The organism is Pandoraea sp. B-6 (genome assembly GCF_000282835.1).
GTDB lineage: Bacteria > Pseudomonadota > Gammaproteobacteria > Burkholderiales > Burkholderiaceae > Pandoraea > Pandoraea cepalis.
The window spans coordinates 1-57,671 of the sequence record NZ_AKXS01000291.1; the positions used below are offsets into that span (position 1 = coordinate 1).

Here is a 57,671-nt window from a genome sequence, read left to right on the forward strand (position 1 = left end):
GTCGCCGCATGGCAGCCACCCACGCCGCTGCTGGGGGCGACGGTGCTGCGCGACGCGGTGCCGGGCAGTGCCGACGAGCAGGTGGCGCTGCCGCCGATGGCCGAGGGGCAGGACATCGTGGCCGATTACGCAAGCACGGGGCTGACGCTGCGGCGTCACCCGCTGCTGCTGTTGCGCGAGACGCTCACCCGGATGCGGGTGCGAACGGCGAGGGATTTGCAGACCGAGGGCGTGCACGGGCGCCGGGTGCGCACGGCAGGCATTGTGACGGGACGGCAGCGCCCGGGCACGGCCAATGGCACGGTCTTCGTCTCGCTGGAAGACGAAACGGGCGTCATCAACGTGATTGTCTGGCCCGATCTGGTCGAATCGCAGCGCACGGCGTTGCTGGCGTCGTCCTTATTGGGGGTGGAAGGGGTATGGCAACGCGAGGAGCGCGTGACCCATCTGGTGGCGCATCGTCTGGTCGATCTCTCGTCGATGCTCGGCGAACTCACGATCTCGAGTCGGAACTTTCACTAAGGGGACTTCGATAGGATGGGGTGTCTCCGGCCCCCCGCCATGCGCAAGCTTCAGCAATTGCATGCCGCCGCGACACTCGCTTTCTCGCGCGCACTGCCGGGTAACCGGCTCGAGGCGCTGAGAGGAAATCGCCTGGGGCAGTACAGCATTCGTATCAACGATCAGTGGCGCTTGTGTTTTCGCTTCGACGCGGGCAACGCCTCGGACGTCGAGATCGTGGATTACCACTGATCGGATGGGCGGGCGCGTTCCGATAATTCTGCGGATTCTGCTAAAGGTCGACGGAGGCCGAAGATGACCCGACAAGTACCCCTGGCGACGCCGGGCGAGATTCTCGCGCAGGACTGGCTGGGCCCGATGGGGCTTTCTCAATATGCGCTGGCGAGGGCCATTGACGTGCCGCCTCGCCGCATCAACGAAATTGTCCTGGGCAAGCGTGCGATTACCGTCGATACGGCGCTGCGCCTGGGGGCGTTCTTCGGCGTGGATGCACAGAGCTGGCTCAATCTGCAAAATCAGTACGATGCCGAGATCGCACGCGCCAACATGGCCGATGTGCTGCGCGACATCAAGCGACGTGCCCGGGATCTTCTCGCTACGGCGTGATGCTCCCCCCAACGACACGTCAGCCGTTGCCGTCGCGCGTCGACGGATGTCATGCCATTGCTCAATGCGCGGCGTCGGCCTGCTTGCCGGCCGCTTGCGCGAGGGCGCTCGCTTCGGCTTCGCTGCGCAGGCCGTTGAAGTGCGCGTTGAGCAGCACCGCGCTGATCGACGCGAGCAGAATGCCGCTGTGGAAGAACGGGGCGAGTGCATGCGGCAGTTTCATGAAGAACTTGTCCGATGCCACCGGAATCATCCCCACGCCAATACTGATCGCGATGATGTACAGGTTGTAACGATTCTTCGACAGGTCCACCGTCGAGAGAATCTTCACCCCCGTGGCCGTCACCATGCCGAACATCACGATGCCCGCGCCCCCCAGCACGAACTGCGGCACCGACGCCACCACGTGTGCCACCTTCGGAAACAAGCCCAGCGCGATCAGGATCAGGCCCCCCATGGCGCACACCCAGCGGCTCTTCACCCCGGTCACGCCGACCAACCCCACGTTCTGCGAAAACGAGGTGTAGGGGAACGTGTTGAAGATGCCACCAATCATCGTGCCCAGCCCATCGACGCGCAAGCCGCGCACCAGCGTCTTCCTGTCGACCGGACGGCCGACAATGTCGCCCACCGCCAGGAACATGCCGGTCGATTCGATGAACGTCACGAGCATGACCAGCGTCATCGTCGCAATGGCAACCGGATCGAAGCGTGGCACGCCGAAATGGAACGGCATGACGAAGCCGAACCACGGCGCGTCGGATACGCCCGCAAACGACACTTTGCCCAGCGCCATCGCCACGATCGTGCCGAACAGAATGCCCAGCAGCACCGCAATGTTGGCGAAGAAGCCGCGCACGTACTTGGTGATGAACAGAATGCACAGGAGCACGGCGAACGACACGCCCAGATAGAGCGGATTGCCGTAATCGGGATTGCCGAAGCCGCCCGCCGCCCAGTTGATGCCCACGCCCATGAGGGAGATGCCGATCACCGTGATGACGGTCCCGGTCACCACCGGTGGGAACAGCCGCAGCAGCTTGCCGATGAGCGGTGCCATCAGAATGCCGATCAGGCCCGAGGCAATGGTCGCGCCATAGATATCGAGCAACCCGAGATCGGGATTCGTGCCGATGGCGATCATCGGCGTGACGGCGGTAAACGTCACCCCCATCATGATCGGCAGACGCAAGCCGAAGATCCACAGGCCGAGTGTCTGGATCAAGGTGGCGATCCCGCAGGCGAACAGATCGGCGTTGATCAGAAACGCGACCTGATCGACCGACATGTGGAGCGCACCGCCGACGATCAACGGTACCGCCACCGCCCCCGCATACATCACCAGTACGTGTTGCAGTCCCAGCGTGAACAACTTGGGGAGCGGCAGGCGCTCGTCGACCGGATGCACCGGTGCAGCAGCAGATTGCGTCATGTCTTCTCCTGGTCCGACGGTACGAATCGATTTACATGGTGGAACCGAGCGTAAATTTTTTACCGAGGCGCAGCGAGTGCCGTCAAAAATGCAGAGCGGATGGTGTGGGGTGCGTCGTGCTCGCCCCCCGGCGGGGCGTCATGGAGAAAAATTGAGGCATCGTGACAGGGTACGCCGGTTGGCGCCGCAGCGGGCGACTTCCCGGAAAGCCTTACGACATATGGCTCAGACGTTGCGGGGGCGTGACAGGCGGGAGGGGGCGCGAAGCGTTCGGACGCGTGCGAATCGTACCGAGCTGTGCGGCGGCCGTTGGCCGCGCGCCGAGGATCATATCGAATCCGCAATACTAAAGATTGCAACTGACGCATGAATCTCGGCGACAGTGCGATACCGGGATATCGCCCCGCCACAACGCCGTAAGGCGGCGCGGCTCAGCGTGTGCCGGTTGTGCCGGAGGCCTTGCGGGCGAGCATATCGCCGGCATTGGCGGTAATGCCCGCGCCACCGCTTTGCTGTGCCACGCTATCGAGCTTGCTGGAGATCTCGTTGCCCATGTGCTGCAGGAATTCCAGCTCCTTCGCGCCGATGCCTCCCGCGCACAGCGTGCCGCCCCAGTCGCCGTAAAGCAGTGCCACGGTCTGGTTACGTTGGCGAACTGGCAGCAGGAAGAACGACTTCACGTTCGAGAAATGCTCACGGTGCCACATCGGAATACGCGGCACGATACGCGGCTCGCGAGCGTTGTCGATCAGAATCGCGCGGCCGTTGGTCAGTGCCAGATGGAAGACGTCCGGTTCGAAGGCTTCGGGGAACGACAGGCCCAGCGCGGGCTGCACGTCGCGGCCGATGCCGAAGCGCAGCTCGAACGACTTGCCCGCCGGCACGCGCACGAAGGCCGCGCAGTTGGCGAAACCCAGCGACTGCATGATCGCTTCGAGCGTCAGGTTGAGCAGACCGACCGCGTCGGTCTCGCCCGTGGCGGCCCGCACTTCCGAGAGACCGTCTGCCAGACGTCGCGCCGAGTCCAGCGGCTTGCCCGCCGGCGGCTGGCGCGTGCTCGACGCCTTGGTGCTGATCGCAATGAATTCCTGGTGGCTCGTGTCGCGCACCATTTCTTCGCCCACGGACACCACGTCTCGCACGTCCAGCGCGAGACGGTCGGCATAGCGCTCCGCCAATTCGGCCAGACGCTCCGGGTCGGCCCCGCGCGTGAGTTCCGTCACCATCTCGTTGGACATGTTCGCCACCGCACACAGCCAATCGCTATGCGAGAGCGGGGCGTCGCCCTCCAGATCGATCGGACGCATGCTCGTCGCGATCGACTCCGGCAAGCCCCACTTGCGGGCCGCCGCTTCGGCCAACTCCGGGAACGAGATGGCGAGCACCTGTTCGCAGGCGTCGCTGTCGCTGATGCCTTGCGCTGCGGCGAGGGTCTGGATTTCCCCCCATTCGGCCGGGAAGCAATAGGTCACGAGCAGTCGTGCGACATGGTGCAGCAAGGTGCAGACTACGGCTTCCTCGCCGTCGCGAATGCCATTCTTGGCGGTGATGTCACGGGCGAACGCCCCGGCGAGCGTGGCGCGCGCAAGTTCGCGGGCCATGTCGTCGCGCTGTGCGGCGACTTCACCGAAACCCTCGAGCAGTTTCAGGCTCAGGGCGAGGTGGCCGATCGTGTCGACACCGAGAATCATGATGGCGCGCGAGACCGTCGTCACGTTGCAGCCGAACGGCGCATACATGGCGGAGTTGGCCAGGCGGATCACTTTCTGGGTGAGGGCGAAGTCGGATAGCACCGACGCCGCCAGGTCGGCCGTGCTCGTGCTCTCGCTTTGCATGGCGCTCACGATGCCGCTGACGGAGCGCTGCAGCGACGGAAATTCGCCGCGCTCAGCCAGGCGCTGCCACAACAATTCGAGCGTTTTTTCTTTGGTCAGGCTCATGGTAGCGGGGTTATCCGGTCAGTGGCCGGCATCCACATTGAGACGCCCGCTCGCAAAGGCCGCCTCCAGTTCTCCCGCGGGCAGGGCCTTCGACACCAGCCAGCCCTGGATGGAATGGCAGCCGCGCTCGATCAGCATCTGCCGTTGTTCTTCTGTCTCGACCCCTTCGGCGACCGCCGACAGCCCCAGCTCACGCGCCAGTCCCAGGACTGCCGTCACAATCGTACGGTCATTCGATGACGTGGGCATGTCTTTCACGAAGCTGCGGTCGATCTTGAGCGCGGAGAGCGGGAAACGCTTGAGGTATCCCAGGCTCGAGTAGCCCGCGCCGAAATCGTCGACGGAGAAGCGCACGCCCAGCGTTTGCAACTCGCGCAGCACCAGATTGGCCTGTTCCGGGTCGCGCATCAGGACGCTCTCGGTAATTTCGAGCACCAACCGGTGCCCTTCCACGCCCGAATCGGCAATCGCTTGCCAGACCAGGCTCGGGAACGACGGATGGTGAAATTGCTGTGCCGAGACGTTGACCGACATGTACAGCCCGTCGAGCCGGGTGCGATCCCAGCGCGCGAGCTGCATGCAGGCGGCGCGTAACGCCCAGCCGCCCAGCAGGTTGATCAGGCCATTGGCCTCGGCCAGCGGAATGAATTCGTTCGGTGACACCGGGCCGAGCGCGGGATGCCAGCGCATGAGCGCCTCGACACCCTTCACGTTCAGCGAGATCGGATCGCAGATCGGCTGGTAGTGCAGGCTGAATTCGCCATTGTGAATCGCCTCGAACATTGCCGATTCGAGCGAGAACGCCTTGCGGTGCAAGTCGCCCAGATCGTCCGTATAGACGAACAGACCGTTACGGCCGCGATCCTTCGCGCAGTACATGGCGGCGTCGGCGTGCTTGATCAGCAGGCCGGCCGAGTCGCCATGGCGCGGATAAAACGACACGCCGATGCTCGTGGTGAGGTGCAGCAACTTGTCGCCAATCTGGAACGGTTGCTGCACCGCCGAGAGCAGGCGCTTCATGATGCCGCCAAGCGCCTGTTCGTCGTCGCAGCCGGGCAGCACGAGCACAAACTCGTCGCCGCCCATGCGCGCGGCCATGTCCGTCTCGCGGATCTGCGCGATCAGGCGTTGGCCGGCGTCGCACAGGAGCTGATCGCCCACGTCGTGGCCGAGTGAGTCATTGACCTTCTTGAAGCCGTCCAGGTCGAGCAGGGCGACGGCAAAGTTCGGCCCGCCTTCACGCGCGTGCTGGATGGCTTCGGTAATGCATTGATGAATGTACTGACGATTCCCCAGCCCGGTCACCGCATCGCGCACCGCCAGATCGGACAGGCGTGCTTCGTTTTCCTTGAACGCGGTGATGTCCTCGCCGTGCACGACGAACGTTGCGCTCGTTCCGGCGATACGGGGCGTGTACTGGGCAATGCGCAGACGCATCCAGACCCGGTCCGTCAGACCGCGCAGCAGGCGCACGGTGCACTGCTGGGGACCGAGCATCTGGGCGGCGGAGAAGGCATCCTGCAGCGTCGGCACATCTTCGATACCGGTCAGCTCGAAGAGCGTGGCGTGATCGGTGTACTCGCGCGAATATTCCAGCAGGCGCAGGGAGGCTTCGGCAATGAAAAGGAAACGGCCGTCGGCAGCAACGTGCGCCGAGAGGCCGCCGGTCAGCTCGACCAGCGCCCGGGACAATGCCGGGGCCGGCACCGCGGCGTGAGCCTCGGCGATTGCCGATGCCAAGGTCGAAGGTTCGACCAAAGGGACGCCGGCGGGGAGTCGATCTGAACTCATTGTTGTTGTCTGTGCATGCATCACGTCGAGCGCGCTGCGACCCATGTGCTTCCCCGTTCAGGCAAACGCGCTCATGGCCGAACCTTGGTCCGGCAGGTGTCCGATGGATTGTGGGCCATTATAGCCAAAGACGCCAGCGAATTTGGTAGCGGGAATCCCCGATTCATGCCACTTTCCACACGTTTTCTCGCGTAGGTTTTTTTCTGACAAGGCGATCGGGGATTATTCCTGCGCGGCGGCTGGCCTGCCGCCGGTATTTCCTTGGAATTGCCCGTCAGATGGCACTTCCGCACATCGGGACATTCACTGGCGCGATTTTCCCGTGGGCGTCTCGTGCGCGAGCGACCAGGCGATGCAGGCGCGCGCGAGGGCGGCCGAGGCGTCCAGGCCGAAGCGGCCCAGCGGTGTTTCACAGGTGGCCAGCGCCACCGGGATTTCCGTACAGCCGAGAATGACGCGTTGCGCGCCGGCTGCCAGCAGGGTCTCCAACGCCATGGCCAGGGCCTCGCCGCCGCGACGATTCTCCCCGGCCTTGGTCAGCCGGATGCCTTCGTTCACGAGCGCCTGGTGCGCAAGCGGTTCGGCAACCTGAACGAAACGATAGCCCAGCGCTTCGAGCCGTGGCCGGTAGACGTTGGCGTGGTGGGTGCCTTCGGTGGCCATCAGGCCGATGAGCGCGCCCGGCGCGACGCATTGGGCCAGCTCGCCCGCGACGGCTTCGACCACATCGAGCACCGGCAGCCGGGTTCGATGACGCAGTGCGTCAAGCCAGGCATGGGCCGTGTTGCAGGCAATGGCAATGCAGCCAACGCCGGACTGCTCCAGCGCGTGAACGCCGTCGAGCATACCGTCCAGCGGTGAAGCACCGTCGCGCAATAGCGCCTCGGTGCGGTCGGGGATCTGGGGAACCGAGTAGAGAATGAACGGGATGTGATCCTGATCGCGGTGGGCCGGATGTTGATCGACGATCTTGCGGCAGAGGTCGATGCCGGCGGCGGGGCCCATGCCGCCGAGGATGCCGAGCGTGGCGTGCGAGTTCATGGTGATGACCATCATTCAACGGGAACGGCAAACATCGGGATCGCGCGCGAGGGCAGGGGCCGTGGCCCCGCCCCGCACGGCGTCCGACAGGATCAGTCGTAAGCCTTGGTGATCGGATCCTTGAACATGGCACGCATTTCCGCCGTCATCGGATAGTGCATATTCTGGTTCTTCGGCGGCACCGGTTCCATGAACCACTTGTTGTACAGCTTCTCCATCTCGCCGGACTTCTCCATCTTGGCGATGACCGTGTCGACGACCTTCGTGAACGCCGGATCATCGTGGCGCAGCATGCACGCATAGTTTTCGAACTGGAGGTTCGGACCGACGACTTCGTAGCCCTTGGCTTCGTCGGCCGACAGGGCGGCGCGCTGGCCGTAGAGCAACGGCTCGTCCATCACGAAGGCCACCGAGCGGCCTTGCTTGACGGTCAGGAAGCCGTCCGAGTGATCCTTCGTCTGAATCAGGTTGAAGCCGACCTCACCCTTCTTGCCCGAGAGAATCCGATCGGCGGTCGTGCCGGCGGTCGTCGCGATCGTCTTGCCCTTGAGGCTGTTCAGATCGGTGATGCCCGAGCCCGACTTGGCGATCATCTTGATCGAGTACAGGAAGATGTTGTGCGAGAAGCCTACTTGCTTCTCGCGCTCGAACGTGTGCGTGGTCGAGCCGCATTCCAGGTCGATCGTGCCGTTCTGCACCAGCGCGATACGGTTCTGCGACGTGATCGGCGTTTCCGTGACCTTCAGGTTCGGCAGGTTCAGGTCTTTCTTGACGGCGTCGACGATCTTGAGCGCAATTTCCTGCGAGTAGCCGATCGTCTTGCCGGCGTTGTCCGTGTACGAGAATGGAATCGACGACTCCCGCACCCCAAGCGCGATCACGCCGGTGTCCTTGATCTTCTTGAGCGTGCCGGTCAGTTCCTGCGCGCTCGCGGTGTGCGCGAACAGGGCGGCGGCGGCGCTGACGAGCAGCAGGGGAGCAAACAGCTTCTTCATGGTCTCTGTCCTATCGGAAGTGAATGGCACGGTGGTCCGCGCCGTTGGTATGTCAACTGCCAAAAACACTGGTACAACCCGACACGTCCTTCCGCTGTTCCCCACGGAAACGACGCCCCGCAATACCCCATAACGCCCCGTGTCATGACGGCGATCGACCCGGGAGGCCGGCTATGTTCGATCAACGCGATTCACGCGGCCAGCCGGGCAAACCCTGCCAGATCGACCGCGGGACGCTTGCCGCCGATGGCATCGGCAATCACGCGCGCCGCGCCCATCGACAACGTGAAGCCCAATCCGCCATGGCCAACGTTCAGCCACAAATTATCCAACGTATCCGCGCGCTGGAGGATCGGGCGGCCGTGCGGCGTGGCCGGTCGCATACCGGTCCATTCCAGCGGGGGCCGCTCGCCGGCCAATGCGGGAAACAACGCCGCCGAGAGCGTGCGCAGCGCCTGGATGCGCCGGGCCGCGATGCGATAGTCGTACCCCACGAGGTCGGCCATGCCCGCCACTCGCAGATGCTCGCCGAGGCTGGCGTAGACGACCTTGTTGTCGGCGTCCGTCACCGATACCTGCGGGCGCGCGTCGACCGGGGCGTGGCGATACGTCAGGCTGTAGCCCTTGAGCGGGTATAGCGACACCGACTCACCGACCTTGTGCAGCAACGGCATCGCCGCCAGGCCATTGGCGACGACACAGGCATCGACGGCCACGTCGCCCATGCGGGTGCGAATCGACCGCACCGTGCCGCCATGCACATCGAAGCCGGTCACTTCGCGTTCATACAGCAACTTGCCGTCGGCGTGCGCACCGACGATCCGCGCCAGTTCCATGCATAACGACTGGCAGTCCCCGGTGCCTTCGCCCGGCGTGTGAATGCCGCCGGCCAGCTCACCGGCGATCGTCGCCAGGGCGGGCTCCAGCATGGCGCATGTCGCGGCGTCGACCCGTCGCTGTGTGTAGCCAAGTCCGTTGGCCAGTTCGAGCGAGCGTTCGGCGGCGGCGAGCTTGTCCGCATCGCGGTACACCACGAGCTTGCCGCTCAGTCGGTAATCGAACGACACCGATTCCCGCGCCAGAAATTCCTGCATTACCGCGCGGCTGTGCAGGCCGAGCGAGAGCAAACGCAATGTGGAACTGGCGTTCGCCTGCGCATTGCAATGCTTGACGAATGCGATCGACCAGCGCCAGAAGTCCGGATCAAACGACGGCTTGATGCGTAGCGGCCCGGTGCGAGCGAACAGCAGCGAGGGCAACTGCGAAAGTACGCCGGGGGCGGCCAGTGGCGACACGTACCCGTAGCTCAGTTGGCCACCGTTGGCGAAACTTGTCGCCAGACCCGGACCGCGTCCGGCCTCGATGACCGTGACCACATGGCCTGCGCGCAGCAGTTCATACGCGCTGGCGAGGCCCACGATGCCTGCCCCGATGACTCCAATATGCATAGCGATGAATGACAACCAAAAACGTCAGGGAATGCAAGGCGGGAAAATATTCGGCGTGGAGAGCGAGGCCTCGCGGCCGCGTTTTCCCCCTACCTTTGCTACGCAGTGTAGGGCGAGAAAATTCGGTAACCTATGCGGATTTGAGGCAGCATATGTCTTTTGGCTATAGGGTCGGCACCACCGCCGAACCGCTTTTCGCGACACGGGGACAACGTCAGGCATGAAATTGCGGCATATCGAGACGTTTCGCGCAGTGGTACTGACGGGCTCGGCCAGCGGCGCCGCGCAATTGCTCAACGTGTCGCAACCCGTCGTCTCGCGCGTCTTGCAACATGCCGAACAGCAACTCGGCTTCAAGCTGTTCGACCGCGTCAAGGGCCGACTCGTGCCGACGGCCGAAGCGCGTCGCCTCTATCCCGATGTCGAACGCATCTTCAGTGATCTGGAACGCCTGCGTACCACGTCGCGCAATCTACGCCAGCATGGCGTGGGTCATCTGCGCATTGCCGCGACACCGAGTCTTGCGCAGAGCCTGTTGCCTGCCGCCATCGAGCGCATGCGGCGCGCGCATCCAGACGTGGTCTTCGAACTCATTACGCACCACACGACCGAGATGATCACGGCGATCCTCACCTCGTCGGTCGACGTGGGCATCGTGTCGGCCCCGCCGATGGCGGCCGGCATTGTGAGCCGTCCGGTGGCGCAGGGGCATATTGTGCTGGCGGTGCCCGCGGCGTGGCCGAAGCTCTCGCGACGGGGGCCGGCCAGTGCCGATGCGCTCGCCGGGCGCGATCTCATCAAGCTGCACGATGACACGCCGCTCGGTGCCCTGATCAACGAGCGTCTGGAGCAGACCGAATTGCTGCAGGACGCCGAAGTGATGGTGCAGACCTATTCGCTCGCGGCGGCGCTCGTCGAGCACGGTCTGGGCTACGCGCTGCTCGATCAATTCACGGCGGCCAGTGCCCATGAGCAGGCGCAGCGCCTGTATCGCGTGGCTCCGGCCATCGAATTTCCGGTGGAGATGTTGCGGCCGTCGCATGAACCCGAGTCGGTGCTTGCCGACACCCTGCGGCGGCATCTGGCGGACGTGGCCAGCGAACTCAGCACGCGAGCCGAGGCGTTGTGCGAAGGGCGCGAGATCGTTCTGGCGCCGGGAACGGACATCGACGAGCCGTAAGCGTGCCGGCAGGACTCACCGGCAGCCGGGCTCGCTCTTCACTTCGAAATAGGTAAACGGTTGCGGCTGGAGCTTACCGGCCAGCGACGGATAGTTCGCCTGCACGAAGCGCCGCGCGCCCGCCATGTCGAACTCGGTGCGCAGCCAGAGCTTGCCGTCGTGGCTATCGAGCATCAGGGTGCCCGCGTAGATCACATCGCCCCGCTGGACCTGCACCGTTGGCACCTTGCGGCCCTTGCAATAGCGAAAGCGATAACTCTTGTCGGCCGGCGTGAATTCCATCGGACCGAAGCGCTCGTTGCGCATGAGCGGCGAGACGCGCATCGCCACGAAGCCACGCGTCGGCGGATTGCTGTTGAGTGTGCGCGTGACCTTGCCGCCGACGATGCCATTCACTGTCTGTGAGAAGTCGGAGTAATTCCACGGCCCCCAGGTGCTTTGCAGTGGCGTGTCGAGGCCAACGATGACGATCGCGTACTCGTCGAGCGTGTCTTCGGTGAGGACAGGGTTGGGCGGCACGCCCTGGGTGCTGCAGGCCGTCAGCCAGCCTGCGGCAAGCGCGGCGAGCGCCGAGCATCGCGCACGGCGCGCGACGGGAGAGAACCACAGGGTACGCAGTGACCTCATTGCAGCCTCCTTGCCGCGCGCGGCGCGCAGGGGACGATCCGAAAACGGCGTCGGACGCCGGCGTCTGACCCGCCCTTAATCCTGCAGGAATCTTACCTTGACCTTGCGGCCTTTGACGCGGCCGTCGGACAACTTGCGCAACGCCACCGGGGCGATGTCGCGCTCCACCGCAATATACGTGAAGTTATCCAGAACGTTGATTTTTCCGATCTGGCTGGCGGCAAAGCCGGCTTCGCCGGTGAGGGCGCCGAGCACGTCGCCTGGGCGGATTTTGTCTTTCTTGCCGCCCAGCATCTGGAGCGTGACCATTGGCGGCAGCAGGTGCCCGCCGCCCGACGGCGTGAGTTCCTCGAGCTTGTGCCACGGCACTTCGTGGCCCAGCGCCGCTTCGAGGTTACCCACGCGGCCCATCTCGTTCATGCTTGCCAGGCTGAAGGCCCAGCCCGCTTCGTCGGCGCGGCCCGTGCGGCCGATGCGGTGCACATACACCTCGGGGTCGGGCGTCACATCGACGTTGATCACGGCTTCGAGTTGCGTGATGTCCAGCCCGCGAGCGGCCACGTCGGTGGCGACCAGCACCGAGCAACTGCGGTTCGCGAACTGGATCAGCACGAGGTCGCGCTCGCGCTGCTCCAGCTCGCCGTGCAGCGTCAGGGCGTGAAAACCTTCGGCGCGCAGCACGTCGGTCAGATCGCGGCATTGCGCTCGCGTATTACAGAACGCGATGGTGCTGACCGGCCGGAAATGATCGAGCAACTGGCCCACGGCGTGCAGACGTTCCTCTTCGCGCACTTCGTAGAAGCGTTGGCGAATCTTGCTGGCGTCGTGCTTCTCTGTCAGACGAATTTCGCGCGGCGTGCGCAGCAGGCGTTGTGCGAGCTTCGCGATGCCCTCCGGGTACGTGGCGGAGAAGAGCAGCGTCTGGCGCGAGGCGGGCGTTTGACGCGCGACCGTGGCGATGTCGTCGAAAAAGCCCATGTCGAGCATGCGATCGGCTTCGTCGAGCACCAACGTCTTGATCCCGGCGAGCGAGAGCGTGCCGCGCTCAAGGTGATCCATGATGCGGCCCGGCGTGCCGACGACCACGTGCGCGCCGTGGGCGAGGCTTTCCGCCTGCGGACGCAGCGGTGCGCCGCCGCACAGCGTCAGGATCTTGATGTTGTCTTCGGCGCGCGCGATGCGTCGCACTTCCTGCGCCACCTGCTCGGCGAGTTCTCGCGTGGGGCAGAGCACGGCGGCCTGCACCGCGAAATCGCGGGCATCGACGCGCTGGAGCAGGCCGAGCGAGAATGCGGCGGTCTTGCCGCTGCCGGTCTTGGCCTGGGCGATGAGGTCGTGCCCGGCGAGCATATCGGGGAGCGACGCCTGCTGAATGGGCGTCATCGAGACGTAACCCAGCCGTGCGAGGTTCTCCTGCATGGCAGGCGAGAGCGGCAGGCTCGAGAAGGGGGCGCTGTCGGTGCGCGAATCGGTGGCTTTTGAGTTCATGCGCAATTATACCGGGCCGACCGGGGCCGCCGGGGTGGGCGCCGACGCGGGGTTAGGGATCGCGCCGTTGCCAGTCCGGGGCCGCCGGGCGTAGCATGGCTTTGCTTGTCGATGTCTCGTCCATTCCCGCAGAGGTTGCCCATGCCTGTGAATCCGGAAGAGAAAGTCCGCCAGCATATGGCGGAAGTCGTCGCGATGGCCCGTGAGCGTGCGCCCGACGTGGTCGCGCTGTTCGAGCCCTTCGTGCGGCATTACTACGGTCTGGCCGATGCCGAGGACGTTGTCTCGCGCAGTGTCGACGACCTGTATGGCGCGGCGATGGCGCATTGGCAACTCGGCCAGAAGTTCGTCAGCGGCGAGCCACGCATCCGCATCTACAACCCCACGCTCGATCAGCATGGTTGGCATTGCAGCCATACGGTCGTCGAGATCGTCAACGACGACATGCCGTTTCTCGTCGATTCGGTGACGATGGAGATCAACCGGCAGGGGCTCGCACTGCACTCCGCGTTTCACCCGGTCTATCGCATCAAGCGCGACGGCGCGGGCAAGCGCCTCGCCGTGTCGCCGGGCGGTGGCCTTGGGCAGCCGGTGTCCGCGGGCGAGCGAGTGACGGGCGATAACGGTGATGGCGGCGATAGCGGCACTAAAGGGGCGAACGGCGTGAACGGCGGCGACGTCGGGGCGCTGCTGGCGTCGGGCGCGACGGCGCAACGGGCGGGCGATGCGAGCGCCGACGGCGGCCGCTTCGAGTCGTATATCCACATCGAAGTCGACCGTTTTTCCGAGCCGGACCGCATTCAGGCACTGGCTGACGGATTGCAGCGCGTGCTTGGCGATGTACGCGCGGCGGTCGAAGACTGGCGCGCGATGCAGGCGGCCGCGCATGCGGCCATCGAGTCCCTTCGGCAGCGGGCCGAACAAACGAGCGTGAGCCCGCCGGAGCGTGTGGAGATTGACGAAGCGCAGGCGTTTCTCGACTGGATGCTTGCCCGGCATTTCACGTTCCTCGGTTATCGCGATTACGCGCTGGTCGTGCGCGACGGCGAGCACTACCTGCAAGGCGTGGCGGGCACGGGGCTTGGCGTATTGCGCGAGGCCCGCCGCGATGCCAGCACCCCCGACGAGACGCGCCTGTCGCCCGGGGCCATTGGCGTGGCCCAGACGAGTACGCCGATCTTTTTGACCAAGGCCAATTCGCGGGCGAGCGTCCATCGTCCCGGCTATCTCGATTACGTAGGCGTCAAATGCTTCGATGCGCAGGGGCGCGTGTGCGGTGAGCGGCGCTTCCTCGGGCTTTACACGTCGAACGTCTACATGGTGCCCGCCGACGAAATTCCGCTCGTACGACGCAAGGTCGCCGAAGTGATCGGGCGCACGGGCTTCCTGCCCAACGGGCATCTGGCCAAGACGCTCGCGACGATCCTCGAACAATATCCGCGCGACGAACTCTTTCAGATCGACGTCGATCCCCTGGCCAATATCGCGCTGGGCATTCTGCGACTGCAGGAGCGCCAGCGCACGCGCCTGTTCGTGCGGCGCGACCGCTTCGATCGCTTTGTATCGTGCCTCGTCTTCGTGCCGCGCGAGAAATTCAACACCGATCTGCGCGTCCGCGTGCAGAACTTGTTGCAGGCGGCGTATCACGGGACCAGTGTTGAATTCACGCCGCAGCTCTCCGAGTCGATGCTCGCGCGCATTCACATCACCGTGCGGACCGAGCCGGGCAACGTGCCGGATGTCGATGTCAACGATCTGGAAGCGCGCATCGTCGAGGCGACCCGCCGGTGGCAGGACGATCTGTCCGACGCGCTGCGCGAGCAGTTTGGCGAAGAGCGCGGCACGCGCGCACTGCGGCGGTACGCGCAGGCGTTCCCCGCGGCGTATCGAGAAGATTACGCCGCGCGCATGGCGGTGCGCGACGTCGAGTTGATCGAGCCGCTGCTGAGCGTCGGACACGCGGTGCCGGTCGAGGCTTCCGACGCCACGCCGCTGGCCATGCAGCTCTACCGGCCGCTGGAGGCCGCGCCCGGCACGCTGCGCTTCAAGATCTATCAGGCGGGCGAGCCCATCGCGCTCTCGCGCAGCCTGCCGATGCTCGAACACCTCGGTGTGCGCGTCAACGACGAGCGCCCCTATCGGATCGAACCGGCCGACACCGGCGTTGTCTGGATGCACGACTTCGGCATGACCAGCCTCGACGGCGCGGATGTCGACCTGGAGAATGCCCGCCTGCGCTTCGAGGAGGCGTTCGCGCGCATCTGGGCGGGCGACGTCGAGAACGACGACCTCAACCGGCTGGTCTTGCGCGCCGGACTGACGTGGCGCGAAGTCCGCATTTTGCGCGCCTACGCGAAGTACATCCGCCAGGTGGGGTCGACCTTCAGCAATGCGTATATCGAGAATGCGCTGACCGGAAATCCGTCGATTTCGGGCATGCTCGTGCGGTTGTTCCTGGCCCGCTTCGATCCGGGGCTGGCGGCGCCGGCTCGCGCATCGCAGGCGGAGCGGCTACGGGCGCAAATTCACGCGGCGCTCGAAGACGTTCCCAACCTCGACGAAGATCGCATCCTGCGTCAGTTCCTTGGCGTGCTCGAAGCGACCTTGCGCACCAATTACTTCCAGACGGGCAAGGACGGCGTGACGCAGAAGCGCTATCTGTCGTTCAAGTTCGATCCGTCGAAAGTGCCGGGTCTGCCCGAGCCGAAGCCGATGTTCGAGATATGGGTGTATTCGCCGCGCGTGGAGGGCGTGCATTTGCGAGGAGGGCGTGTGGCGCGGGGTGGCTTGCGCTGGTCGGATCGCCGCGAAGACTTCCGCACCGAGGTGCTGGGTCTCGTCAAGGCGCAGATGGTGAAAAACACCGTCATCGTGCCGGTCGGCTCGAAGGGCGGGTTCGTGGTGAAGCAACCGCCATCGCCAGGCGACCGGGATGCCTATCTGGCCGAGGGGGTGGCGTGCTACCAGACATTCCTGCGCGGGCTGCTGGATCTGACCGACAACTACGTCGACGGTCAACTGGTGCCCCCGTCGCAGACCGTGCGTATCGACGGCGACGATCCGTATCTCGTCGTCGCAGCCGACAAAGGGACGGCGACTTTTTCCGATTACGCCAACGCCATTTCGGCGGAGTACGGATTCTGGCTCGGCGATGCCTTTGCGTCCGGCGGCTCGGTCGGCTACGACCACAAGAAGATGGCCATCACGGCGCGCGGCGCGTGGGAGTCCGTCAAGCGGCATTTCAGCGAGATGGGCGTCGACACCCAGACGCAGGACTTCACCGTGGTGGGTATCGGCGATATGTCGGGCGATGTCTTCGGCAACGGCATGTTGCTCTCGAAACACATCCGGCTGGTGGCCGCGTTCGACCATCGGCACATCTTCCTCGACCCCACGCCCGATGCTGCAACGTCGTTTGCCGAGCGCGAGCGCCTGTTCCAACTGCCGCGTTCCAGCTGGGCCGACTACGACACACGGTTGATTTCGGCGGGCGGCGGCGTGTTCCCGCGCACGGCCAAAGCCATTGTGCTCTCTGCGCCGGTGAGGGAACTGATCGGCACCGAGGCCACGGAGATGGCGCCGAACGACCTGTTGCGGGCGTTGTTGAAAGCGCCGGTCGATCTGCTGTACAACGGCGGCATTGGCACGTACGTCAAAGCGAGCACCGAGACGCATGCGCAGGTGGGCGATCGTGCCAACGACGGCTTGCGCGTGAATGGCGCGGAATTGCGTTGCAAGGTCGTGGCCGAGGGCGGCAACCTTGGGCTGACGCAGCTCGGGCGCATCGAGTACGCGCAGCATGGCGGTCGCATCAATACCGATGCCATCGACAATTCGGCCGGTGTCGATTGTTCCGATCACGAGGTCAACATCAAGATTCTTCTGGGCCTGGTGGTGACGGACGGCGAGATGACACTGAAGCAGCGCAACACGTTGCTCGCGGAGATGACCGAGGAAGTCGGCATTCTTGTGTTGCGCGACAACTATTTGCAGACGCAGGCGCTCTCACTGGGCCGGTTGCGAGCGGTGGCGTCGCTCGACGACGAGACGCGCTTCATGCGGTACCTGGAGCGCGCACAGCGGCTCTCGCGCACCATCGAGTTCCTGCCCGACGACGAAACACTTGACGCGCGGCGTGCGTCCGGCGCGGGGCTGACCTCCCCCGAACGCGCGGTCCTCATGGCCTACAGCAAGATGTGGCTCTACGACCTGCTGCTGGCAAGCGATCTGCCCGACGCCGATTTCGTTGCCGACGAATTGCCGTCGTACTTTCCCAAGCCGCTCGCGAGCCGATGCGGCGCGGCGATGTTGCGTCATCCACTCAAGCGGGAAATTCTCGCGACGATGCAGGCCAATGCGCTCGTCAACCGGGCGGGGGTCACGTTCGTGCATCGACTCAGCGAGGAAACGGGCGCTGAGCCGGCCGACGTCGTGCGGGCCAGTCTGGCGGCACGGGGGGCCTACGACCTCGACACGTTGTGGGGCGAGATCGATGCGCTTGACGCGCGCGTCTCGCACGAAACGCAGGCCTCGCTCTTTGCCGCGATTGCGCAGTGGCACGAACACGCCACCCTATGGTTCTTGCGGCGGCGTGTGGCCGACGTGCCGCAGACGCTCGAGCGTCTGCGCGCTGTGCTCACGCCCATCCTGCCGACACTGGACACCCTGGTCAGCGGCGCGGCCGCCGATGACGCGCGGGCCAGATGCCAGACCATGATCGATGCGGGCGTGCCGCCGTTGCTTGCACAAACGGCCGCGGGCGTCGGCGCGCGGGTGGCGTTGCTCGACATCGCCGAAGTGGCGAGCAGCAGCGGGTGCGAACCGTCGCTGGCCGCGCAGGTGTATTTCGCCCTCGACGCACCGCTTGGCTACGCTTGGCTCCAGGCGGGGGTGCTCGGCCTGCCGATGCAGACGCACTGGCAGCGCCTCGCGCGGGCCACCTTGCTCGAAGAATTGTCGGTATTGCGGCGACGCCTGACGGCGAGCGTGCTGGCGGGCGGCGAGGCGGTGCTTGATCCAGTGCATGCCGGCGAGCCAGCCGACCCAAGCCCGGCGGGCAAGCGCGTCGCCCACTGGGAGACGTTGCATGCAGACGCGCTCGCGCGCTACCACCGTGTGCTGGCCGACCAGGTCGCGGCCGGTAACGCCGACCTGGCCATGTTGTCGGTGAGCCTGAAAGCGTTGGCGGAAGTCGACCGCTGAGCCGAGCAGGACGGTCGCCCCCGAGCGCCGTGGGGGCCGTCCGCGCCGCGGCTGGCGGATACGCGACGGGCTGTCGTCGAAAGCCGTCGCGGGGGCATTTTTAAGCGTTTACACAAAAGTCACGAAACCGCGTATGATCCGGGAAAACCCTAGGATTGAGTTGACCTGCGCGGATGCTTGCCCGTCGCGCGGGGTGGCGCGTCCTGGGGTTTCGTCGATTCCTGAACTCCTGCGCAATGCCCAACGACACCCGCCCTGCGAACCCACCGTTCGCCACGACGCTGCAGATCGTCTCCACCGTGTTCTTCACGTTCCTCTGCTATCTGACGATCGGATTGCCGCTCGCGGTGTTGCCGTCGTTCGTGCATGTCGATCTCGCATACAGTTCGGTCATTGCCGGCTTGGCCATCAGCGTTCAGTACCTTGCGACGCTGCTCTCGCGTCCTTACGCCGGGCGGACTGCCGACGCCTGGGGCCCGAAACGCACCGTGTTGTGCGGACTGGTGGCTTGCGGTGCCTCCGGGTTGCTCGTGGCCTTGGGCGGTGTGTTTTCCGGCGTGCCATGGTTGGCGCTCCTCACGCTGATCCTTGGACGTCTTGTGCTTGGCTTTGGTGAGAGCTGGGTGTCGACGGGCGCGATCATGTGGGGCATCGGCCAGGTGGGTCCGTCGCACACTGCACGCGTCATCTCATGGAACGGCGTGGCAACCTACGGCGCGCTTGCGCTGGGCGCGCCGCTTGGCGTTGCACTCGACAATGCGTATGGCATCCAAGTACTTGGCGCGGCGATCGCGCTGGCGGGCGTCGCTGGCCTGCTGCTCGCGCGCATGAAGCGTGCGACGCCGGTTATCCATGGAGAACGTCTCGCATTCCGCGCCGTGCTCGGTCGCGTGTTGCCGTTCGGCATGGGGCTTGCGCTGGGCTCCATCGGTTTTGGTGCCATCTCCACGTTCATCACGCTTTACTACGCAAGCCATCACTGGGACAACGCTGCACTGGCGTTGACCGCGTTCGGCGTGTGCTTCATGGGCGTACGACTGCTCTTCGGCAGCAGCATCGGGCGCTTCGGCGGCTACCGTGTGGCCATGATGTCATTCACGCTCGAGGCGTTCGGCCTGATCGTGCTCGGGATCGCGCCCACGGGATTCACGGCGTTGCTCGGTGCGGCGCTCTCGGGCGCGGGGTTCTCGCTCGTGTTCCCGTCGCTGGGCGTGGCGGCCGTCAATCTGGTTCCGGCACAGAACCGGGGAGCGGCACTGGGGGCGTACTCCGTCTTCCTCGATGTTGCGCTCGGTGTGACCGGACCCGTGGCAGGCCTGATCGTCGGGGCATACGGCTACGCCGAGGTCTACCTGTGTGCATCAGTGGCTGCGGTGGCGGCCGTCTTGCTCACGCTATGGATGGCGCGAGCCGAGCAGGCGCGCGACGCCGACAAGAAAGCCGTACAGACGGCGTAATCGCTGGCGGCGGGGTCAGTCGGTCGCCACCGTCTCCAACGTCGCCCGCTGCTGCGCCGCGACAATCGCGGCGAGCCGCTGGATCAGGCCGGGGATGCGTGCCGCGTCCGTATCGCCGTAGCCGATCACCAGACCGTTATCCGTGGGGTGTGGGTCGAGTGCAAAGCTCGACAGGGCGCGGGGGCCGATGCCTTCGCGCTGCGCGGCGGCCACGATCGCCTTGTCCGGGAATGCGGGATCGAGCCGCACCGTCAGGTGCAGGCCGCAGCGCTCGCCAATCACCGCATACGCCGGGTCGAAGTGGGTGGCCAGCGCGTTGCGCAAAGCCGTCTGACGTTCCCGATACAGCCGTCGCATGCGACCCAGATGCCGTGCAAACTGGCCGCTGCGGATGAATTCCGCCAGTGCCAGTTGTTCGAAGCGGTGCCCGCCGCGCAAGAGTTCGTCGAGGGCGTCGCGGGCTTGTGCGGCGAGCGTGGTCGGCAGAATCAGAAAGCCCAGGCGCAGCGCGGGAAACATCGTCTTGCTGAACGTCCCCACATAGACAACGGGGGCGTTGGCCACCATCCCCTGCATCGCGGCGATTGGTTCGCCTTGATGGCGAAACTCGCTGTCGTAATCATCTTCCAGAATCCAGGCGCCGTGACGCCGTGCCTGCGCGATCAGATCGAGGCGGCGCGAGGCCGACAGCACGCTGCCGAGCGGATACTGATGTGATGGTGTGACATACACCAGTCGTGGCGGCGAGCGTTCCCACTGTCCTTCCGGAATCACGACCCCCTCATCGTCGACGCGCAGCGCGTGAAGGCGAACATCGGCCGAATGGAAAGCGGCCTTCGCGCCGCGATAGCCTGGGTCTTCCATCCACACCGTATCGCCGGGATCCGTGAGCAGGCGGACGCAGAGAATCAGCGCCTCGTGGGCGCCTTCCGTGATCACGACTTGCGACGCATCGCAACGCACGCCGCGCGAGATCCGCAAGTGTGCGGCAATGGCGTCTCGCAGCGCGGGTTCGCCGAGGGGATCGCCGTAGTGATAGTGGCGGGGTTGGGCTTCACGCATGACGCGTTCGAGCGTGCGTCGCCAGGTACTGGTGGGAAAGTGGGTGAGTGCGGGAACCCCCGGCGTAAACGGCAGGGGCGACTCGTCGGCGCGGGCGGCGTGGCGCGTCGCGGGCAAGCGTTGGATGCGGCGTGAGGCGAGTGGTGTTGGGGGACCGTCGGGAGCGCTGGGGGGCGTCGCCACCGGGTCATTGGCTTTCGGCGTCCTGGCGCTGGCGGTACGTGCGGCTTTGGCGGCGAAGTGGGGATCGAGAGTGAGTTGGGCGACGCGGGTACCGAGCCGGTGGGGCACGATAAAGCCTTCGGCGGCCAGTTGGTCGTAGACGATCGAGACCGTGTTGCGTGAAATGGCGAGATCTTCGGCGAGCGTGCGCGAGGCGGGCAGACGGGCGCCGGCGGGCAAACGACCTTCGAGAATGGCGTGTTTGAGGCGGGAGAGGAGTTGTTTCTGAAGCGAGGTGCCAGCGCGCCCGGAGCCGGTCGTCAGGGGGCTGTCGAATAGTGCGGCGACGTTCTCCGGAGCAGGATCGGGAGTGCCGGGACGGGGCGCCGGTCTGGCTTGTCGAGCGGTGGAGTGAGCGTGTGGCACCATGAGATTCTCAAAGAGTGGTGCTTTTCATCGTACCACTGAGGCGATACTTTAGACGTCATGACTTGCGTGTTGCGCCAACTTCCGGAGATGAGCGAGATGACTGACGCCCCGAATTTCAACGAATACGCCCAGCCGATCGGTGCAGCGCTGCCGGACTGGAAGTCGAGAGCGCAGCCGCCGCGTGCGCCGATCGATGGGCGTTACTGCCGGATCGAGCCGATCGACGTGGAGCGTCACGCGAAGGACCTGTACGAGGCGTATGCCAGCGCCGCGGACGGTCGCGACTGGACATACATGAGTGGGGGGCCGTTTCCGGATTTCGACAGCTACTACGCGTACGCGACCAGGATGGCGGCGTCCAGCGACCCGTTGCATTACGCGATCATCGATCGGGAGACGGGGCGGGCGGTGGGGACATTGGCGCTCATGCGCATCGACGCGGTGAACGGCGTGATTGAAGTCGGGCACGTGGCGTACTCGCCGTTGCTCAAGCGCACGCGTGCTGGCACGGAGGCGCAATACTTGCTGATGCGTCGGGCGTTCGACGAATTGGGGTATCGCCGATATGAGTGGAAATGCGACGCGCTCAATGCCCCGTCGCGGCGGGCGGCGGCACGTTACGGGTTCACGTTCGAGGGCATATTCCGTCAGGCGATCGTCTACCGGGGTCGTAGTCGCGACACGGCGTGGTTCTCGATCACGGATGGCGAATGGCCGGCCATCAGTCGGGGGTTCGAACAATGGCTTTCGCTGGAGAACTTTGACGCACAGGGCCGCCAGCGCACGGGGCTAGCCGAATTGATTTCGGCGGCGAGGGCGTGAGCCTCGGGTAGAAACAAACGGCCCGCCGGGGATGCTCCGGCGGGCCGTCACGCTATCGGGACATCGTCTCGATCAGCTCGGGAAGAACACGTACTTCAGTACGAAGAGCACGGCGATCACCCAGGCGGCCGGGTGGACATCCTTCGCGCGGCCCGTGAAGAGCTTGAGCACGGCGTACGAGATGAAGCCGAATGCCAGACCGGTGGCGATCGAATACGTGAACGGCATGGCGAGGGCGGTCAGGGCGGCCGGGGTGGCTTCCGTGATGTCGTCCCACTCCACGTCGAGCAGCTCGCGCAGCATCAACCCGGCCACATAGAGCAATGCCGGTGCGGCCGCGTAGGCGGGCACCGAACCGGCCAGCGGCGCAATGAACAGGGCGAGGATGAAGAGCGCGGCAATCGTGAGCGCGGTGAGGCCGGTGCGTCCGCCCGCCTGCACACCCGAGGCGCTTTCCACGTAGGCCGTCGTGCTGCTCGTGCCCAACAGCGAACCGAAGAAAATCGCAATCGAATCGGCGAAGAGCGCGCGGCCGAGGCCCTTGTAGTGCGTACCTTCGAGCAGGCCGGCTCGCTTTGCCACGCCCATCAGCGTGCCCGTTGCGTCAAACACTTCCACCAGCACGAAGGCCAGAATGACGTGAACGAAGCCTGCATGCAATGCGCCCGGGATGTCGAGTTTGAGGAACGTCGGGGCGAGGCTCGGCGGCATGGCGAAAACGCCCTGGAACTGATTCAGTCCCAACACCATCGAGAGCACCGTCACGGCCAGAATACCGATCAGGATCGCGCCGCGAACGCGCAGGGCGTCGAGCACGGCAATCAGGAAGAAGCCGAAAATCGCGAGCAGGGCTTGCGGGGCGTGGAGATCGCCCAGGCCGATCTTCGTTGCCGGATTGGCGACGACCACGCCGGCGTTACCGAGCGCGATGATGGCGAGGAAGAGACCGATACCGGCGGCGATGGCGCATCGCAACGATTTGGGTACCCCGGCAATCAGCCAGGAGCGTATGCCCGTCACCGTCAGAATGATGAACAAACAGCCTGAGATGAACACTGCCCCCAGGGCTTGCTGCCACGAGTAGCCCATCGCGCCCACGACCGTGAAGGCGAAGAAGGCGTTCAGCCCCATGCCCGGCGCCATACCGATCGGGTAGTTGGCGATGAAGGCCATTACCACCGAGCCGATCGCGGCTGCGAGACAGGTCGCCACGAACACGGCGCTCTTGTCCATGCCCGTTGTGCCGAGAATATTGGGGTTGACGAAGATGATGTACGACATGGTCAGGAAGGTCGTGAGACCTGCCACCATTTCGGTGCGTACGTTGGAGCCATGCTCCTGGAGTTTGAAGAATTTTGTCAGCAACGTGCTCTCCTTGTGCCTTTGTTATGCCGTTGTCCGTGTGCAGCGGGGGCGCGCGCATTGTACTGTGCGCGAGTCCGTGCAGCGGAGTTTCTCAGAACTTGGTTCGCATGCCCAGCCCAAAAGTATTCCCGGCCTCCAGCCCGGATACCTTGTCGTTCAGGTAGGCCACATAAAGATCGGTGCGCTTCGAGACGTTGTAGTCATAACCGACGGCCCAGGTATTTCGACTGACGTCGTTCTGGCCAGAATTTTTCGTATAGGCGTACGACGCGATCGCGCTGCCTGCGCCGAGCGGCACCGACACCCCGAACTGAGCGCCGTTCGACGTCTGATTGCCCCCGGTGATCGTGTTCTTGATGTACTGATATTGCCCGTAGAATTTGACGACGTGAAAATCGTAAGTCAGGCCAGCCTGGAGCGCTTGCTGATTGCGAAAGCCGGTGATGCCGGCCTGATCGTCGGGCGTCGAATCGAACTTCACTTGCTGATACGCGAGCGTGGCGGCGAGCGGGCCGTGAAAATACATCGCGGCGGCGCTCCACTTGTTCTGCCCGGTCTCGCCGGCTTTGTTGCCGAAGGCATAAGACACGCTGGCCCCGAGCCCCTTGTAATCCGGCGTGGCGTACATCACGGCGTTGTTCCATCCCGAATCACCGACGATGCCTTGGCCGGCGAGGCCGAGGAACGTGTGATAGACCATCGGGCTGAACGTATACGAGTCAACGAAGGGGTTGAACAGAATCGTCGAGACGAAATACGACGTGGTAAGTCGGCCCATCGTGACCGTACCGAGCGTATTCGACTGTAGGCCGACGTAGGCATTCCGGGAGAAGAAGCTGTCGCCGGTGAAGCGTCCGTAATGTCCGGTTTGCGGCAGGAAGAAGTCCTCCAGCGCAAAGATCGCCTTGAGACCGTCGCCGAGATCTTCCGTGCCCTTCATCCCCCAGTACGACGTGGACATTCCGCCGCCAGCCTGCGTCCAGGCGCGTTCGCCGCCGGGCGTTTTGACCGCGCCGGCCCAGGCGTCGACCTGACCGTAAAGCGATACGTTCGATTGCGCGTGGGCGACGCCCGCGGCTCCGCAAACCGCGAGGGCAAGCGCGCCCCGCAGCCAACCTGCTGCCTTGCTCATGACTGTGTCTCCGTCTCGTTTTGATTTATGCGTGCCTCTGAACTTCGCTTCTCACCGAAGGGTGCAAGGGGGCACGCCTGAGTCATTGACACACTGACTTCACGTTGCGCGGGTATCGGTGCTGCTTTGAGGTGTGATTATTATTATCAAGATGCCGCTTGTGGCATATCACTCGGCGTTGATACTCGGTATTCCGTTGTTGGGGTGACGCTTGACTCTCGCATCCCTCTGCGGTCGGCCGCCGGGCCGGTACCCGTTTTCGTCTCTCCACGAAATTCGCTTTGGAAAACGGGTACCGGCCCGACGACTCGAAACACGCCAATCCATCGTCGCAACCTTCCCATCTACCCACCCCGCCACCATCACCACCCCCACCGTCACGACGACACTGCCGCTTCATGCGCGCAGGCTCTCGCCGACCGTCCCCACGTGCTGCGCATCTGCTGGTGACGGTCGGCGAGACCCTCGACATCCCATCAGTCCCTCGCCTCGCCCAGTCCACAACGGCCGTGGCTACCGACAACGCTGCAACACCATGCGTCCAACCAGCCCATGCATCAATTCGCGACAACATCGCAATACCCGGTGCGATCAAGTGTTTCGGCGCGGGCCTAATCAGGGAGAGAAACAGCGCGCGGCGACGACATCACGGTACCTGGCGTGGCCAAGTGTTTCAGAGTGAGCCTACTCAGGGCGAGAAAAAACTCACGACGAAGACATCACGATGCGGGCGTGGCGAAGTGCTCCGGATGCGTCCAGATGGCGCGTGAAACATTTCGCGAAGAAGTCACGAAACCGGGCATAGGGAAGTGCTTGGGGGATGGCGAGGCTCTCGACGATCGTCACCAGCAGATGCGTAGCACGTGGGGACGGTCGGCGAGAGCCTGGGCGCATGAGAAGACGGTGTCATCGTGACGACGAGGTGGGGGAATGCGGTGAGGTGGGGGCGTGGGGGAGGGGGCGACGATGTGTGGGTGCGTTTCGAGCTGTCGGGCCGGTGCCCGTTTTCCAAAGCGAATTTCGTGGAGCGACGAAAACGGGCACCGGCCCGGCGGCCGACCGCAGAGGGAGGCGAGGGTCAAGCGCCAAGCAGCACGAACAAAGCGTCGAGCAAAAATCAGCGAACCGCCCGCCAATTGGCCTGATGCGCCGTCAGCCACTTTTCGGCGAGCGAAGGATCGCCGTGCCGGTTCGGATGAAACGAAGGCGCGAGGTACTTGAGCATTGGCCCGGTGCTACGCCAGACGACCCCATCGCGCCCGAAGAACATCGTGATGAAACCCCACCACGTGCGGGGCTTGAAGAGGGTGCCGTCATGCCAGAGGTTATTGATCGTCTGCGCGTGGCTCTCTACTGCGAACATGAACAGCACGTAGAGATACGTGAGAACGCGTTGCCGTTCGCTGCCGCCGAGTGCGCGATAGAGATCGAACGCTACAGCCTTGTGCTCCGTTTCCTCGGCCGCGTGCCAGCGCCACATCAGGCGCATCTTCGGTTCGGCCTTCGCGAGCCAACGGTCGTAGCGAAGGGCCCCGTCGCCGAATACCGCCGTGCAGTGCTCGTAGGCGGCCGTCACGGCCAGCATGTACATTGGCGAGAGCTTGCGGCGGCGCGCCCACTGAATGCGTGTCGTCGCCCAGTTCTCCCAGTGATTGACCAGTCCCTGCTTCGCCAATTGTGCGTTGTACTGACCATGCAGGTGCCGATGCGTCGCTTCCTGTCCGATGAACTGGGCGATGTCTGCCCGAAGCGTGTCGTAGCTCGCATCGGCGGGCAGGCGATCCATCGTGTCGCGCACCGAGTCGATGAACGATTGCTCGCCCACCGGGAAGCTCATCGACAGCGCGTTGTAATACATGGTGCGATAGGCATCGCCGCTGTGCCAATGACGCGCGAAGCCATCGGCCAGATCGACAGTCAGTTTGCGTACGGTCAGGGCAGAAATGTCGTGGCTCATGGTGTCTTGCCTCTGCGGCGATGTTGAGGGATTCGCAGCGCCGACGCGGCGCGGCAAGCGCGTTCCGTTGCGGTCTCTTGAGTTTTGCGGCGAATGTGAGCATTATTCATTTTTCAGGCGCTTTGCCGCAACTCGCTTCCCGCTCAGGTTTTTCAACATGGCCACACCCAAGCCGCCCGCGACCCAGAACGCCCCGTCCGCCATGCGAAAGCGGCCGATGCAGGCACGGGCGCAACACACCGTCGAGACCATTTTCGAGGCCACTGCTCAGGTTCTCGACGAAGAAGGCGAGGCGGCGCTCACAACCAATCGCATCGCCCGCAAGGCAGGCTTCTCCATCGGTACCCTGTACCAGTACTTCCCGACCAAGGAGGCGATTCTGCTCGCGATGATCGCGCGCGAACGGCGTCGGGTGATGGACGAACTCAACGAGCGCATCGCCCGAGCGGCGGACGAGGGGGCCGACCCGGAACGCGTGATTCGCGAGCGGCTGCGGGTGCTCATCGAAGCCTTCGGCGCAGGCGGGCGTGTGAAACGCTCGCTCATCAAGATGGCGTGGCAACTCGATCACCACGAGAACATCATGCAAGCCATGCGCGAGGCGGCCGAACATATCGCTGTCGCCATGTCGCGGCGCGACGCGCCCGAAATGCGTCCACCCACCGCCGCCACCGTCTTCGTGCTCACGCGGGCCGTCATGGGCACGCTGCGCTCGGCCGCGCTCGAAGACTCCCCCTTGCTTGGCACTCCCGAGTTCGAGGACGAGCTTTACCGGTTGTGCTGGGGGCTGTTGCGCGCGGACGGCTAAGGCTACGGGTGCCCGTGTTGAAGAAGGCAACAAAAAAGCTGGCATCTGCCAGCTTTTTTGTGGGGACTACCGGGCGATCCTTGATGATCGCCCGTCGTTCGGCCCGGACGTTACTTCTTCATTACGCCTTCGCGACGCTTTCCAATGCAGCGTTGAACGTCTTGCTCGGACGCATGACCTGCTCGAGCTTCTCGAAGTCCGGCTTGTAGTAGCCGCCGATATCCGCCGGCTTACCCTGCACGTCGGCGAATTCGCCCACGATGGCCTTCTCGTTCTCGGTCAGTTGCTTGGCGAGCGATACGAAGTGCTTGGCCAGATCGGCGTCGTCCTTCTGCTCGGCCAATTCCTGCGCCCAGTACATCGCCAGATAGAACTGGCTGCCGCGGTTGTCCAGCTGGCCGGTCTTCGGCGACGGACCCTTGCTGTTGTCGAGCAGCTTGCCGGTGGCAGCATCGAGCGTCTTGGCGAGGATCTTGGCGCGCTGGTTGCCCGTCTTGATGCCCAGGTCTTCCAGCGAGACTGCCAGTGCCAGGAATTCACCCAGCGAGTCCCAGCGCAAGTGGTTCTCTTCCACCAGTTGCTTGACGTGCTTAGGTGCCGAGCCGCCGGCACCCGTTTCGTACATGCCGCCACCGGCCATCAGCGGCACGATCGACAGCATCTTGGCGCTGGTGCCCAGTTCCATGATCGGGAACAGGTCGGTCAGGTAGTCGCGCAGAATGTTGCCGGTCACCGAGATGGTGTCCAGACCGCGAATCACGCGCTCGAGCGTGTAACGCATGGCGCGCACTTGCGACATGATCTGGATGTCGAGACCGTTGGTGTCGTAATCCTTCAGGTACGTTTCAACCTTCTTGATCAGCTCGGCTTCGTGCGGGCGGTACGGGTCGAGCCAGAACACGGCCGGCATGCCCGAATTGCGCACGCGGTTCACGGCGAGCTTCACCCAGTCACGGATCGGCGCGTCCTTGACCTGGCACATACGCCAGATGTCGCCGGCTTCCACGTTCTGCGAGAGCAGCACTTCGCCCGTGGCGATGTCGACGATGTTCGCCACGCCGTCTTCGGCGATTTCGAAGGTCTTGTCGTGTGAGCCGTACTCTTCCGCTTTCTGAGCCATCAGGCCGACGTTCGGCACCGTACCCATGGTAGTCGGGTCGAAGTTGCCGTTGGTCTTGCAGAAGTTGATGATTTCCTGATAGATGCGCGCGAACGTGCTCTCCGGGATCACGGCCTTCGTGTCCTTCGGACGGCCGTCGGCACCCCACATCTTGCCGCCGATACGGATCATGGCCGGCATCGAGGCGTCGACGATCACGTCGTTCGGCGCGTGCAGATTCGAAATACCCTTGGCGGAGTCGACCATCGCCAGTTCCGGGCGATGCTCGTGGCAAGCATGCAGGTCGCGGATGATCTCTTCACGCTGCGTGCTAGGCAGCGATTCGATCTTCTCGTACAGATTCACGAGGCCGTTGTTGACGTTCACGCCCAGTTCGTCGAACAGCTTGCCGTGCTTTTCGAAAGCTTCCTTGTAGAAGATCTTCACGGCGTGGCCGAACACGATCGGGTGCGAGACCTTCATCATGGTGGCCTTCACGTGCAGCGAGAGCATCACGCCGGTCTTGCGCGCGTCTTCCATCTGCTCTTCATAGAAGTCGCACAGCGCCTTCTTGCTCATGAACATGCTGTCGATGATTTCGCCGTCGAGCAGCGCGACCTTCGGCTTGAGCACGATCGTCTTGCCGCTCTTGGTGACGAGTTCCATCTTGACGTCACGGGCGCGGTCGAGCGTCATCGACTTTTCGCCGTGGTAGAAGTCGCCATGCTTCATGTGCGCCACGTGCGTGCGCGAAGCCATGCTCCACTCGCCCATGCTGTGGGGGTGCTTCTTGGCGTAGTTCTTGACGGCGAGCGGGGCGCGACGATCCGAGTTGCCTTCGCGCAGCACCGGGTTGACGGCCGAACCGAGGCACTTCGAGTAACGCTTCTGGATGGCTTTCTCTTCGTCGGACTTCGGGTCTTCCGGAAAGTCCGGCACCTTGTAGCCCTTCGATTGCAGTTCCTTGATCGCGCTCTGGAGCTGGAACACCGACGCGCTGATGTTCGGCAGCTTGATGATGTTCGTATCAGGGTCTTGCGTCAGACGGCCCAGCTCGGCGAGGTTATCCGGCACGCGCTGGTCGTCCGTCAGAAATTCGGGGAATTCTCCGAGGATACGAGCCGCGACCGAGATGTCGCTCGTCTCGACCGACACGCCCGCCGGTGCCGTGAACGTACGAATGATCGGGAGGAAAGCGCTGGTGGCCAGAAGCGGTGCTTCGTCGGTCAGGGTGTAGATGATGCTGGGTTGCTGCGTACTCATCGCTGGTCTCGGATTCAAGAAGCAGGGAACGGTGGGGGAGCGCTGCCGACTGGGGTAACAGTCAGCTAGCCATGACGAATTTTTCCGATTGTGACACGGGTCGGGGGCAAAACTGAAATGCCTTTTCGTAATGTGAATGCTTTAGTCTTATATAAGACTGGCACTGAAGCGCCCATGATGTCGTGGAAAACCCCGTAGGACGGGGCACGGCTCACCGAAGCCTGGGTCATGAAGCGAGCGGAAAAGCGATTAATTCAGATTGTTCTTCATTTTCAATAGGTAAAATCTATTGAAAATGAGTGCGGCATGGACTCGGTAGCGCGAGATTCCGTGAGGCGTGCGTGCCGGTTATTCGCATTTCCCCGAGAGAACGAGGGCCTCAGCCTTTCGTGGCTGGAGACATGCCCATGCGACAAGTCCATGAACTACGCGCGTCCAAGTCTGAAATATGCGGGGGGAAGGGCGGACGCGGTTGCGAGCAGAGAGATGTGGGCGCTTTGTCGCCAATAGGATGACGGTCACGCGCCGGGCATTGTGTATTGGCGTATTCAATTCGGACGCCCAATGCAAAAAGGGCCGACGCATCGTCGGCCCTTCGAATCTGGTGGGTGGTACAGGGATTGAACCTGTGACCCCTGCCGTGTGAAGGCAGTGCTCTACCGCTGAGCTAACCACCCAAATCATTAACTAAATCAATGATTTAGTGCTGATTGCTGAAGCTTTTGTTTCGCAATCAGGAGCAGAACTTTAACTGTTTTCGTAGAAGCCTGCAACTTTTCTTTTGTTCTTTTTTGCTGCCGCCGTGACGATATCTCTCGATCACTTCACGCCGTTTCTCGCGATGACTCGCAAGCAGCAAAGACCGCAATTATAGGGATGTTTTTCGTGCTTGGGAAGGCCTTCGTGCGAATTTTCCGTGTGGTTCGTTGCGAACTCACGCCGTTTGTGCCGTGTCGCCTTCCGGGGGCGCCGGTTCGATACGCCATACGCACGTCCCCTTCATCCCCTTGTCGATGTCGTTCAGCACACCGGCATGCTGAGCGACCTCGTCATCTGCTGCCGCGATTACGGGAAGATCGAACTGGCGCAACGAAATCTTTTCGCGCTGGGTGCCCACATCGCCCCCGTCGCCATCGCCGATCTCGATGACGAGACTCTCCTGGCCGCGCGTCATGGCGAGGTACACGTCGGCGAGCAATTCCGCGTCGAGCAAGGCGCCGTGCAGCGTACGGTGCGCGTTGTTCACGCCGAGACGCTCACAGAGGGCGTCCAGCGAATTGCGTCGACCGGGGAACATCTCCCGGGCACGCAGCAGCGTGTCGATCAGACTCGAGCAATGCTGCATGAACGGCGGCCAGCCGAGGCGGGCGAATTCCATATCCAGGAAGCCCAGGTCGAACGCCGCGTTGTGAATAATGATTTCGGCGTCGCGGCAGTACTCGCGCAACTCTTCCGCAATCTCGGCGAATTTGGGTTTGTCGGAAAGGAATTCGGTGGTGAGTCCGTGCACCGCCAATGCGCCCGGATCGCTGTCGCGCTCGGGGTTGATATAGAAGTGCAGGTTGTTGCCGGTCAGGCGGCGATTGACCAGTTCGACGCAACCGATTTCCAGCAGACGGTCCCCCGTCTTCGCATTCAGGCCGGTGGTTTCGGTATCGAGGATCAGTTGTCGCATGCTGTTCGTTGAATCTAGTGTGCTTCGTGTGCTTTCGGAATTGACGCGCCGCGGGTCATGACCCCTCACGCAATGCGCGGATACTGCTCAAGCCGCGGCGATGGCCACCGGCTCACTGGCCGCGACGCAGGCTCTCAACGCCTCGGTTGGCCAACTGGTCGGCGGCTTCGTTGCCGTCGTGGCCGGCATGACCTTTCACCCAACGCCAGTCGATCTCGTGTTTCTGCGAGACGGCGTCGAGTGTCTGCCACAGGTCGGCGTTCTTCACCGGCGCCTTGGCGGCGGTTTTCCAGCCACGGGCCTTCCAGCCGTGAATCCACTCGCTGATGCCTTTCTGCACATACTGCGAGTCGGTGTGCAGCACCACGCTGCAGGGCTTGTTCAGGGCTTCGAGCGCGCGAATGACGGCCAGAAGCTCCATGCGGTTGTTGGTCGTGTTGGCTTCGCCGCCGAACATTTCCTTGCGGTGTTTGCCCGCGACGAGCAGGGCGCCCCAGCCGCCGGGGCCAGGATTGCCTTTGCAGGCACCGTCGGTGTAAATCTCAACTTGCGGCAAGGTCATCTCTCAAACGATCAATCGGGCGCGTCGGCCGCTTCCGCCATCTGGCGATGCGTGGTGTTGGGGGTTGCCACGGGGGCCGCCGCCGGCTGGAGGCCGAGTATACGCTTGCGCACTTTGCCGACCAAGCGCATGCCTCGCACGCGCTTGACCGCGCGCACCGCATAGAGTGCCCCGAAAATTGGCCACCAACGGTCGCCGGCCGGTTCCATGAACTCGAAGCGCTGCAGCCAGTGCTCGCCGCGCAGGGGCGGGCGGTAGCAGCCGAAGCGGCCGCGATCGATGTCGAAAGAGAGCAGCTTGAGCCAGTCCTTCAGACGCGTGAAGGCGATGAGATCGGCGCCAGGCGGCAGGAACGGCGTGCCGGCGAGTCGTCCCAGCTCTTCGCGCGCACCCCACAGGCTCAGATTATTGAAGCCGGTGATGATGACCTGTCCCTCGGGCACGAGTATGCGTTCGACCTCGCGCAGGATGTCGTGCGGATTCTCGGCAAACTCGAGCACGTGCGGCAGGACCACGAGATCGGTGCTCGCCGTGGCGATAGGCAACTCGTCGAAGCGGCTCACGAGGATGTCGCGTGGGATCATGTCGGCCGCGCCCGCGTGGCACGACGGCGTGCCACTGGTTGTATCGCTGGCGGCCTTGGTCACGAGCGGCGAGGCGTCGGGGCCGCGCGCAGCCGTCAGGACGAGACCGCGATAAGGCATGCGGTTCTCGCGCAGGGTATCCAGTTCGGGGCGGCCAAGTTGCAGCGCGTGATAGCCGAACAGATCCCCGACCCATTGGTCGAAAAGGGCCTGTTCCCATGCGAGCGCGTAGCGGCCTGGTGGTGAGACGAGCCAGAGGGGCCAGTCTATAATCGGACGTTCTGACATGGTGGCGAGTATATATGGATGCGCACGCAGATGCGGTAAGTGAGGCGTCGGCCGGAACAATGACCGTCTTTCCCGTCCCCGCGTTCCAGGACAATTATCTCTGGGTCGTTGATAACGGCAAAGATGCCGTGGTGGTCGACCCGGGCGACGCCGCGCCGGTGCTCGCCTATCTCGAATCGCGTAATCTCACGCTGCGCGCCATTCTCATCACGCACAAACATGCCGATCACATCGGCGGTGTCGATGCGCTGCTCGAGCATTTCAACGTTCCCGTGCACGGCCCGGCCGGCGAAGCCATCGCCTGCGTCGATCATCCGCATGGCGGCGGCGAGACGGTTCACATCGCCGCCCCGGCCATGACGCTGGAAGTGATCGACGTGCCCGGCCACACCCAAGGGCATATCGCATATTTCCTCGGCGCCGGAGCCGCAGGCGCGCCGCATCTCTTCTGCGGCGACACACTGTTCTCGTGCGGCTGCGGACGCCTGTTCGAGGGCTCGCCTGCACAGATGCTCGCTTCGCTGGATGCGCTCGCCGCGCTGCCGCCCGCCACGCTCGTGCACTGCGCGCACGAATACACGCTGTCGAACATTCGCTTCGCGCTGGCGGTCGATCCGGATAACGCGGCGCTCAATGCGTGGCATCGGGAGGCAACGGCGCTTCGCGCGGCCGGCCGTCCCACATTGCCCACGACGCTCGCCCAGGAGCGCGTGACCAACCCCTTCCTGCGCAGCGACGCACCGGCCGTCATCGCGGCTGCGCAACGCCATGCAGGGCGTGCGTCGCTCTCTCGCGAGGCGGTATTCGCCACCGTGCGTAGCTGGAAAGACAGCTTCCGTTGATCGTGACTCTGCCACGCTGTCAACAGCGTGGCATGGCATGACATTGTCACAAAGCGGGCGTTGACATGTTCGCTCACACCTGCTCAGCCTTGCCGCATCCCCGCCCTGCGATGTTTCGGTCTCTTATCGATCCCATCGGGCCCGCCGTCCCGGCGTCTCGTTTCAGCCACATCGCGACCGTCCAAGATCGGGGATAACCCTCAAATTTGGGGTCTTTTTGCGTAAATTTTGCAAAAAAATTAGGCAGAATGGTTGACGCATCTGAAGGGTTTCCTTACCATTCTTGCCAATTTCATGAAGATGCAACCCAATTCGAGCCCGATCAATGCGACTTATCGTTAGCTTGCTACTGACGCTGCTTCTGGCGGCGTGTGCCGGCACAGCACCGACCAACGGTGCATTGAGTTCCACGCCGACTGCGCAAGGCCAATCGCCTCTCGCCACGACAGCCAAAGGCAAGCAACGCGTCTCAAGCGATCAGACCATTGACCTTGACAGCGACTCGATCAACGACCTGGCCTACGGCAGCGACGACGCCGACCTCTGGTCGCGCATTCGTCACGGTTTCGCGATCCCCGATCTGGACACCGACCTCGCGCAGGACCGCACGCAGTGGTACGCGCAGCGTCCCGAATACGTCGAGCGCATGATCGAGCGCTCGAGCAAATACCTGTTCCACATCGTTGAAGAACTCGAGCGCCGTCATATGCCGACGGAACTCGCGCTGCTGCCGTTCGTGGAAAGCGCGTATAACCCGCAGGCGCTCTCGACGGCGAAGGCGGCCGGCATGTGGCAGTTCATTCCCAGCACGGGCAAGACGTACAACCTCAAGCAGAACATGTTCCAGGACGAGCGCCGCGACGTGCTCGCCTCGACGACCGCAGCGCTCGACTACCTCTCGAAGCTCTATGCGATGTTCGGTGACTGGCAACTGGCGCTCGCGGCCTATAACTGGGGCGAAGGCAACGTGCAGCGTGCGATCGAGCGTAATCAGGCGCAAGGGTTGCCGACCGATTACCTGAGCCTGCGCATGCCGACCGAGACGCGTTACTACGTGCCGAAGCTGCAGGCGATCAAGAACATCATTGCGCACCCGGAAATCTACAGCGTGAAGCTGCCCGAGATTCCGAATCACCCGTACTTCGTCAGCGTGACCACCAAGCGCGACATCGACGTGGCATTGGCCGCGAAGCTGGCCGACCTGCCGCTCGACGAATTCCGCGCGCTCAATCCGTCGTTCCGCAAGCCGGTGATTCTTGGCGCGGCACAGCCGAAGATTCTCCTGCCGTTCGATAGCGCCGAAGTGTTTCAGCGTCGTCTGAAGGGTTATGACAAGCCGCTTTCGAGCTGGACGACCTACACGTCCGCATCGCGTGAGCGTCCGGAAGACGTCGCGCGCAAGCTGGGTGTCGACGCCGCGGTCATCCGTTCGGTCAATAACATTGCGCCGCGCATGCGCCTCAAGGCGGGCTCGACGTTGCTGGTGCCGCGCTCGGACGACATTGACCAGGACATCAGCGCGTCGGTAGCACGCAATGCCGTGCTTGCGCTGGAGCCGGATATTCCCGATACGCGCAAGGTGATGGTGCGCGCTCGCAAGCACGACACGCTTGCCCGCGTGGCCCAGCGCAGTGGCGTGAGCGTCGCACAGATCAAGAGCTGGAATCGTCTGCGTCGCGATACGCTCACGTCGGGCCAACTGCTGGTGCTTCACGTACCGGTCAAGGACGCCTTGCGCGTGGCGGCTGCGTCCGAGGCCCCGGCGGCCACGGGCGACGGCGAAGCGCCGCGTACGCGTCTGGTGCGCGGCAAGCATGGCAAGATGATCCGCGTGGTGGAGCGTCGGCCGGCCAAGGCTGCCGTCGCTGACAATAGGACCGCAACGGCCAAGGTGGCATCGAAGGGGCGGGCGAAGGCCCCTGCGAAGACAGTCGCCAAGATGGCTTCGAAGCCCACCGCCAAGAAGGCACCTGCGAAGGTGACCAAAACGGCACAACGCTGAGCGTAAGCTTTCTGTTAGCCGGGTGATCGCGCGTCCCCAAAGTCAGGTGAGGCAGGACGCCGGTGAGGAATTCAGTCACTGGTGTCCGTGAGATGTCCCCCTGGCTTCGCGATCCGACAGCACCCGTCGATAGACGCCATTGTGACGTTGCAACACACCGCGATCGACAAGATATCGCCGCAGTCGGGCGTAATCGGTGGTGAACAATTGGCAGATTCTGGATATCTCCAATTCCGTGTATTCGACTTCCGGAGCGAAAGCCGTCGCGATCTTTTCGATGACGAGATCCGTTTCCAGCTGTCGATCGCTCAAATCTTCAGCGCTACGATGCTGCCGATCGGCAATGTCCCCCCACGCCGTGTCGACATCCGAAAATCCACGCTCATTTCGCTGAATGAGGCCAATGCTCAGTAACTGGGTCACGATTTTGCCGACGACCTTTGCATCGGTGCCAACTCTCTCCGCGATATCGGCAAGGCGACCGACGCCGAGGACGATTGCCGCGTAAACGGCGCGTGTCTCACGTGACGTCATCGTGGCAACGATGGCGTTTTTGCGAAGACGTTGGTTCAGTGCCTGCTCCCCAATCGGCAAGTAGCTGCTGCGAATTGGAATTTCTCCGAGTTCGACAAGCTCGGACTGCAGTGACTGCCAACGGAGCACGCGTTCACTATGTTGACGCTTCCGAACAATACCCAAGCCACTTTGGCGATATTTGTGCGACTCCGGCAGCGTTATCAACTCGAACGAATTGTCCAGCCTGTGCAACAGGGCTTCCCAGATCGGCGTTCTGACTCTGCGAACGCGTGGCTCGCCATTCCTGCTGATGGTGGTCAGCATGGTTGGCTCATGCAGGCACAGAATGCCACCGGGCGCGATGTGTTCCCAGAGCGCCGCGACGAATCTGACGTCGTCGGCCGGCGTGCCTGCATCGATCCACGCGATGTCTATCGGTCCCCATGAAGCGATGGTGGCGGCGTCGAGTGCATAGAAGTCGCGGTTGACGAAGGTCACGAATCCTCTGTCGATATCATGATGCTTCAATGCATCCCATGCCGCTTCGGCCGAGGAGCCTTCGACCGAGAAGTTGTCGATGGTAATCAGCCTGGGTTGATAGACGTCGGGAATTCCGGTCGGATCCAGAAGTGCGCTGCGTTCTTGCCAAGTCGAGGCATCCAGCAAATCCCTATCGTGTTGCCATGCCTGCCGCGCCTGCTGGAGTGCCTTCGCGATGAAAATCGTGCTGTCGCCGGCACCTATCTCGACGACGGTTGCGGGGCGGGTCATGCAGATAAGTGCCGAGATTAGACTGGCGCTGCTCTCGGTACCCATTCCGGGTCTAATCATGTGCATAGGCACTCCCTCCAGAGAGTAATCGCAGCATGCCGGCTTCCACAAAGTTGGCGATGTTCAGCGGCACGGATTCCGGTATCGCTTTCCATTGCTCGTCCAGGGAGAAGATGCGTTGAGAAGCTTCGCTCAATCGAATGGTTCGGCCGTTAAGCTGGTTGATCGCTACGCGTCCGATCCCGGGTGCGTCGGCAAAGCGGCAGGTGGGTTCGATCATGTAGCGGACCGCAGGAGATGCCGGGAACGCCTCATCGAGCTCGATGAATCCATGTCGATACAGCGCGACCAATAGCGTGGCCGCCTCATGCACTACACCATTGACTTCCATGCCCGACAACGCACCCACGGTCGTCCCTCCCACGAGCGCCTGAACGTCCGCATGACGAAACCCTCCAAACGCCTGCGCGCTTTCCACCACAACAAGCGACGATCGAACTCCCCGAGTACCGACAAGCCGAGGCGTGTCGTGAGCGATGCGTACCGAACGAGACCATCTGACTAAGTGATGTGGCTGCAGGAATTCAGGGCAGGCGGCAAGCGGGTTGTGCAATTGCGGCGGTATTGACTTGCAAAGCGTGTAGCTACCGTTTTCGTCGCCGTGGCCGCCCTGGAGATACTCGGCAAGCTGCCAGGCGTATCCGCCCGTGCCCCGATAGAAGTTGGGTTGAATCGGATCGGTTCTCATGGTCGTTCAAGCCGATTTCAATATGACAATTGCCGTTGCCATGCCTACGGCAGCCCCGTCCTGTACTTCGGACGGGATTATTTCTTCGACCGTGAGGCCGCTGGCCTGCGCGATGGGGACGATTGACGACGGTGTCCACATCCGGTCTCGAAGATCGCAAACGACCCCTTCGATATTCCCATCATCACTCCGTCCCGATTGCGCAAACACGGATCGATGCATGATCCGCTTGTCGCTGTCGTATTTGTAGGCCCACCAGATGAGCGTGGCTTCCCCGTTACTCCGCCGAAATGGCACTACGGTGCATCGCTTGTCCATGAACGAAAGGCGCTCGGGTGTCCCGTCACCGAAGACGGCGAGCATCATCCTTGAACCGCCATCGCGCAGTTGCGCCTTCGCGCCACGCAACAGCACTTCGAGCTTGTCGTCGTCGAGAATGAAATTGACGGTCGCATCGCCAAAAAGCACGACATCGAAGCGTCGTTCCGTGATCGGCCTCGGCAAATCAAATATGTCGCCTTGGAGCGCGTGAATGTGGTTGTGACTGATGGCCGCGTTGAAGCGGTCGATGGCCACGGGAGAGATGTCGATGCCAAAGCTCTCCTTCAGCGAAAACTTCCTGGCGAGCTGAAGGAGCAGCCGACCATCGCCGCAGCCGAGATCGAGAACATTTTGCCCATCGCGGACAATAGATTCCGCGGCGGAAAAATCCCACGTCGCACGGACGGTCGTTAACTCATACTCGTCGAATAGCGGCTCGTCGAAGTAGTAATGGCTGGCTCTGAGATTTGCTATGCCCGATGTCACGATGCGATCCAAAGGGGCTTGCAACGTTACCGAGTTCGAATCGTTTGGCTTCGATCCGAAGCGTCCTATCCCATCCATCAACAAGCTCCTTTTGTGACCATGCCTGGTCAGTTTTTGACGTTTAATGCGAGGCCGCAAGCGCCGACGATCGCCGCAGCGACGCCAGCAGCCACGAGCGCCGTGCTCACGTGCGCCGTACTGATCATGCCGGCGCTCAGGAAGCCGAGAAATACCGAAGACTGTATGCAAAACAGGTAGGCGGGCATCAGGTTGACACGCCGCTGAGGATCGATCGCCTTCATCATGAAACTCGCTGTGAGCGTGTTCTGAATGCCGTTCGCCGATCCAATCAGAAACGTGGCGCACATGATGATCCATGCCGTGTCGCTCAAGGCGAGCCATAAAATCCCGAAACCGATGACACTGGCTGCAATAGAGGCGCCGGCGGCGTCGCCGAATCTTGCCAACATCCCGGAAAAAAGCACGGGACCGACGATCAGTCCGACACTCAACGCGCTGATCACGAGTCCGTAGATATCCGCGCTGAATTGCAGTTCGGTGCGAATTCGGAAAATCAACAACACATTTAGGGTGGATGTCAGCACGACCGTCATCAACAATGGGGAGACCGCACGGACCACACCGGCTGTACGAAACAGACCGGTCAGGTCTAGTCGTGCCTTCCGCTTGTCTTGTGTGGGCACCTGATCGGATTTTCTGCCGCAAGCATCCAGTACGTTGAACGACCTCGCGGTGACAGACGCGGCGACCAGCACCAACAGCGCCAGCAGCAACAGCCCCCGCGAGCGCTCGGCCGTGCCGTATAGCAGCCCGCCGAGCGCGGGACCGCCCACGTAACCCATATTTCGCACCGATTGCGCAATCCGGTTGATGCGATCGATGTGCCGTTCGTTGTTGGTAACGCCAGGAATGGCGACCATGATTGCCGCCCACTGAAGGGATCCCGTGGATCCGAGCGCCATTGATACGACGACGTAGCTCCAGAAGTGGTTGGCCAATGACGCGATCGCGATCAGAAGCGATTGAATGAGAAAAGCCGCAGGAATCGTCTTGCGAGGCCCGATTCGCCGGAGGACCATGGGGGCAATCGGACCAGCAAGCATGCCTCCGATGAGACCGGCGGCGAGCAATATCGATATCGAGAGCGTATCGTCGGCCATCCTCAGGGCGAAAGTCACTTGAGCGGCCTCATCGGCGAAGCTGCCGAACGACACGGAGATGCCAATGAAAACGAGCGCCCATCGGCCCATGATGCTCATCAAAGGGCTCCCCACCGCGCCAGCGATGCGGCGACGCTCAGGAGATCATCGTTGAGCATTCGGTCTTTCCCGCTCGATAGGTTGGAAATATTCACTTGCTGGCCGGCGCTCAGGCGACTCAGAAAGTCGTGCAATGCACGGCTGTATCTGAAGTTGCCGCAATGGCCGTTGGCCGCGACCAGGACTTCTCCGTCCCGAAATACCGGCATCCACTGCAGCGTGCTGATGGCGTTGAGGGCGATGATGTTGTTCAGTGTTTCGACGTCAACGATTGGACGACCGACGTTCAACCGGCTGCTGGTGTCCGAGATGAGTTGGGAAATCATCATTCGTCTTTTCAGAGCCTTGTCGTCAAGCAAGGCCCTCAAGGACGAAAGCAGAAGCTCGTCATCGGGGTTCAGACTCGCGATGCCGGACGAGCGCACGTCATGGCGGGTACGATTGGGTGTCTGGAGGCGGTCCTGCACGTAGTTCGCGTTTTGCTGAGCGTCGTTGCCGGTCTCCCAGAATGCGATGTTCACGTTTACCGACACGTCGGATTTTGTTTCGGCAACGTGCAGCCAGTCCTCGGGGAAATAAGTAACTCGATTCCTTTTGTTCTCAAGCGGAATGGCTTCAGACTTGAATGATTCATAGTCTGGAAATCGCACGCCAATGAGATCCGACCGGACTCCGGGCCAAGTGAACATCGTTTTTCCATCGCGCAAGGTGAACCCGAAATTGTGCGCATGATCCACATGAATTCCGATATGAGTGGATGAATATCGCCCGATAAAGCAATCAAGATCGACGCGGCCGCCAGGTCGATAGCCTATTGATAAGGCGAGTCGATCAGAAAACGCTTTTGCGATATCCCAGATAGTTGGGCTTGCCGCATGAAGCCCGTAGTACATGACCGCCCACTCGTCATCGCCGGCGAGACGCCCGACTCTAGACACATAATCCTCGAGCGTGTTATCCGTGGGAAGCGCAAGGAAATCAGGGCGCGGTTCTGGCGAGCGCTTTCCATTGAAAGCCGTTATGGCTTCGGAATTCGGGTTGCGGGAGCGAATGTCGCTCGCGCACGCAGCATATTCCTGGAGCGCACCCATCAAATCTTTTTCGTTGAATGGAATCTGCGATATGACCATTTCCGTCGCTTGCTTACCCCATAATTCATTCGCGAATTGCGGCGACAGGAAGGTGGCCATATTCGATGTTCCGTTCGGGGAGATTTGGGAAAATGAGCAAGAGGCGTCGGCCTCTTGCTCGCGGCGCGGAAACAGCAATGAATGAGCTTTGTTTCGACTTTCAGGTGGCCTCTGCGACGGCCGTGACTTCGTCATCGTTACGCTGCGCATACTTGACATTGGCCACGACAGGCGCCACCTCGAAATCATTGCGCTGTGCATATTTCACGTTGGCTACGATTGGATCAACCTCGTCAGCGGTCAATTCACGATTTCTTGGGATGTTTTTCAGAGGAATCGGCATTTTGATAATCCTTTTAAAGAAATATGAATTTGTGAAAAAATTATGCGCACATCCGGATTTTTTCATTGGAAATGATGGCTGCGTGCGGATTAAAGTTGCATTGGATGTAATGGAGGTGTCAAGCGTGGGTGACGTCGATTTGGCGCGATAGATCCTTTGTGGGTGCAGTGAGCGAATCTATTTTCTCGGCTTTGATTCATTAAAATCAATGATTTAGAAAGTATCTCTGGGATTTTTCCGATTAATGCAAAGGAGGATGCGGCGGGGCTCAAGTTTCGGACGTTTTCGTACCACAATGGCGCATCGGTTGAGCACGTGCCCAATCGTCGTTTCTGTTGGCAACTGTTGTAGTCTTGCCTACGCGACGTCGTGAGGTACCCGCCGCTGGCGGCGGGCGGTGCGGCAGTCCGTTCGTGGCGCTGCCAGTCGTCGAAGCTGGTGACGCAGTGCCGATGTCCTTGCTGCAGCTATGACTCCGGTCGCCGAGCCAGCCTGACTCAGCGTAATCCCCTAGCGTTTTCGGCCGCTGGACGGCCTGTCCGGTAAGCCTTCCGTAAGCGTCAACGCGCACACTGAGCGCGAGGCACGGCATCCGTGTCCGACGATTTCATTGCACTGAAACGCATTGCCTGTCGACGGCGACATGCCGCTCGACCTTGCCGGCCCGATCCGGCGCCGCGCCACCTCCGTTCCCCACCGGCACTCCCGGTCGGGCACTGGGCGCGCGAGCCAATTCTTATATGCAAGGAGACACCATGACTTCGTATGCGTCGTTTCACGCCCGTTCCATTGCGCCCGATTCGCGCGCGGCCTTCTGGGAGGAGCAGGCCCGTCTGATCGACTGGGAGACACCCTTCACCCAGGTGCTCGATTACGACAAGCCACCGTTTGCACGATGGTTCGTTGGTGGCCGAACGAATCTGTGCCACAACGCCGTCGACCGCCATTTGCCGTCGCGCGGCTCGCAAAATGCGCTGATCTGGGTGTCGACGGAGACCGAGCAGGAGCGTGTCTACACGTACGACGAACTGGCGGCAGAAGTGAATCGCATGGCGGCGTCGCTGCAATCGCTGGGCGTTGCGCGCGGCAAGCGGGTGCTGATCTACATGCCGATGGTGCCCGAAGCGCTGTTCGCGATGCTCGCCTGCACGCGGCTCGGTGCGATTCACTCGGTGGTGTTCGGTGGCTTCGCCTCAGTCAATCTGGCGGCACGCATCGACGACGCACAACCGACTGTCATCGTCTCGGCCGACGCCGGTTCGCGCAACGGCAAGGTCGTGCCCTACAAGCCGCTGCTCGATGAAGGCATCGCGCTCGCACAGCACAAGCCGTCGAATGTGCTGCTGATCGACCGGGGCCTCTCGCCGATGACACGTGTGCCCGGCCGCGACATCGACTACGCGCCATTGCGCGAGCAGTTTCTCGATGCCGCCGTGGCGTGCGAATGGCTCGAATCGAGTGAGCCGTCCTATGTGCTCTACACCTCCGGTACGACGGGCAAGCCGAAGGGCGTACAACGCGATACCGGCGGGTATGCGGTGGCGCTGGCGGCGTCGATGCAGCACATCTTCTGTGCGAAGCCGGGCGACACGATGTTCTGCGCGTCGGACATTGGCTGGGTGGTCGGGCACAGCTATATCGTGTACGCGCCGTTGCTCGCCGGCATTGCGACCGTGATGTACGAAGGCACGCCGATCCGACCCGATGGCGGAATCTGGTGGCGCATCGTCGAGAAATACAAGGTCACGCAGCTTTTCACCGCGCCCACGGCGATTCGCGTGCTCAAGAAGCAAGACCCGGCGTATCTGACCCAATACGACCTGTCGTCGCTACGGCTGATCTTCCTCGCGGGCGAGCCGCTCGACGAACCCACGGCGCGGTGGCTCACCGACGGCGTGGGCAAACCGGTCGTCGACAACTACTGGCAGACGGAGACCGGCTGGCCGATTCTGGGCATGGTGCGCGGCGTGGAGGCCTTGCCGGGCAAGCTCGGGTCACCGGGCAAACCGGTGTATGGCTACGACGTGAAGCTCGTCAACGAGGTGACCGGCGAGGACTGCGGGCCGAACGAGAAGGGCGTGCTGGCCATCGAAGGGCCACTGCCGCCGGGCTGCATGAGCACCGTCTGGGGTGACGACGCGCGCTTCGTCAAGACCTATTGGCAGACGGTGCCAGGCCGCACGCTGTATTCGAGCTTCGACTGGGGCGTGCGCGATGAAGACGGCTATTACTTCATCCTCGGTCGCACCGACGACGTGATCAATGTGGCGGGGCACCGGCTTGGCTCGCGCGAGATCGAAGAGAGCATTTCGAGTCACCCGGCCGTGGCGGAAGTCGCGGTCATCGGTGCACAGGATGCCTTGAAGGGGCAGGTGGCCATCGCGTTCGCAGTGCTGCGTCAGCCCGCGTTGGCGGCCACGCCCGAGGCGCGTCTGGCGTTGGAGGGCGACGTCATGAAGACGGTGGACAAGCAACTGGGGGCAGTGGCGCGTCCGGCACGCGTGTTCTTCGTCGCGATGCTGCCCAAGACGCGCTCGGGCAAGCTGCTGCGTCGCGCCATCCAGGCCATCTGCGAAGGCCGCGAAACCGGCGACCTGATCACGCTGGAAGATCCGGCCGCGCTCGATCAGGTACGCGATGCGGTGAAGGGCGCGTAGTTCGCAGCGTCATGAGCACGGCGCAGGCGCGTGCTCATGACAGGTCATCGCCCGTCGATATCCCGTCTCCCAATTCGACCTCGTCACCTGAATGGCTTGTCGAGAATTTCGGGCGCGCGGATGGCGTCGATCAGCAGGCCGAGAAACGCTTCGACGGGGGCGGGCAGGGTGCGTCCGGCCATTGTCTGCACTTGCAGTGAGCGTTGGTGCAGCGCCGGATTTCGGATGGGGATGGCGACGAGCCCTTCCGGATCGAGCCGGCTGCGCACCGTGAGCAGGCCGGTCAGTGTGACGGCGTTGCCGGAGCGCACGAAGCTGTGCAGCGAGGCGTGATAGTTGCTCACGAACACCGGTTCGAACAGCAGGCCTTCGAGAATGCAGCACAGGTCGAACATCTGGCGGATGGTCACGCCGGCATTCGATAGCGCCATCGGGTAGGGCAGCAAGTCGGCAAGCGCGATGTCGCGTCGTTTGGCGAGCGGGTGCTGCTTGGCCATCAAGGCATAGATCGGCGCCGGTTGTGTGTGAACGACCTGCACCCCTTTTTCCGGGGCGACGCTGAAACACACGGCGATATCCGCTTCGCCGTCGCGTACGCGCTCCGTGGCGACGAACGGCGAGACAACATCGAGCAGAAAGTGCGCGCCAGGGTAGGTTTCGCGAAAGCGTGCGAAGACCTGTGGCAGGAAATCCCGCGCGACACCCTCCGCACTGGCGACGCGAATCGTCGCGCGCCCCACTTCCGACAGCCCCCGGATTTCCGACGTGACGCGTTCCGCATCGAGCAGCATGCGACGCGCATGATCGGCAAGCAACTCGCCCGCCTCACTCAACACCATGCCGCGCGGACGACGCTCGAACAACGGTGTGCCGAGATCTTCCTCGAGCTTCGCGATTTGTCGGCTCAAGGCGGAGACCGCCACGTGCAGGCGCTCGGAGGCGCGACTGAGCGAGCCGGTACGAGCGACTTCGAGAAAGTAGCGAAGTGCGTGTGTTTGCATGGGCGGATGAGCGGATGGCGCCGTCTGTTGCGAGAGGATTGGCTGCGATTTCAGCTTTGCCGAAACGGCAACGAAACCTTCGAAATATTATCATTGTTGTCAAAAATACCCGCTCCTAGAATGGCCTGAACGGTTGCGTTGCAGCGTGCTACCGACACGCGTGGCCGTGTGTGCGAGCCAGGCAGCCGTGCCCTCAAAAGCCATCTGGAGACAAGCAGTGACACGTAGCGCAGCAATTTCCCAAGCCACCGCCCAATACGATTCGGGCGCGTTCCTCGATACGCTCAACCGCCGCGTCGCCTACAAGACCGAGAGTCAGGAGGCGGATAGCGGCGATGTCCTTCACTCGTACCTTGCGGATGAGATGACGCCTGCGCTCGCGGCGCTCGGCTTTACATCGCGCATCGTGCCCAACCCGGTGCCGGGCGGCGGCCCGTTCCTGATTGCGCAACGTCACGAGAGCGACGATGCGCCCACGGTCCTCACCTACGGTCACGGCGACGTGGTGCGAGGCTACGACGCGCAATGGCGCGACGGCCTGAAGCCCTGGGAGATCGTGGTGGAAGGGGATCGTTGGTACGGACGCGGCACCGCCGACAACAAGGGGCAGCACACGATCAACCTGTCGGCGCTGGCGGAGGTGCTGGCGTTGCGTGGCGGCAAGCTCGGCTACAACGTGAAGATGATCGTGGAGATGGGCGAGGAGATGGGCTCGCCGGGCCTGCATGCGATTTGCGAGCAACTGCGTGACGAACTGCGGGCCGATGTGCTGATCGCCTCTGACGGGCCGCGACTGGCGGCGCAACGTCCGACGGTGTTTCTCGGCTCGCGCGGCTTGGTCAACTTCAAGCTCAGTCTGAATTTGCGCGACGGCGGGCATCACTCGGGAAACTGGGGCGGACTGTTGCGCAATCCCGGGGTGGTGCTGGCGAACGCGATTGCATCGATTGTCGATGGCAACGGCAAGATTCTCGTCGATGGCTTGCGTCCGCCCGAGGTGCCGGCGTCGGTGCGTCGCGCGCTGGCTGGGTTGGAAGTGGGCGGCGGACCGAACGATCCCGAGGTCGACGTTGATTATGGCGAGCCGGGATTGACGCCGACGGAGCGCGTGATTGGTTGGAACAACATCGAAGTGCTGGCGTTCAAGACCGGCAATCCGGAAAAGCCGGTCAACGCGATTCCGCCGTACGCCTATGCGCACATGCAGATTCGCTTCGTCGTCGGCACTGACTGGGAGCGGCTGGGCGAGATCGTGCGCGCGCATCTCGACGCGCATGGTTTCCCGATGGTCGAGGTGGAGGTCGAGCGCGGCGTGATGGCGACGCGTCTCGATCCGGAAGATCCGTGGGTGCTGTGGGCGTTGACGTCGATGCGCGAGACGACGGGCAAGCCGCCGGTGCTGCTGCCGAATCTGGGGGGCACGTTGCCGAACGATGTGTTCGCGGACGTTCTGGGGCTGCCGACGCTGTGGGTGCCGCACTCGTACCCGGCCTGTTCGCAGCACGCGCCGGACGAGCATCTGCTGGGGTCGGTGGCGCGCGAGGCGTTGCAGATCATGGCGGGTCTGTTCTGGGATCTGGGGGAAGTCGATCTGAAAGAGGGGAAGCCGCGATGAACAGCTCAGTGACCGCCGCTGGGGCGGATCAAACGAACGGCGCGCCGCGTGTCGGCAACGAGGGGGTGCGTGCCGACGTGCCCGTGTACAAGTTGATTGTCGCGACGTCGATCGGCAATGCGCTCGAGTGGTATGACCTGATCGTCTATGGCTACTTTGCCGTGACGATCTCCAAGTTGTTTTTTCCCGCGCACGATGCGACGGTGTCGCTGCTCATGGCGCTGGGGACGTTCGCGTTGTCATATCTTGCACGTCCGCTGGGGGCGTTTGTGCTGGGCGCGTATGCGGACCGCTGTGGGCGTCGTGCGTCGTTGATGTTGTCGATTGCGATGATGACCTTGGGCACCGGGCTGATCGCGTTCATGCCGACGTATGCGGCGATTGGGGTTTGGGCGCCGATCGGCATTTTCTTGTCGCGCGTGTTGCAGGGATTTTCGGCGGGCGGCGAGTTTGGTAGCTCGACGGCATTTCTCGTTGAGCATGTACCGAACCGGCCGGGCTTCATGTCGAGCTGGCAGTTTGCGAGCCAGGGGGCGAGTACGTTGCTGGCGTCGGCGTTCGGGGCGGTGCTGACCGGGGCGCTGACACAGCCGCAATTGGAATCGTGGGGATGGCGGATTCCGTTCCTGTTCGGGATGCTGGTCGGGCCGATCGGGCTTTACATCCGGAAGTACGTGGACGAGACGCCGGCGTTTGAGCATGACGTGGCGCGCAAGCGTCAGGCGCAGGTGGAGGGCGACGACGCGGGTCAATCGCCGGTACGAGAGGTGTTGGCAACGCAGAAGTCGCGTCTGCTGGTGTCGATTGGGGCGCTGGTGCTGACAACGACGGCCAACTACATGATCCTGTACATGCCGACTTACGCGACGAAACAGTTGGGTTTGCCGCCGGCGCAGGGCTACATTGCGACGCTGGTGACGGGCTTCGTCATCATGACGCTGACGCCGTTCGTGGGGCATTGGTCGGACAAGGTGGGGCGTATTCGCATCATGCTGGCGGCGGGGGCACTGTTCTTCTGTACGGTGTATCCGGCGTTTGCGTACATGAATGCGCATGCGTCGCTGCTGACGATGATGGTCGTGATGCTGTGGGTGGGCACGTTGAAGGCGGTGTACTTCGCACCGATTCCGGCGCTGATTTCGTCGTTGTTCCCGACACGAACACGGGCGACGGGCATGGCGGTGGGTTACAACCTCGGTACGACGATCTTTGGCGGCTTTACCCCGCTGGCGGTAGCGTGGCTGATTGCGTCGACGGGCAACAAGCTGGCGCCGGGGCTGTATTTGATGGTGGGGGCGGTGGTAAGTCTGATGACGCTAGTGATCGCCAAAACGCGGATGGGCGTGCGCTGAGGCGAGACGATTGGCTGTGGAATGAAGAGGCGCCCGGCGGCGTCGCGTGTGAGGGTTGCATGCGAGGCTGGCGTGGCGCCTTTTTTGTTTGTCAGTGGTTCCCCTGCCGGAATATATGCGTTTTGCGAAACATCCGGAATTCCGGTGAGCAGTCAATCGAGCGGTGCGCCGTGTTCATTTGAAGCATCTGCCCTGCAGTGTCGTTTTGCAACGTGACGTGCTATTCAAATTGGGGGGGGCGTCGATGAACATGCAGCAGCCGGGGGGGGGCTTACACCCTGGCGTCAGACCAGAGGTTGGAAGGAACCGTGAGTGACACGACGGCGAGAATTCTGGCAGACGAGCATTGCCAAATATTTCGGTTTTGGACCCATGGACGAAGTTTCGGAATCGTCCGATGACCGCCTCAGACGATTCACCTTCTAAGGGCTTTCCCGACCCGTTGAACATCAGGGTCTGACCACCTTGCCGGCCGTAATTTTTTTCGCTAGTATTTTAGGTATAAACTATTTACGATTTAACAAAGATCGGCAAACGCGACGCGATCTATGAATCCGGAGGCTGGAGATGAATATCGTCTGTATCGGTGGCGGTCCCGCGGGCCTGTATTTCGGGTTGTTGATGAAGCTGCGCGACCCGTCGCATCGTGTGGTGGTGGTCGAGCGAAATCGGCCCTACGATACGTTCGGCTGGGGCGTTGTGTTCTCCGATGCCACCATGGACAACCTTCAGGAGGTCGATCCCGAGAGCGCCGCGCAGATCAACGCCGCCTTCAACCGGTGGGATGACATCGACATCCACTTCGAAGGCCGCACGATCACCTCGGGCGGTCACGGCTTCATCGGCATTGGCCGCAAGAAGCTGCTCAACATCCTTCAGGCGCGCTGCGAAGCGCTCGGCGTCGAACTGGTCTTCGAGACCGATGTCGACGACGACGAAGCGATCGCCCGCCGCTATCAGGCCGATCTGGTGATCGCCTCCGACGGACTGAACAGCCGCATCCGCACGCGTTACGCCGACACCTACCGCCCGGACATCGACACGCGTCAGAATCGTTTCGTCTGGCTCGGTACGCATCAACGCTTCGACGCTTTCACGTTCGCCTTCGAGAAGACCGAGCATGGCTGGTTTCAGGCGCACGCCTATCAGTTCGATGCCGACACGTCGACGTTCATCGTCGAGACGCCCGAGGAAGTCTGGCAGGCTCACGGCATCGATCAGATGAGCCAGGAAGAGGGCGTGAAGTTCTGCGAAAACCTCTTCGCGAAGTACCTCGGCGGCCATGAACTCATGAGCAACGCCAAGCACCTGCGCGGCTCGGCCATCTGGATCCGCTTCCCGCGCGTGATCTGCGAACACTGGGTGCACTGGCGCGATGTCGACGGCAAGCGCGTGCCCATCGTCCTCATGGGCGACGCCGCCCACACCGCGCACTTCTCGATCGGCTCGGGCACCAAGCTCGCGCTGGAAGACGCCATCGCGCTTGCGGACGGTCTGCGCACCCAGGGCATCGATGCCCTGCCGCGCGTGCTGGCCGACTACGAAGCGGCGCGCGGCGTCGAAGTGCTCAAGATTCAGAACGCCGCCCGCAATTCGACGGAGTGGTTCGAAACCGTCGAGCGCTACGCTCGCTTCGCGCCGGAGCAATTCGCCTACTCGCTGCTCACGCGCTCGCAACGGATCTCTCACGAGAACCTGCGCGTGCGCGACCCCGCCTATGTCGAAGGCTTCGAAGACTGGCTCGCCACGCGTTCCGGCGTGACGCGCGCCGACGGCCAGCAGGCGATTCCGCCGATGTTCACCCCGTACCGGGCGCGCGAACTCACGCTCAAGAACCGTATCGTGATGTCGCCGATGGCCATGTACTCGTCGGTCGACGGTGTGCCGGGCGACTTCCACCTCGTACACCTGGGCAGCCGCGCGCTGGGCGGTGCGGGCATGATCGTCGCGGAGATGACCTGCGTGTCGCCCGACGCACGCATCACGCCGGGGTGCCCCGGCCTGTGGAACGATACGCAACGCGACGCGTGGAAGCGCATCGTCGACTTCGTGCACGCAGGCAGCGACGCCAAGATCGCCATGCAGATCGGCCACGCCGGTCGCAAAGGTTCGACGCGCCTGGCCTGGGATGGTATCGACCAACCGCTCGACGACGGCAACTGGCCGCTGATCTCGGCCTCGCCGCTACCTTACATCGAGGGCGTGTCGCAGACGCCGCGCGAGATGACCCGCGCCGACATGGACCGCGTCAAGGACGACTTCGTGCACGCCGCCCGCCGCGCTGCCGAGGCGGGGTTCGACTGGCTCGAATTGCACTGCGCTCACGGCTATCTGCTCTCGAGCTTCATTTCTCCGCTCACGAACCAGCGTCAGGACGCGTACGGCGGCTCGCTGGAGAACCGACTGCGTTATCCGTTGGAAGTCTTCCATGCGGTGCGCGACGTGTGGCCGGCGGCCAAGCCGATGTCGGTGCGGATTTCGGCGCACGACTGGGTCGAAGGCGGCATCACGCCGGACGACGCCGTGACGATCGCGCGCGCCTTCAAGGACGCTGGTGCGGATCTGATCGACTGCTCGTCGGGCCAGGTCAGCAAGGACGAGAAGCCGGTCTACGGCCGCATGTTCCAGACGCCGTTTGCCGACCGTGTGCGCAACGAGGCCGGCATTCCGACGATGGCGGTGGGCGCGATTTTCGAGGCGGATCACGTGAACAGCATCATCGCGTCGGGCCGTGCCGATCTGTGTGCGCTGGCGCGACCGCACCTCGCCGATCCGTTCTGGACGCTGCACGAAGCCGCGAAGATCGGCTACAAGGATCTGCCATGGCCGTCGCAGTACTATGCGGGCAAGCGGCAGTACGAGACCAATCTGGAGCGTGCGGCTGCCTACGCTCAACAGATCGGTAAATAAGGACAGTTCATGACGTCAACGACAATCTCGGCCGGCGCGTCGCCAGCATCGCTGGCGGGCGTGCATGCGTTGGTGACGGGCGGCGCGCGCGGCATTGGCGAAGCCGTGGCGCGGTCGCTGCTTGCGCAGGGCGCACGAGTGACGCTGCTCGGGCGCAACCAGGCCACGCTCGCGAGCGGTGCACACGCCTTGGCCGCGCATGGCGAGGTGGCTTGGGTCAGCGCGGATATTTCGGACGCCGCCGCCGTCGCCGCGGCCTTTGCACGCGCGGCCGGCCGCTTCGGCCCGGTGCAGGTGCTGGTGAACAACGCGGGGCAAGCACTCAGCGCGCCATTCGGCAAGACGGACAGTGCGCTCTGGCAACAAATGATCGACGTCAACCTGACGGGGACGTTCCACTGTATTTCCGCCGCGCTGCCCTCGATGCTGTCGGCCGGGTGGGGCCGCATCGTGAACGTGGCGAGTACCGCCGGGCTGATCGGTTATCCGTATGTCACGGCGTATTGCGCGGCCAAGCACGGCGTGGTCGGGCTTACGCGCGCACTGGCGCTCGAAGTGGCGAAGAAAGGGGTGACGGTGAATGCCGTTTGCCCGGGGTATACGGAAACGGATATCGTGCGCGACGCGGTGGCCAATATCGTCGCGAAGACCGGTCGCGGTGAAGACGATGCGCGCGCCGAGCTGGCCCGCCGCAATCCGCAGGGCCGTCTCGTGCAACCGCAAGAGGTGGCGGACGCCGTGCTGTGGCTCTGCCAGCCGGGCGCCGGTGCCGTGACAGGACAATCGATCGCGGTGGCGGGCGGTGAAGTGACCGTCGGCTAAGCGGCCATGCACACACTATTTGAGGAGATCGGCCAATGAGTGACGTGAAACTGACGATGGCGCATCACAAGCGCACGTTCGCGAACTATGAAGCCAAGCACTTTCTGTGGTCGGTGTCGAACGACGCGCAAGGGCGCGCGAGCGTGGGCACGATCACGCTGAACCGTCCCGACAAGAAGAATCCGTTGACGTTCGACTCGTATGCGGAGTTGCGTGATCTGTTTCGAGGTCTGGTCTATGCCACGGACATCAAGACGGTCGTTGTGACCGGCGCGGGCGGCAATTATTGCTCGGGCGGCGACGTTCACGAAATCATCGGCCCGCTCACGCAGATGAGCATGCCTGAGCTGCTCGACTTTACGCGCATGACGGGCGATCTGGTCAAGGCGATGCGCGCCTGTCCGCAGCCGATCGTCAGCGCCATCGACGGGATTTGTGCCGGGGCCGGGGCGATGATGGCGCTCGCCTCCGACATGCGTCTGGGCACGCCGCAGGCGAAGACGGCGTTCCTGTTCGTGCGCGTGGGGCTGGCCGGCGCCGACATGGGCGCGTGCACGCTGCTGCCGCGCATGATCGGACAGGGCCGCGCGTCGGAGTTGCTGTACACCGGTCGCGTGATGACGGCCGAGGAAGGCCTGCAATGGGGCTTTTTCAATGCCCTGCATGACAGCGGCACCGTGCTCTCGGCCGCGCAGACGCTGGCCGACCAGATCGCCTGCGGCCCGACGTTCGCGCACGGCGTGACCAAGAAGCTGCTGCATCAGGAGTGGAACATGGGCGTGGACGAGGCCATCGAGGCCGAAGCCGAAGCGCAGGCCATCTGTATGCAGACGAAGGATTTCCGCCGCGCTTACGACGCTTTCGTCGCCAAGCAGAAACCGGTGTTCAAGGGCGACTGACGCGAGCGAGACGATGAGCGATATCACTCCCCAAAACGCGCGCAATGGCGACTTTCTGGCATGGCCGTTTTTCGACGAGGCGCATCGCCGGTTGGGCGCGGAACTCGACGCCTGGTGCACGCGCGAACTGAAGGTCGATCACCACGCGGATACCGATGCGACATGCGTGTCGCTGGTGCGCCAACTGGGTCGCGCAGGCTGGCTGAAGTATTGCGTGAGCGCGCGTCATGGCGGCGCGTTGGAACAACTGGATTCGCGGGCGTTGTGCGTGCTGCGCGAGACGCTCGCGCGTCACGACGGACTGGCTGACTTCGCCTTTGCGATGCAGGGATTGGGTAGCGGCGCGATCACGCTGGCGGGCAGCGAGGCGCTCAAGCAGCGCTATCTGCCGCGCGTGGCCTCGGGCGAGGCGATTGCGGCGTTTGCGCTCTCGGAGCCGAACGCCGGGTCGGATGTGGCCGCGATGGCGTGTTCGGCCACGCGCGATGGCGACGACTACGTGCTGAACGGCGAGAAGACGTGGATTTCGAATGGCGGCATCGCGGACTTCTATTGTGTTTTCGTGCGTACGGGCGAGGCGCCCGGCGCCCGCGGTATCAGCGCGTTCGTGGTGGATGCCGACACGCCGGGGCTGACGATTGCCGAGCGAATCGATGTGAGCGCACCGCATCCGCTGGCGCGTCTGAAGTTCGAGAACTGTCGTGTGCCGGCTTCGCAGCGTTTGGGCGAGGCGGGGCAGGGCTTCAAGGTGGCGATGATGACGCTGGATATTTTCCGCGCGTCGGTGGCGGCGGCGGCGCTGGGCTTTGCCCGTCGCGCGCTCGACGAAGGGCTGGCGCGCGCGAAGTCGCGCGAGATGTTCGGGCAGACGCTCGCCGATTTCCAGATCACGCAGGCGGCTTTGGGCGAGATGGCGACGTCGGTGGACGCCGCGGCGTTGCTGACGTATCGCGCGGCCTGGCAGCGTGACGTGCAGGGGCAGCGCACGACACGCGAGGCGGCGATGGCGAAGATGTTCGCGACGGAGTCGGCGCAGCAGGTGATCGACCGCGCGTTGCAGATGTTCGGCGGCGCGGGCGTGGTGTCGGGCGCGATCGTGGAGCGTCTGTACCGTGAGATTCGCTCGCTGCGGATCTACGAAGGGGCAACGGAAGTACAAAAACTGATCATCGCGCGCGAACTGCTCAAGGACGGCTGAGCGCGGTCTGTGGCGGCGCGCAGGCGCCAAGCTTGATTACCGGGGGCAAGGAGAAGCACATGGAACGATCTGGACATCTCGACACTTTCGCGCGCGACAATCTGCCGCCCGCGGATCAGTGGCCCGAGTTTCTGCTGGACAATCCGGACGTGGCGTACCCGGCGCGTATCAATTGCGCCGCCGAATTACTGGATCGCGCGATCGCGCAAGGTCGCGGCGAGGCGCCTGCGATTTATTCGGTGGAGAACGGTCAGCCGACGGTCACGACGTATTTCGGTTTGCGTGAGAGAGTCGACCGCATCGCGCACGTGCTGCGCAACGACATGGCGCTGGTGCCGGGCAATCGCGTGCTGTTGCGCGGACCCAATAACCTGTTCATGGCGGCCGCGTGGCTGGCGGTGATCAAGGCGGGGCTGGTGGGCGTGCCGACGATGCCGTTGCTGCGCGCGAAGGAACTCAAGCAGATCGTCGACAAGGCGGAGGTCGGCGCGGCGCTGTGCGACGGACGTCTGAAGGATGAACTGGGGTTCAACCGCCGGGCGGACCATGAGTATTTCTGTCCCGCGTTGACGCAGGTGGTGTATTTCCACGACGTGGGTGAGGACTCACTGGAGGCCCGCATGGCCCGCCAGCCGGCAAGCTTCGAAGCTTGCGATACGGCGGTGGACGATGTCTGCCTGATCGCTTTCACGAGCGGCACGACGGGGCAGCCGAAGGGCACGATGCATTTCCATCGCGATGTGTTGGCAATGTGCGATCTGTTTCCGCGTCATGTGCTCAAGCCGGGGCCGGACGACATTTTCTGCGGCACACCCCCGTTAGCGTTCACTTTCGGTACGGGCGGCCTGTTGACGTTCCCGTTGCGCGTCGGAGCGGCGACGGTGTTGTTGGAGAAGCTCACGCCGGACAGTCTGCTGCAGGCGATCGAGCAGTACCGCGCGACGATCTGTTTCACGGCGCCGACGTTCTATCGTCAGATGGCCGTGCTGGTGGGCAAGTACGATCTGTCGAGTCTGAAGAAGACGGTGTCGGCGGGGGAGGCGTTGCCGGATGCGACGCGTCAACTCTGGAAGCAGGCGTCGGGTATCGAGATGATCGACGGCATTGGCGGCACGGAGATGATTCATATTTTCATCTCGGCGGCGAACGGCGACGTGGTGCCGGGCGCGATCGGCAAGCCGGTGCCCGGCTATATCGCGATGATCGTTGACGAGAACATGCAGCCGCTGCCGCCGGGCAAGGTAGGCAAGCTGGCGGTGAAGGGGCCGACGGGATGTCGATATCTCGCGGACTCGCGTCAGACGAATTATGTGAAGAACGGCTGGAATCTGCCGGGCGACACGTTCCGTTGCGACGAGGCCGGTAATTATTACTATCAGGCGCGCTCGGACGACATGATTGTGTCGGCGGGGTACAACATCGCGGGCCCGGAAGTGGAGTCGACTTTGCTGCAGCATCCGGCGGTGGCGGAGTGCGGGGTGGTGGGCGCGAGCGACGAGGCGCGCGGTCAGATTGTGAAGGCGTATGTGGTGCTCAAGGCGGGCGAGCCGCGCGACGACGCGATGGTGAAGGCGCTTCAGGAGTATGTGAAGGCTAACATCGCGCCGTACAAGTATCCGCGGGCGATTGAATTTGTCGATGCACTGCCGCGCACGGAGACGGGCAAGCTGCAGCGCTTCAAGCTGCGGCAGATGGCGCATTGAGGTGCATTGAGGCGAGGGCGGGGCGCTCCAGTTGGCGCCCACTCACGTTGACGCGGTGTGACGACGAGGCATGCGGGGGGAGAGGATATGTCGGAAGCTGAGGTGGCGGCGCACGCGTTTGTGAAGCCGTTGTTGGTGCGGTTCAAGCATTGCGATCCGGCCGGGATTGTGTTCTATCCGCGCTATTTCGAGATGATGAACGATCTGGTCGAGGACTGGTGCGCCGAAGGGCTGGGTCTGTCGTTCGGCGAGATGCATTTGCGTAATGCGATGGGCGTGCCGACGGCGAACATTGAGTGTCGCTTCAGTGCGCCGAGTTTTTTGGGTGAGACGCTCCAGCGTTCGCTGGAGGTCTCGCGTCTGGGTCGTTCGTCGATGACGTTGCGCATCCGGTTTTCCGGAGCGAACGACGAGACGCGTTTGCAAGCCACGCTGGTGTTGGTTTGGGTCGCGAAGGGCGAGGGCGGCAGGCCCGCCCCGATCGCGGTGCCCGACGCCCAGCGCGCGGCGATTGTGCGCTTTGCCGCACCTGATTCTGTTATTGAAGGAGTGTCCTGATGCTGCAAGTTCTGCAACCCCCCGAATGGGCGAAGCCGCGCGGCTATGCGAATGGCATGGCTTTCGAGATGACGGCGGGCAGCCGCATTGTGTTTGTCGGCGGTCAGATCGGCTGGAATGGGCAGCAACGTTTCGAGACGGACGATTTCGCGCTGCAGGTGCGTCAGACGCTTGAGAATATTGTGGCGATTCTGGCGGAGGGTAATGCGAAGCCGGAACATATTGTTCGCATGACGTGGTATGTGAAGAATAAGCGCGAGTATGTGGAGTGTTATCGCGCGATTGGGGAGCATTATCGCGCAGTGATCGGTCGTCATTTCCCGGCGATGACGGCGGTGGAAGTGGCCGATCTGGTGGAGGACGAAGCGAAGGTGGAGATCGAGGTGACCGCGGTAGTGCCGGCGGCGTAGGCGTTGGGAATGTTGGGTCGGTGACGGGGGAAGCTGGATGGCGGGCATGGTCTGACGACGCCGGTTTTTCCTCGCGAAATGCGGCTTATGGCGAATCCGGTTGGGTTGGGGTTTGTCCGTAAGCCGTTTTGCTTTTCAGGACATATAGTCGTTATAGGCACACGTTGCGTGAGCGATCGGTGGCGATCCCGCCGGGAGGTACGCAATCATGAATGAAAACGCGTCGCTATCGCGCGGCAGGGGTTGGCTGTGGCTGTTGTTGCTGCCTTTCGCTGGCGTTCTGTGGGTGCCGTTCTACAACCGGCTCGAGCCGTCTCTCTTCGGTTTCCCGTTTTTCTATTGGTATCAGTTTGCGTGGGTGTTGGTGACCGCGCTGCTTACGGCGTGGGTGCACCGACGCACGGCGCCGGCTGACGCTGCGACGGGAGGTCGATCATGAACTGGACGGCCACGGTGGTTTTTGTCGCGCTGTTTGTGTTTGTCACGATCGTGGGGTTCGTGGCGGCGCACTGGCGACGCGGGGATCTCGCGCAACTCGACGAGTGGGGGCTGGCAGGGCGACGCTTCGGCACGATTGTCAGTTGGTTTTTGCTCGGCGGCGATTTGTATACGGCTTATACGTTTATCGCTGTGCCAGCGTTGGTGTTTGGCGCCGGCGCGCTGGGGTTCTTCGCGTTGCCGTACACGATTCTGGTTTTTCCGTTTGCGTTTGTGGTCTTTCCGAAGCTTTGGCAGGTGTCGCGAAAGCATGGCTATGTGACGGCTGCGGATTTTGTGAGCGCTCGCTACGGCAGCGGTTGGCTAGGGCTGGCGATCGCGGTCACGGGGATCGTGGCAACGATGCCGTACATTGCCCTGCAATTGGTCGGGATCGAGGTGGTGATCGGCGCGCTGGGCTTTCACGCGACTGGCTGGCTCGGCGATTTGCCTCTGATTATCGCGTTCGTGATTCTCGCGGCTTACACGTACACCAGTGGATTGCGCGCACCGGCATTGATCGCGATTGTGAAGGACACGCTGATTTATCTGACGATTATCGCGGCGTTGATCGTGATTCCGATTCGCCTGGGCGGAATGTCGCATGTGTTCGCGGCAGTCCCCGCAGGGAATCTGCTGCTGAAACCGCCATCAGGCGGTTCGCTCGCAGGCTACAGTGCTTATGCAACGCTG

At 62.9% G+C, this 57,671-nt stretch carries 44 protein-coding genes, 1 tRNA gene and 1 pseudogene (1 of these 46 running past the window's edge); 22 read left to right on the forward strand and 24 right to left on the reverse strand.

Going from position 1 to position 57,671, the window contains the following annotated elements; all coding sequences use genetic code 11:
• The 3 genes and pseudogenes from A985_RS23885 to A985_RS0102190 form a co-directional block, all read left to right on the forward strand.
• On the forward strand, nt 1-522 hold a 522-nt coding region (locus A985_RS23885), incomplete at its 5' end, for an OB-fold nucleic acid binding domain-containing protein (RefSeq protein WP_039829739.1).
• 33 nt (nt 523-555) lie between these two features.
• A pseudogene (locus tag A985_RS0102185) lies at nt 556-753 on the forward strand (type II toxin-antitoxin system RelE/ParE family toxin); the annotation flags it as partial.
• 63 nt (nt 754-816) lie between these two features.
• Entirely contained in the window at nt 817-1,128 is a 312-nt protein-coding gene (locus tag A985_RS0102190; RefSeq protein ID WP_017231791.1) for a HigA family addiction module antitoxin, read from the forward strand.
• A 61-nt stretch (nt 1,129-1,189) separates the two neighbouring features.
• On the opposite strand, the gene A985_RS0102195 is transcribed toward A985_RS0102190, so the two are convergent.
• The 6 genes from A985_RS0102195 to A985_RS0102220 form a co-directional block, all read right to left on the reverse strand.
• On the reverse strand, nt 1,190-2,560 hold the full coding sequence (locus A985_RS0102195; protein ID WP_017231792.1) for a nucleobase:cation symporter-2 family protein: 1,371 nt from the start codon (nt 2,558-2,560) through the stop codon (nt 1,190-1,192).
• Nucleotides 2,561-2,991: 431 nt separating this feature from the next.
• The gene (locus A985_RS23890; RefSeq protein ID WP_017231793.1) at nt 2,992-4,500 is read right to left on the reverse strand and encodes an HDOD domain-containing protein; all 1,509 of its coding nucleotides are present in this window, start codon (nt 4,498-4,500) and stop codon (nt 2,992-2,994) included.
• Between the two features lie 18 nt (nt 4,501-4,518).
• Complete coding sequence (locus tag A985_RS23895; protein ID WP_198288636.1) at nt 4,519-6,240, reverse strand: bifunctional diguanylate cyclase/phosphodiesterase; 1,722 nt, start codon at nt 6,238-6,240, stop codon at nt 4,519-4,521.
• A gap of 354 nt (nt 6,241-6,594) precedes the next feature.
• Nucleotides 6,595-7,347 (reverse strand): aspartate/glutamate racemase family protein, encoded by a 753-nt coding sequence (locus A985_RS0102210; protein ID WP_083902162.1) that lies wholly within the window; start codon nt 7,345-7,347, stop codon nt 6,595-6,597.
• 77 nt (nt 7,348-7,424) lie between these two features.
• A complete protein-coding gene (locus A985_RS0102215) occupies nt 7,425-8,327 on the reverse strand; it encodes a transporter substrate-binding domain-containing protein (RefSeq protein ID WP_017231796.1) in 903 nt (300 codons plus the stop codon).
• Nucleotides 8,328-8,518: 191 nt separating this feature from the next.
• Entirely contained in the window at nt 8,519-9,775 is a 1,257-nt protein-coding gene (locus A985_RS0102220) for a D-amino acid dehydrogenase (RefSeq protein WP_017231797.1), read from the reverse strand.
• A gap of 220 nt (nt 9,776-9,995) precedes the next feature.
• Here A985_RS0102220 and A985_RS0102225 point away from each other — a divergent pair, with 220 nt between their 5' ends.
• Nucleotides 9,996-10,955: a LysR family transcriptional regulator gene (locus A985_RS0102225; RefSeq protein WP_017231798.1), complete on the forward strand. Its 960-nt coding sequence runs from the start codon at nt 9,996-9,998 to the stop codon at nt 10,953-10,955.
• A gap of 15 nt (nt 10,956-10,970) precedes the next feature.
• Here A985_RS0102225 and A985_RS0102230 read toward each other — a convergent pair whose 3' ends face one another.
• Together A985_RS0102230 and dbpA are read right to left on the reverse strand one after the other, a co-directional pair.
• Nucleotides 10,971-11,582 carry a hypothetical protein gene (locus tag A985_RS0102230; protein WP_017231799.1) on the reverse strand — a complete coding sequence of 204 codons (612 nt, stop codon included), beginning with the start codon at nt 11,580-11,582 and terminating at the stop codon, nt 10,971-10,973.
• Between the two features lie 75 nt (nt 11,583-11,657).
• Entirely contained in the window at nt 11,658-13,070 is a 1,413-nt protein-coding gene (dbpA, locus tag A985_RS0102235; RefSeq protein WP_026131565.1) for an ATP-dependent RNA helicase DbpA, read from the reverse strand.
• Nucleotides 13,071-13,211: 141 nt separating this feature from the next.
• Here dbpA and A985_RS0102240 point away from each other — a divergent pair, with 141 nt between their 5' ends.
• Nucleotides 13,212-18,272, forward strand: a complete 5,061-nt coding sequence (locus tag A985_RS0102240) for an NAD-glutamate dehydrogenase (RefSeq protein ID WP_026131566.1) — start codon at nt 13,212-13,214, stop codon at nt 18,270-18,272.
• 236 nt (nt 18,273-18,508) lie between these two features.
• Nucleotides 18,509-19,729: an MFS transporter gene (locus A985_RS0102245; protein ID WP_017231803.1), complete on the forward strand. Its 1,221-nt coding sequence runs from the start codon at nt 18,509-18,511 to the stop codon at nt 19,727-19,729.
• A 15-nt stretch (nt 19,730-19,744) separates the two neighbouring features.
• Here A985_RS0102245 and A985_RS0102250 read toward each other — a convergent pair whose 3' ends face one another.
• The gene (locus A985_RS0102250; protein ID WP_083902163.1) at nt 19,745-21,382 is read right to left on the reverse strand and encodes a PLP-dependent aminotransferase family protein; all 1,638 of its coding nucleotides are present in this window, start codon (nt 21,380-21,382) and stop codon (nt 19,745-19,747) included.
• Nucleotides 21,383-21,478: 96 nt separating this feature from the next.
• Here A985_RS0102250 and A985_RS0102255 point away from each other — a divergent pair, with 96 nt between their 5' ends.
• On the forward strand, nt 21,479-22,204 hold the full coding sequence (locus tag A985_RS0102255; protein WP_026131568.1) for a GNAT family N-acetyltransferase: 726 nt from the start codon (nt 21,479-21,481) through the stop codon (nt 22,202-22,204).
• Between the two features lie 72 nt (nt 22,205-22,276).
• Here the strand turns inward: A985_RS0102255 and A985_RS0102260 are convergent, their stop codons facing one another.
• The 3 genes from A985_RS0102260 to A985_RS0102270 form a co-directional block, all read right to left on the reverse strand.
• On the reverse strand, nt 22,277-23,569 hold the full coding sequence (locus tag A985_RS0102260) for an NCS2 family permease (protein WP_017231806.1): 1,293 nt from the start codon (nt 23,567-23,569) through the stop codon (nt 22,277-22,279).
• Between the two features lie 91 nt (nt 23,570-23,660).
• Nucleotides 23,661-24,701 carry a porin gene (locus A985_RS0102265; RefSeq protein ID WP_017231807.1) on the reverse strand — a complete coding sequence of 347 codons (1,041 nt, stop codon included), beginning with the start codon at nt 24,699-24,701 and terminating at the stop codon, nt 23,661-23,663.
• Nucleotides 24,702-25,818: 1,117 nt separating this feature from the next.
• On the reverse strand, nt 25,819-26,658 hold the full coding sequence (locus tag A985_RS0102270) for a metal-dependent hydrolase (protein ID WP_017231808.1): 840 nt from the start codon (nt 26,656-26,658) through the stop codon (nt 25,819-25,821).
• 157 nt (nt 26,659-26,815) lie between these two features.
• On the opposite strand from A985_RS0102270, the gene A985_RS0102275 reads away from it, so the two are divergent.
• Complete coding sequence (locus A985_RS0102275; RefSeq protein ID WP_051060051.1) at nt 26,816-27,466, forward strand: TetR/AcrR family transcriptional regulator; 651 nt, start codon at nt 26,816-26,818, stop codon at nt 27,464-27,466.
• Between the two features lie 121 nt (nt 27,467-27,587).
• Here A985_RS0102275 and A985_RS0102280 read toward each other — a convergent pair whose 3' ends face one another.
• The 5 genes from A985_RS0102280 to A985_RS0102300 all read right to left on the reverse strand — a co-directional run bounded on the left by A985_RS0102280 (nt 27,588) and on the right by A985_RS0102300 (nt 32,937).
• Nucleotides 27,588-29,828: an NADP-dependent isocitrate dehydrogenase gene (locus tag A985_RS0102280; RefSeq protein ID WP_017231810.1), complete on the reverse strand. Its 2,241-nt coding sequence runs from the start codon at nt 29,826-29,828 to the stop codon at nt 27,588-27,590.
• Nucleotides 29,829-30,430: 602 nt separating this feature from the next.
• Nucleotides 30,431-30,505, reverse strand: a tRNA-Val gene (locus A985_RS0102285).
• A 257-nt stretch (nt 30,506-30,762) separates the two neighbouring features.
• Nucleotides 30,763-31,503 carry a DNA polymerase III subunit epsilon gene (gene dnaQ / locus A985_RS0102290; RefSeq protein ID WP_017231811.1) on the reverse strand — a complete coding sequence of 247 codons (741 nt, stop codon included), beginning with the start codon at nt 31,501-31,503 and terminating at the stop codon, nt 30,763-30,765.
• Nucleotides 31,504-31,615: 112 nt separating this feature from the next.
• A complete protein-coding gene (gene rnhA / locus A985_RS0102295) occupies nt 31,616-32,065 on the reverse strand; it encodes a ribonuclease HI (protein ID WP_017231812.1) in 450 nt (149 codons plus the stop codon).
• 11 nt (nt 32,066-32,076) lie between these two features.
• Nucleotides 32,077-32,937 carry a methyltransferase domain-containing protein gene (locus A985_RS0102300; protein WP_017231813.1) on the reverse strand — a complete coding sequence of 287 codons (861 nt, stop codon included), beginning with the start codon at nt 32,935-32,937 and terminating at the stop codon, nt 32,077-32,079.
• Between the two features lie 59 nt (nt 32,938-32,996).
• Between A985_RS0102300 and gloB the strand changes: the two genes are divergently transcribed.
• Both gloB and A985_RS0102310 read left to right on the forward strand, forming a co-directional pair.
• Entirely contained in the window at nt 32,997-33,779 is a 783-nt protein-coding gene (gene gloB, locus A985_RS0102305; protein ID WP_026131570.1) for a hydroxyacylglutathione hydrolase, read from the forward strand.
• 325 nt (nt 33,780-34,104) lie between these two features.
• Nucleotides 34,105-35,781: a transglycosylase SLT domain-containing protein gene (locus tag A985_RS0102310; RefSeq protein WP_017231815.1), complete on the forward strand. Its 1,677-nt coding sequence runs from the start codon at nt 34,105-34,107 to the stop codon at nt 35,779-35,781.
• Nucleotides 35,782-35,856: 75 nt separating this feature from the next.
• On the opposite strand, the gene A985_RS23900 is transcribed toward A985_RS0102310, so the two are convergent.
• The 6 genes from A985_RS23900 to A985_RS0102340 all read right to left on the reverse strand — a co-directional run bounded on the left by A985_RS23900 (nt 35,857) and on the right by A985_RS0102340 (nt 41,376).
• Entirely contained in the window at nt 35,857-37,113 is a 1,257-nt protein-coding gene (locus A985_RS23900; protein ID WP_083902164.1) for a DUF2087 domain-containing protein, read from the reverse strand.
• A gap of 7 nt (nt 37,114-37,120) precedes the next feature.
• Entirely contained in the window at nt 37,121-37,816 is a 696-nt protein-coding gene (locus A985_RS28845) for a hypothetical protein (RefSeq protein ID WP_232424491.1), read from the reverse strand.
• A 6-nt stretch (nt 37,817-37,822) separates the two neighbouring features.
• Entirely contained in the window at nt 37,823-38,701 is an 879-nt protein-coding gene (locus tag A985_RS0102325) for a bifunctional 2-polyprenyl-6-hydroxyphenol methylase/3-demethylubiquinol 3-O-methyltransferase UbiG (protein WP_017231818.1), read from the reverse strand.
• A gap of 29 nt (nt 38,702-38,730) precedes the next feature.
• Nucleotides 38,731-39,903: an MFS transporter gene (locus A985_RS0102330; RefSeq protein ID WP_017231819.1), complete on the reverse strand. Its 1,173-nt coding sequence runs from the start codon at nt 39,901-39,903 to the stop codon at nt 38,731-38,733.
• Nucleotides 39,903-41,093, reverse strand: a complete 1,191-nt coding sequence (locus A985_RS0102335; RefSeq protein WP_017231820.1) for a hypothetical protein — start codon at nt 41,091-41,093, stop codon at nt 39,903-39,905. Before A985_RS0102335 ends, A985_RS0102330 begins: the two co-directional genes overlap by 1 nt.
• 100 nt (nt 41,094-41,193) lie before the next feature.
• On the reverse strand, nt 41,194-41,376 hold the full coding sequence (locus tag A985_RS0102340) for a hypothetical protein (RefSeq protein ID WP_017231821.1): 183 nt from the start codon (nt 41,374-41,376) through the stop codon (nt 41,194-41,196).
• 755 nt (nt 41,377-42,131) lie between these two features.
• Between A985_RS0102340 and A985_RS0102345 the strand changes: the two genes are divergently transcribed.
• Nucleotides 42,132-44,033, forward strand: coding sequence for a propionate--CoA ligase (locus A985_RS0102345; protein WP_017231822.1), 1,902 nt, complete (start codon nt 42,132-42,134; stop codon nt 44,031-44,033).
• 83 nt (nt 44,034-44,116) lie between these two features.
• Here A985_RS0102345 and A985_RS0102350 read toward each other — a convergent pair whose 3' ends face one another.
• Complete coding sequence (locus A985_RS0102350; RefSeq protein ID WP_017231823.1) at nt 44,117-45,034, reverse strand: LysR family transcriptional regulator; 918 nt, start codon at nt 45,032-45,034, stop codon at nt 44,117-44,119.
• Nucleotides 45,035-45,251: 217 nt separating this feature from the next.
• Here A985_RS0102350 and A985_RS0102355 point away from each other — a divergent pair, with 217 nt between their 5' ends.
• The 11 genes from A985_RS0102355 to mctP all read left to right on the forward strand — a co-directional run.
• Complete coding sequence (locus tag A985_RS0102355) at nt 45,252-46,649, forward strand: M20 family metallopeptidase (protein ID WP_017231824.1); 1,398 nt, start codon at nt 45,252-45,254, stop codon at nt 46,647-46,649.
• The gene (locus A985_RS0102360) at nt 46,646-48,001 is read left to right on the forward strand and encodes an MFS transporter (RefSeq protein WP_017231825.1); all 1,356 of its coding nucleotides are present in this window, start codon (nt 46,646-46,648) and stop codon (nt 47,999-48,001) included. Before A985_RS0102355 ends, A985_RS0102360 begins: the two co-directional genes overlap by 4 nt.
• Nucleotides 48,002-48,568: 567 nt before the next feature.
• Entirely contained in the window at nt 48,569-50,911 is a 2,343-nt protein-coding gene (locus A985_RS0102365) for a bifunctional salicylyl-CoA 5-hydroxylase/oxidoreductase (protein WP_017231826.1), read from the forward strand.
• A 9-nt stretch (nt 50,912-50,920) separates the two neighbouring features.
• A complete protein-coding gene (locus tag A985_RS0102370; protein ID WP_017231827.1) occupies nt 50,921-51,733 on the forward strand; it encodes an SDR family NAD(P)-dependent oxidoreductase in 813 nt (270 codons plus the stop codon).
• A 35-nt stretch (nt 51,734-51,768) separates the two neighbouring features.
• Nucleotides 51,769-52,632 carry an enoyl-CoA hydratase family protein gene (locus A985_RS0102375; protein ID WP_017231828.1) on the forward strand — a complete coding sequence of 288 codons (864 nt, stop codon included), beginning with the start codon at nt 51,769-51,771 and terminating at the stop codon, nt 52,630-52,632.
• A 13-nt stretch (nt 52,633-52,645) separates the two neighbouring features.
• Nucleotides 52,646-53,830 (forward strand): acyl-CoA dehydrogenase family protein, encoded by a 1,185-nt coding sequence (locus tag A985_RS0102380; RefSeq protein ID WP_017231829.1) that lies wholly within the window; start codon nt 52,646-52,648, stop codon nt 53,828-53,830.
• 59 nt (nt 53,831-53,889) lie between these two features.
• Nucleotides 53,890-55,533: an AMP-binding protein gene (locus tag A985_RS0102385; RefSeq protein ID WP_017231830.1), complete on the forward strand. Its 1,644-nt coding sequence runs from the start codon at nt 53,890-53,892 to the stop codon at nt 55,531-55,533.
• 87 nt (nt 55,534-55,620) lie between these two features.
• Nucleotides 55,621-56,091: a thioesterase family protein gene (locus A985_RS0102390; protein WP_017231831.1), complete on the forward strand. Its 471-nt coding sequence runs from the start codon at nt 55,621-55,623 to the stop codon at nt 56,089-56,091.
• A gap of 2 nt (nt 56,092-56,093) precedes the next feature.
• Nucleotides 56,094-56,501, forward strand: a complete 408-nt coding sequence (locus A985_RS0102395) for a RidA family protein (RefSeq protein WP_026131573.1) — start codon at nt 56,094-56,096, stop codon at nt 56,499-56,501.
• 208 nt (nt 56,502-56,709) lie between these two features.
• A complete protein-coding gene (locus A985_RS0102400) occupies nt 56,710-56,940 on the forward strand; it encodes a DUF3311 domain-containing protein (protein ID WP_017231833.1) in 231 nt (76 codons plus the stop codon).
• Nucleotides 56,937-57,671, forward strand: partial view of a monocarboxylate uptake permease MctP gene (gene mctP, locus A985_RS0102405; RefSeq protein WP_017231834.1) — the 5' portion only. It continues 816 nt past the right edge of the window; only the first 735 of its 1,551 coding nucleotides appear in the window; it begins with the start codon at nt 56,937-56,939; the stop codon falls past the right edge of the window. Before A985_RS0102400 ends, mctP begins: the two co-directional genes overlap by 4 nt.

Coding starts and splice junctions, on each gene's coding strand:
- A985_RS0102275 (WP_051060051.1), top strand. CDS start 26,816: ATGGCCACACCCAAGCCGCCCGCGACCCAGAACGCCCCGTCCGCCATG.
- A985_RS0102375 (WP_017231828.1), top strand. CDS start 51,769: ATGAGTGACGTGAAACTGACGATGGCGCATCACAAGCGCACGTTCGCG.
- A985_RS23900 (WP_083902164.1), bottom strand. CDS start 37,113: ATGGGTACCGAGAGCAGCGCCAGTCTAATCTCGGCACTTATCTGCATG.
- A985_RS0102245 (WP_017231803.1), top strand. CDS start 18,509: ATGCCCAACGACACCCGCCCTGCGAACCCACCGTTCGCCACGACGCTG.
- A985_RS0102325 (WP_017231818.1), bottom strand. CDS start 38,701: ATGGATGGGATAGGACGCTTCGGATCGAAGCCAAACGATTCGAACTCG.
- A985_RS0102225 (WP_017231798.1), top strand. CDS start 9,996: ATGAAATTGCGGCATATCGAGACGTTTCGCGCAGTGGTACTGACGGGC.
- A985_RS0102270 (WP_017231808.1), bottom strand. CDS start 26,658: ATGAGCCACGACATTTCTGCCCTGACCGTACGCAAACTGACTGTCGAT.
- A985_RS0102390 (WP_017231831.1), top strand. CDS start 55,621: ATGTCGGAAGCTGAGGTGGCGGCGCACGCGTTTGTGAAGCCGTTGTTG.
- A985_RS0102345 (WP_017231822.1), top strand. CDS start 42,132: ATGACTTCGTATGCGTCGTTTCACGCCCGTTCCATTGCGCCCGATTCG.
- A985_RS0102255 (WP_026131568.1), top strand. CDS start 21,479: ATGACTGACGCCCCGAATTTCAACGAATACGCCCAGCCGATCGGTGCA.
- A985_RS0102330 (WP_017231819.1), bottom strand. CDS start 39,903: ATGAGCATCATGGGCCGATGGGCGCTCGTTTTCATTGGCATCTCCGTG.
- A985_RS0102250 (WP_083902163.1), bottom strand. CDS start 21,382: ATGGTGCCACACGCTCACTCCACCGCTCGACAAGCCAGACCGGCGCCC.
- A985_RS0102210 (WP_083902162.1), bottom strand. CDS start 7,347: ATGATGGTCATCACCATGAACTCGCACGCCACGCTCGGCATCCTCGGC.
- rnhA (WP_017231812.1), bottom strand. CDS start 32,065: ATGACCTTGCCGCAAGTTGAGATTTACACCGACGGTGCCTGCAAAGGC.
- A985_RS0102335 (WP_017231820.1), bottom strand. CDS start 41,093: ATGGCCACCTTCCTGTCGCCGCAATTCGCGAATGAATTATGGGGTAAG.
- A985_RS0102215 (WP_017231796.1), bottom strand. CDS start 8,327: ATGAAGAAGCTGTTTGCTCCCCTGCTGCTCGTCAGCGCCGCCGCCGCC.
- A985_RS0102370 (WP_017231827.1), top strand. CDS start 50,921: ATGACGTCAACGACAATCTCGGCCGGCGCGTCGCCAGCATCGCTGGCG.
- A985_RS0102385 (WP_017231830.1), top strand. CDS start 53,890: ATGGAACGATCTGGACATCTCGACACTTTCGCGCGCGACAATCTGCCG.
- A985_RS0102360 (WP_017231825.1), top strand. CDS start 46,646: ATGAACAGCTCAGTGACCGCCGCTGGGGCGGATCAAACGAACGGCGCG.
- dnaQ (WP_017231811.1), bottom strand. CDS start 31,503: ATGCGACAACTGATCCTCGATACCGAAACCACCGGCCTGAATGCGAAG.
- A985_RS0102340 (WP_017231821.1), bottom strand. CDS start 41,376: ATGCCGATTCCTCTGAAAAACATCCCAAGAAATCGTGAATTGACCGCT.
- A985_RS0102230 (WP_017231799.1), bottom strand. CDS start 11,582: ATGAGGTCACTGCGTACCCTGTGGTTCTCTCCCGTCGCGCGCCGTGCG.
- A985_RS28845 (WP_232424491.1), bottom strand. CDS start 37,816: ATGAGAACCGATCCGATTCAACCCAACTTCTATCGGGGCACGGGCGGA.
- A985_RS23890 (WP_017231793.1), bottom strand. CDS start 4,500: ATGAGCCTGACCAAAGAAAAAACGCTCGAATTGTTGTGGCAGCGCCTG.
- A985_RS0102300 (WP_017231813.1), bottom strand. CDS start 32,937: ATGTCAGAACGTCCGATTATAGACTGGCCCCTCTGGCTCGTCTCACCA.
- A985_RS0102190 (WP_017231791.1), top strand. CDS start 817: ATGACCCGACAAGTACCCCTGGCGACGCCGGGCGAGATTCTCGCGCAG.
- A985_RS0102220 (WP_017231797.1), bottom strand. CDS start 9,775: ATGCATATTGGAGTCATCGGGGCAGGCATCGTGGGCCTCGCCAGCGCG.
- A985_RS0102400 (WP_017231833.1), top strand. CDS start 56,710: ATGAATGAAAACGCGTCGCTATCGCGCGGCAGGGGTTGGCTGTGGCTG.
- A985_RS0102310 (WP_017231815.1), top strand. CDS start 34,105: ATGCGACTTATCGTTAGCTTGCTACTGACGCTGCTTCTGGCGGCGTGT.
- A985_RS0102265 (WP_017231807.1), bottom strand. CDS start 24,701: ATGAGCAAGGCAGCAGGTTGGCTGCGGGGCGCGCTTGCCCTCGCGGTT.
- A985_RS0102380 (WP_017231829.1), top strand. CDS start 52,646: ATGAGCGATATCACTCCCCAAAACGCGCGCAATGGCGACTTTCTGGCA.
- dbpA (WP_026131565.1), bottom strand. CDS start 13,070: ATGAACTCAAAAGCCACCGATTCGCGCACCGACAGCGCCCCCTTCTCG.
- A985_RS0102195 (WP_017231792.1), bottom strand. CDS start 2,560: ATGACGCAATCTGCTGCTGCACCGGTGCATCCGGTCGACGAGCGCCTG.
- gloB (WP_026131570.1), top strand. CDS start 32,997: ATGACCGTCTTTCCCGTCCCCGCGTTCCAGGACAATTATCTCTGGGTC.
- A985_RS0102365 (WP_017231826.1), top strand. CDS start 48,569: ATGAATATCGTCTGTATCGGTGGCGGTCCCGCGGGCCTGTATTTCGGG.
- A985_RS0102350 (WP_017231823.1), bottom strand. CDS start 45,034: ATGCAAACACACGCACTTCGCTACTTTCTCGAAGTCGCTCGTACCGGC.
- A985_RS0102280 (WP_017231810.1), bottom strand. CDS start 29,828: ATGAGTACGCAGCAACCCAGCATCATCTACACCCTGACCGACGAAGCA.
- A985_RS0102240 (WP_026131566.1), top strand. CDS start 13,212: ATGCCTGTGAATCCGGAAGAGAAAGTCCGCCAGCATATGGCGGAAGTC.